General features: G+C 29.7%; 54 protein-coding genes, 1 other RNA gene, 1 pseudogene and 1 other annotated feature (2 of these 57 only partly in view). Of the genes and pseudogenes, 26 read left to right on the top strand and 30 right to left on the bottom strand.

Annotation, left to right across the window (positions count from 1 at the left end):
• The 4 genes and pseudogenes from DMR38_RS19360 to DMR38_RS22675 form a co-directional block, all read right to left on the bottom strand.
• Positions 1 to 62, bottom strand: the start of a protein-coding gene (locus DMR38_RS19360; protein WP_127723103.1) for a Ger(x)C family spore germination protein. 1,204 nt of this gene lie to the left of the window's left edge; 62 of the gene's 1,266 nt are visible here — the first part of the coding sequence; its start codon is at positions 60 to 62; its stop codon lies beyond the left edge, outside the window.
• Positions 59 to 1,159, bottom strand: coding sequence for a GerAB/ArcD/ProY family transporter (locus tag DMR38_RS19355; protein ID WP_127723101.1), 1,101 nt, complete (start codon positions 1,157 to 1,159; stop codon positions 59 to 61). The genes DMR38_RS19360 and DMR38_RS19355 overlap by 4 nt, the downstream gene beginning before the upstream one ends.
• Positions 1,160 to 1,192: 33 nt before the next feature.
• A complete protein-coding gene (locus DMR38_RS19350) occupies positions 1,193 to 2,692 on the bottom strand; it encodes a spore germination protein (RefSeq protein WP_127723099.1) in 1,500 nt (499 codons plus the stop codon).
• Between the two features lie 70 nt (positions 2,693 to 2,762).
• Positions 2,763 to 2,954: pseudogene (locus DMR38_RS22675) on the bottom strand (hypothetical protein); the annotation flags it as partial.
• Between the two features lie 200 nt (positions 2,955 to 3,154).
• On the opposite strand from DMR38_RS22675, the gene DMR38_RS19345 reads away from it, so the two are divergent.
• Positions 3,155 to 4,444, top strand: a complete 1,290-nt coding sequence (locus DMR38_RS19345) for a GGDEF domain-containing protein (protein ID WP_127723097.1) — start codon at positions 3,155 to 3,157, stop codon at positions 4,442 to 4,444.
• A gap of 131 nt (positions 4,445 to 4,575) precedes the next feature.
• Positions 4,576 to 6,354, top strand: coding sequence for a penicillin-binding transpeptidase domain-containing protein (locus DMR38_RS19340; RefSeq protein ID WP_127723095.1), 1,779 nt, complete (start codon positions 4,576 to 4,578; stop codon positions 6,352 to 6,354).
• Positions 6,355 to 6,398: 44 nt separating this feature from the next.
• Here DMR38_RS19340 and DMR38_RS19335 read toward each other — a convergent pair whose 3' ends face one another.
• The 3 genes from DMR38_RS19335 to DMR38_RS19325 form a co-directional block, all read right to left on the bottom strand.
• Positions 6,399 to 6,983: a cyclodeaminase/cyclohydrolase family protein gene (locus tag DMR38_RS19335; RefSeq protein ID WP_127723093.1), complete on the bottom strand. Its 585-nt coding sequence runs from the start codon at positions 6,981 to 6,983 to the stop codon at positions 6,399 to 6,401.
• Between the two features lie 187 nt (positions 6,984 to 7,170).
• Complete coding sequence (locus tag DMR38_RS19330; RefSeq protein WP_127723091.1) at positions 7,171 to 8,112, bottom strand: tRNA-dihydrouridine synthase family protein; 942 nt, start codon at positions 8,110 to 8,112, stop codon at positions 7,171 to 7,173.
• 433 nt (positions 8,113 to 8,545) lie between these two features.
• Positions 8,546 to 9,919, bottom strand: coding sequence for an ISNCY family transposase (locus DMR38_RS19325; protein WP_127720638.1), 1,374 nt, complete (start codon positions 9,917 to 9,919; stop codon positions 8,546 to 8,548).
• A 215-nt stretch (positions 9,920 to 10,134) separates the two neighbouring features.
• Here DMR38_RS19325 and DMR38_RS19320 point away from each other — a divergent pair, with 215 nt between their 5' ends.
• From DMR38_RS19320 to DMR38_RS22155, 3 genes are all read left to right on the top strand, one after another.
• Positions 10,135 to 10,665 (top strand): PadR family transcriptional regulator, encoded by a 531-nt coding sequence (locus tag DMR38_RS19320; protein ID WP_127723089.1) that lies wholly within the window; start codon positions 10,135 to 10,137, stop codon positions 10,663 to 10,665.
• A gap of 57 nt (positions 10,666 to 10,722) precedes the next feature.
• Positions 10,723 to 11,178 carry a DUF2889 domain-containing protein gene (locus DMR38_RS19315; protein ID WP_127723087.1) on the top strand — a complete coding sequence of 152 codons (456 nt, stop codon included), beginning with the start codon at positions 10,723 to 10,725 and terminating at the stop codon, positions 11,176 to 11,178.
• 65 nt (positions 11,179 to 11,243) lie between these two features.
• Complete coding sequence (locus DMR38_RS22155) at positions 11,244 to 11,384, top strand: hypothetical protein (protein ID WP_207670767.1); 141 nt, start codon at positions 11,244 to 11,246, stop codon at positions 11,382 to 11,384.
• A 157-nt stretch (positions 11,385 to 11,541) separates the two neighbouring features.
• Here DMR38_RS22155 and DMR38_RS19310 read toward each other — a convergent pair whose 3' ends face one another.
• From DMR38_RS19310 to DMR38_RS19300, 3 genes are all read right to left on the bottom strand, one after another.
• Positions 11,542 to 12,390 (bottom strand): hypothetical protein, encoded by an 849-nt coding sequence (locus DMR38_RS19310; protein ID WP_127723085.1) that lies wholly within the window; start codon positions 12,388 to 12,390, stop codon positions 11,542 to 11,544.
• On the bottom strand, positions 12,383 to 12,721 hold the full coding sequence (locus tag DMR38_RS19305; RefSeq protein WP_127723083.1) for a PadR family transcriptional regulator: 339 nt from the start codon (positions 12,719 to 12,721) through the stop codon (positions 12,383 to 12,385). The genes DMR38_RS19310 and DMR38_RS19305 overlap by 8 nt, the downstream gene beginning before the upstream one ends.
• Before the next feature lie 284 nt (positions 12,722 to 13,005).
• Complete coding sequence (locus DMR38_RS19300) at positions 13,006 to 13,386, bottom strand: ATP-binding cassette domain-containing protein (protein WP_127723081.1); 381 nt, start codon at positions 13,384 to 13,386, stop codon at positions 13,006 to 13,008.
• A gap of 408 nt (positions 13,387 to 13,794) precedes the next feature.
• Between DMR38_RS19300 and DMR38_RS19295 the strand changes: the two genes are divergently transcribed.
• The 3 genes from DMR38_RS19295 (at position 13,795) to DMR38_RS19285 (ending at position 17,328) form a co-directional block, all read left to right on the top strand.
• Complete coding sequence (locus DMR38_RS19295; protein ID WP_127723079.1) at positions 13,795 to 14,178, top strand: BlaI/MecI/CopY family transcriptional regulator; 384 nt, start codon at positions 13,795 to 13,797, stop codon at positions 14,176 to 14,178.
• Between the two features lie 42 nt (positions 14,179 to 14,220).
• Positions 14,221 to 16,473, top strand: a complete 2,253-nt coding sequence (locus DMR38_RS19290) for a M56 family metallopeptidase (protein ID WP_175413074.1) — start codon at positions 14,221 to 14,223, stop codon at positions 16,471 to 16,473.
• Between the two features lie 90 nt (positions 16,474 to 16,563).
• Positions 16,564 to 17,328: a GDSL-type esterase/lipase family protein gene (locus tag DMR38_RS19285; RefSeq protein WP_127723075.1), complete on the top strand. Its 765-nt coding sequence runs from the start codon at positions 16,564 to 16,566 to the stop codon at positions 17,326 to 17,328.
• Between the two features lie 156 nt (positions 17,329 to 17,484).
• On the opposite strand, the gene DMR38_RS19280 is transcribed toward DMR38_RS19285, so the two are convergent.
• From DMR38_RS19280 to DMR38_RS22600, 5 genes are all read right to left on the bottom strand, one after another.
• Entirely contained in the window at positions 17,485 to 18,411 is a 927-nt protein-coding gene (locus tag DMR38_RS19280; protein ID WP_127723073.1) for a 2-dehydropantoate 2-reductase N-terminal domain-containing protein, read from the bottom strand.
• Positions 18,412 to 18,413: 2 nt separating this feature from the next.
• A complete protein-coding gene (locus DMR38_RS19275; protein WP_127723071.1) occupies positions 18,414 to 19,046 on the bottom strand; it encodes a TetR/AcrR family transcriptional regulator in 633 nt (210 codons plus the stop codon).
• Positions 19,047 to 19,181: 135 nt separating this feature from the next.
• A complete protein-coding gene (locus tag DMR38_RS19270; RefSeq protein ID WP_127723069.1) occupies positions 19,182 to 20,594 on the bottom strand; it encodes an FAD-dependent oxidoreductase in 1,413 nt (470 codons plus the stop codon).
• 17 nt (positions 20,595 to 20,611) lie between these two features.
• Positions 20,612 to 21,538, bottom strand: coding sequence for an SDR family NAD(P)-dependent oxidoreductase (locus DMR38_RS19265; protein ID WP_243124369.1), 927 nt, complete (start codon positions 21,536 to 21,538; stop codon positions 20,612 to 20,614).
• A 42-nt stretch (positions 21,539 to 21,580) separates the two neighbouring features.
• Entirely contained in the window at positions 21,581 to 24,226 is a 2,646-nt protein-coding gene (locus DMR38_RS22600; protein ID WP_127723067.1) for a LuxR C-terminal-related transcriptional regulator, read from the bottom strand.
• 257 nt (positions 24,227 to 24,483) lie between these two features.
• Here DMR38_RS22600 and DMR38_RS19255 point away from each other — a divergent pair, with 257 nt between their 5' ends.
• The 7 genes from DMR38_RS19255 (at position 24,484) to DMR38_RS19230 (ending at position 29,612) form a co-directional block, all read left to right on the top strand.
• Positions 24,484 to 25,479, top strand: coding sequence for a serine hydrolase domain-containing protein (locus DMR38_RS19255; RefSeq protein ID WP_127723065.1), 996 nt, complete (start codon positions 24,484 to 24,486; stop codon positions 25,477 to 25,479).
• Between the two features lie 96 nt (positions 25,480 to 25,575).
• Positions 25,576 to 26,274 (top strand): response regulator transcription factor, encoded by a 699-nt coding sequence (locus tag DMR38_RS19250; RefSeq protein WP_127723063.1) that lies wholly within the window; start codon positions 25,576 to 25,578, stop codon positions 26,272 to 26,274.
• 1 nt (position 26,275) lies between these two features.
• Positions 26,276 to 27,325: a sensor histidine kinase gene (locus tag DMR38_RS19245; protein WP_127723061.1), complete on the top strand. Its 1,050-nt coding sequence runs from the start codon at positions 26,276 to 26,278 to the stop codon at positions 27,323 to 27,325.
• A gap of 19 nt (positions 27,326 to 27,344) precedes the next feature.
• Positions 27,345 to 28,097: an ABC transporter ATP-binding protein gene (locus DMR38_RS19240; RefSeq protein ID WP_127723059.1), complete on the top strand. Its 753-nt coding sequence runs from the start codon at positions 27,345 to 27,347 to the stop codon at positions 28,095 to 28,097.
• Between the two features lies 1 nt (position 28,098).
• Positions 28,099 to 28,986 (top strand): FtsX-like permease family protein, encoded by an 888-nt coding sequence (locus DMR38_RS19235; protein ID WP_127723057.1) that lies wholly within the window; start codon positions 28,099 to 28,101, stop codon positions 28,984 to 28,986.
• A 71-nt stretch (positions 28,987 to 29,057) separates the two neighbouring features.
• Positions 29,058 to 29,375: a hypothetical protein gene (locus DMR38_RS22020; RefSeq protein ID WP_175413073.1), complete on the top strand. Its 318-nt coding sequence runs from the start codon at positions 29,058 to 29,060 to the stop codon at positions 29,373 to 29,375.
• Positions 29,376 to 29,393: 18 nt separating this feature from the next.
• Entirely contained in the window at positions 29,394 to 29,612 is a 219-nt protein-coding gene (locus tag DMR38_RS19230) for a hypothetical protein (protein WP_127723053.1), read from the top strand.
• Between the two features lie 233 nt (positions 29,613 to 29,845).
• On the opposite strand, the gene DMR38_RS19225 is transcribed toward DMR38_RS19230, so the two are convergent.
• The 5 genes from DMR38_RS19225 to DMR38_RS19205 form a co-directional block, all read right to left on the bottom strand.
• Positions 29,846 to 31,459: a M28 family peptidase gene (locus tag DMR38_RS19225; RefSeq protein ID WP_127723051.1), complete on the bottom strand. Its 1,614-nt coding sequence runs from the start codon at positions 31,457 to 31,459 to the stop codon at positions 29,846 to 29,848.
• 106 nt (positions 31,460 to 31,565) lie between these two features.
• The gene (locus tag DMR38_RS19220) at positions 31,566 to 32,246 is read right to left on the bottom strand and encodes a response regulator transcription factor (protein ID WP_127723049.1); all 681 of its coding nucleotides are present in this window, start codon (positions 32,244 to 32,246) and stop codon (positions 31,566 to 31,568) included.
• 188 nt (positions 32,247 to 32,434) lie between these two features.
• Positions 32,435 to 34,384 (bottom strand): FAD-dependent oxidoreductase, encoded by a 1,950-nt coding sequence (locus DMR38_RS19215; RefSeq protein WP_127723047.1) that lies wholly within the window; start codon positions 34,382 to 34,384, stop codon positions 32,435 to 32,437.
• 10 nt (positions 34,385 to 34,394) lie between these two features.
• The gene (locus tag DMR38_RS19210; protein ID WP_127723045.1) at positions 34,395 to 35,519 is read right to left on the bottom strand and encodes an NAD(P)-dependent alcohol dehydrogenase; all 1,125 of its coding nucleotides are present in this window, start codon (positions 35,517 to 35,519) and stop codon (positions 34,395 to 34,397) included.
• Positions 35,520 to 35,598: 79 nt separating this feature from the next.
• Complete coding sequence (locus DMR38_RS19205; RefSeq protein ID WP_127723043.1) at positions 35,599 to 36,786, bottom strand: MFS transporter; 1,188 nt, start codon at positions 36,784 to 36,786, stop codon at positions 35,599 to 35,601.
• A gap of 335 nt (positions 36,787 to 37,121) precedes the next feature.
• Between DMR38_RS19205 and DMR38_RS19200 the strand changes: the two genes are divergently transcribed.
• A complete protein-coding gene (locus DMR38_RS19200; protein ID WP_127723041.1) occupies positions 37,122 to 38,012 on the top strand; it encodes a LysR family transcriptional regulator in 891 nt (296 codons plus the stop codon).
• A 144-nt stretch (positions 38,013 to 38,156) separates the two neighbouring features.
• Here the strand turns inward: DMR38_RS19200 and DMR38_RS19195 are convergent, their stop codons facing one another.
• The 7 genes from DMR38_RS19195 to ssrA form a co-directional block, all read right to left on the bottom strand.
• Positions 38,157 to 38,723, bottom strand: coding sequence for a hypothetical protein (locus tag DMR38_RS19195; protein WP_127723039.1), 567 nt, complete (start codon positions 38,721 to 38,723; stop codon positions 38,157 to 38,159).
• 1 nt (position 38,724) lies between these two features.
• Positions 38,725 to 39,087, bottom strand: coding sequence for a helix-turn-helix transcriptional regulator (locus DMR38_RS19190; RefSeq protein ID WP_127723037.1), 363 nt, complete (start codon positions 39,085 to 39,087; stop codon positions 38,725 to 38,727).
• A gap of 225 nt (positions 39,088 to 39,312) precedes the next feature.
• On the bottom strand, positions 39,313 to 39,741 hold the full coding sequence (locus DMR38_RS19185; protein ID WP_127723035.1) for a hypothetical protein: 429 nt from the start codon (positions 39,739 to 39,741) through the stop codon (positions 39,313 to 39,315).
• A 165-nt stretch (positions 39,742 to 39,906) separates the two neighbouring features.
• Positions 39,907 to 40,467: a TetR/AcrR family transcriptional regulator gene (locus DMR38_RS19180; protein WP_127723034.1), complete on the bottom strand. Its 561-nt coding sequence runs from the start codon at positions 40,465 to 40,467 to the stop codon at positions 39,907 to 39,909.
• A 266-nt stretch (positions 40,468 to 40,733) separates the two neighbouring features.
• Positions 40,734 to 41,588, bottom strand: coding sequence for a putative beta-lysine N-acetyltransferase (gene ablB / locus DMR38_RS19175; protein ID WP_127723032.1), 855 nt, complete (start codon positions 41,586 to 41,588; stop codon positions 40,734 to 40,736).
• The gene (ablA, locus tag DMR38_RS19170) at positions 41,578 to 42,900 is read right to left on the bottom strand and encodes a lysine 2,3-aminomutase (protein WP_127723030.1); all 1,323 of its coding nucleotides are present in this window, start codon (positions 42,898 to 42,900) and stop codon (positions 41,578 to 41,580) included. Before ablA ends, ablB begins: the two co-directional genes overlap by 11 nt.
• Positions 42,901 to 43,215: 315 nt before the next feature.
• Positions 43,216 to 43,575, bottom strand: a transfer-messenger RNA (tmRNA) gene (ssrA, locus tag DMR38_RS19165).
• A gap of 392 nt (positions 43,576 to 43,967) precedes the next feature.
• On the opposite strand from ssrA, the gene dcuS reads away from it, so the two are divergent.
• The 4 genes from dcuS to DMR38_RS19145 all read left to right on the top strand — a co-directional run bounded on the left by dcuS (position 43,968) and on the right by DMR38_RS19145 (position 49,069).
• Positions 43,968 to 45,578: a DcuS/MalK family sensor histidine kinase gene (gene dcuS / locus DMR38_RS19160; RefSeq protein WP_127723028.1), complete on the top strand. Its 1,611-nt coding sequence runs from the start codon at positions 43,968 to 43,970 to the stop codon at positions 45,576 to 45,578.
• Entirely contained in the window at positions 45,571 to 46,281 is a 711-nt protein-coding gene (locus DMR38_RS19155) for a response regulator (protein WP_127723026.1), read from the top strand. Before dcuS ends, DMR38_RS19155 begins: the two co-directional genes overlap by 8 nt.
• Positions 46,282 to 46,484: 203 nt before the next feature.
• A complete protein-coding gene (locus tag DMR38_RS19150; RefSeq protein ID WP_127723024.1) occupies positions 46,485 to 47,714 on the top strand; it encodes a malic enzyme-like NAD(P)-binding protein in 1,230 nt (409 codons plus the stop codon).
• Between the two features lie 32 nt (positions 47,715 to 47,746).
• Positions 47,747 to 49,069 (top strand): 2-hydroxycarboxylate transporter family protein, encoded by a 1,323-nt coding sequence (locus DMR38_RS19145; protein ID WP_207670766.1) that lies wholly within the window; start codon positions 47,747 to 47,749, stop codon positions 49,067 to 49,069.
• 48 nt (positions 49,070 to 49,117) lie between these two features.
• Here DMR38_RS19145 and DMR38_RS22595 read toward each other — a convergent pair whose 3' ends face one another.
• Complete coding sequence (locus tag DMR38_RS22595; protein WP_279230793.1) at positions 49,118 to 49,240, bottom strand: hypothetical protein; 123 nt, start codon at positions 49,238 to 49,240, stop codon at positions 49,118 to 49,120.
• Between the two features lie 12 nt (positions 49,241 to 49,252).
• The gene (locus DMR38_RS22015; protein WP_175413072.1) at positions 49,253 to 49,405 is read right to left on the bottom strand and encodes a hypothetical protein; all 153 of its coding nucleotides are present in this window, start codon (positions 49,403 to 49,405) and stop codon (positions 49,253 to 49,255) included.
• 138 nt (positions 49,406 to 49,543) lie between these two features.
• Here DMR38_RS22015 and DMR38_RS19140 point away from each other — a divergent pair, with 138 nt between their 5' ends.
• The 3 genes from DMR38_RS19140 (at position 49,544) to DMR38_RS19130 (ending at position 51,868) form a co-directional block, all read left to right on the top strand.
• Positions 49,544 to 50,494 (top strand): phosphatase, encoded by a 951-nt coding sequence (locus DMR38_RS19140; protein WP_127723022.1) that lies wholly within the window; start codon positions 49,544 to 49,546, stop codon positions 50,492 to 50,494.
• A gap of 70 nt (positions 50,495 to 50,564) precedes the next feature.
• The gene (locus DMR38_RS19135) at positions 50,565 to 51,290 is read left to right on the top strand and encodes a polysaccharide deacetylase family protein (RefSeq protein WP_243124611.1); all 726 of its coding nucleotides are present in this window, start codon (positions 50,565 to 50,567) and stop codon (positions 51,288 to 51,290) included.
• Positions 51,291 to 51,502: 212 nt separating this feature from the next.
• Complete coding sequence (locus DMR38_RS19130) at positions 51,503 to 51,868, top strand: PilZ domain-containing protein (RefSeq protein WP_243124367.1); 366 nt, start codon at positions 51,503 to 51,505, stop codon at positions 51,866 to 51,868.
• A gap of 98 nt (positions 51,869 to 51,966) precedes the next feature.
• Here the strand turns inward: DMR38_RS19130 and DMR38_RS19125 are convergent, their stop codons facing one another.
• The gene (locus DMR38_RS19125; RefSeq protein ID WP_127723016.1) at positions 51,967 to 53,568 is read right to left on the bottom strand and encodes a GxGYxYP domain-containing protein; all 1,602 of its coding nucleotides are present in this window, start codon (positions 53,566 to 53,568) and stop codon (positions 51,967 to 51,969) included.
• 202 nt (positions 53,569 to 53,770) lie between these two features.
• Positions 53,771 to 53,980, top strand: a binding site (T-box leader).
• Between the two features lie 84 nt (positions 53,981 to 54,064).
• Here DMR38_RS19125 and proS point away from each other — a divergent pair.
• From proS to DMR38_RS19110, 3 genes are all read left to right on the top strand, one after another.
• Complete coding sequence (proS, locus tag DMR38_RS19120) at positions 54,065 to 55,483, top strand: proline--tRNA ligase (protein WP_127724171.1); 1,419 nt, start codon at positions 54,065 to 54,067, stop codon at positions 55,481 to 55,483.
• A gap of 219 nt (positions 55,484 to 55,702) precedes the next feature.
• Positions 55,703 to 57,556, top strand: a complete 1,854-nt coding sequence (gene ftsH, locus DMR38_RS19115) for an ATP-dependent zinc metalloprotease FtsH (RefSeq protein WP_127723014.1) — start codon at positions 55,703 to 55,705, stop codon at positions 57,554 to 57,556.
• 103 nt (positions 57,557 to 57,659) lie between these two features.
• Positions 57,660 to 57,671 carry the 5' end (the start) of a UvrD-helicase domain-containing protein gene (locus tag DMR38_RS19110; RefSeq protein WP_127723012.1) on the top strand. It continues 2,118 nt past the right edge of the window, so 12 of the gene's 2,130 nt are visible here — the first part of the coding sequence; the start codon lies at positions 57,660 to 57,662; its stop codon lies beyond the right edge, outside the window.

The raw sequence follows: 57,671 nt of genomic DNA, 5'->3' as shown, positions 1-57,671 counted from the left end.
CAGCAGCCAACGAAAGAAAACATAAAAATTATTAACGATATTATAAGCATTGTCTTTTTCATCCCACATCACTTCCAGACCTTTTTTTCTTAATATAAGCACCAAGAAAAGCTATTATTATAATAAACACTACAAAAGGTAAAATAATATAATAATCCATAAATATAGAAGCAAAAAATGCTTTATTATAGGAATTTAATTTTATAGACGGGATTATGATTATAATTGAAATTAAAAGCAATATAATAAAAGAATATTTCTCATTAAATAATTTTTTTATAGGTATCCATGTACAATATAAATATAATGATAATCTTAAAGTAGCGATTAGTTGATACGTAGCTAGAATGAATATTTCCAGTCCTCTAAAAAAATCTCCAAGATAAATAGCTCTTGATATTTCAATTCCTACGGATGCAGTACGCAATAACAATCCGCTGCCAGATACACCTTGCATAATAAATGCTGCCAACGATAATATGAACGACCAAAGAACAATTCCGTTTATTATACTTTTTCTATTACCAGCGGTTTGAGGCATATGATCAACCATCACTATCATAAACAGTAATATTTCTGAGGCTGAACATAATGAAAAGTACACCGCCTGCCCAAATTTTAATAGTGTAGTATCAAATATAGGAAATATGTTTTTAAAATCAAATTCACTCACAAAAGCAAGAGAAAACCCTGTGAAATAATTTAATATATACCATGCGGTTAGTAGTTCTACCGCTCTTCCAAATAGCAAGGTTTTATTATTCACAAATAAAAAGGCCATGATAAGAATAATGGTCATAATCACCCATACAGGAGTTAATTGTAAAAAGTGTATCTTAACTGTTCCAGTCAAAAAATTCAAAATAATTACTGCTAAAATAATATTTATTACTGCATTAATTATTATCACAATTATATATAAAGGCTTTCCAAAACTAATATTAATAATGTCAAATATATTACATTCAGGATACTTCTTGCTTAAATATACTATTACAATGGCAATAGGAATGGTCAAAAGAATTCCTATTGCCATTGCAACCCATCCACTTCTTCCTGATAAATATACAGCCCAAATAAAATTAAATGCCATATTACCACATCCACTTGCAAATGTAAGAAAAATAATTTGTTCTCTTGTGAATTTATCATATCTCAATGGAGGGCACCTTCTCTTATAATAAAAGATATTTCATTGCTTTTTTGTATTTCCAGCTTTATTACTATGTACATTTGCAATAAGTGTTAGTTTGTTTTTCAACATTTTGAAAGGTGCTCTGATAAAAACATCTTTCCATCCTTGAAACTCAATTGGTATGACTGGATATAAGTAAGGTACTCCAAAGGATTCCAATATGGACATTCTCCATAGAATAATAAAACTACCATTAAAAAAACCAAATATGCCTAAAAACCCTGATAACAATATTAAAAAATAATTAATTATTCTTGAAGTATTTACTAGTATAGTTGATGAAATAGCAAAGGTAGCTATTGCTGAAAATGCCACCACTATAATAATAGATACACTTATATAACCTGCTGCTACAGCTGACTGACCGATTATAACTGCACCTAAAGTTCCTACAAAATAACCTACTATTCCCGGCATACGTGTTCCAGCTTCACGAAATATATCAATTATAATCGTCATGGCGAGCAGCTCTACTATTGAAGGGAATGGGACACCATTTCTTCCTTGAGAAATATTCAAAGCAAGAGATGGCGGAACAATAGTATGATTGTAAGTAACAAAGGAAAGGTATAGCGGTGATACGGTAATAGATACAATAAAAGATAAAATTCTAATGATTCTTAATAGCGAAGCAGCAAAAGGTAACTGTGAATAATCATCCATAGTTTTAAAGTTATTCCAAAAAGTCATTGGTACTATCAATGCAAAGGGACTATTATTGCAAAGTATTACAACATGGCCGTCGGACAGTGCCCTTGAAACTACGTCTGGACGTTCTGTCAATCTATAGGTTGGAAATATACTAGTAGGTTTATCTTGTATAAGTTCAGCTAAAGTGCTAGTACCATCTACTATATTGATATCCACATCTCTAATACGTCTTCTCATTTCTTCTACAATATCATCCTTAGCTAACCCTTTAATCCATAACAATTTTGAATTTGTACAGGATAATCTTCCTAACGTGAAAGTTTCAAATTTAAGTGTTGGTATAGGAAGTCTCCTAATAACCATGCTAATATTGGTTTCTATATCTTCTACAAAGGCTTCTTTAGAAGCAAAAATAGTCGTTTCATTTTCTGGATTATTTATAGATCTTTTTTCCATCTTTGGAGCTTGAATTATAAGTATACTGCTAGACTCCTCAAAGAAAATTACTGTATTTCCTTTTAATAATTCAGTTGCAGCTTCTTCTTTTTGTTTTATTATTTTGGTGTTTATTGGTGAAATAAACATTGTCTGTGCCAATATACTTATGTCACTATTTTCTATATTATTTTTTAATGTTCCCTGTAATAAAGGGGTAATAACCTGATCACTTATAAACTCTTTATCACAAAGACTTGTCACATATAATACTCCAATTTCTTTCTGACCTCCAAAGGCTTTAAATTTACCTTCACCGAGACCAATACCATCTCCTAATTGATTTTTGATAAAAGATAAGTTTTGTTCAACATATGAATTGGAGTAATTTGTGTCCTTTTTTTGTCCCATATTAATCACATTTCCTTATAAAATTTATAATTATTGTATATAGTACTGTGTATTTTCTATATTTTTTATACTACGATTTAACGTAGGCTATTATTTCATCTATATTCTTTCTTGCCGTAAAATCCACTGGTTTATCATATACGGCAAGCATACCTATTTCATCACTTGTTAATTTTTTTTGCTTTTTACTTTTAATTTTCCATTTTAGTAATGCTATAAGAAATTTATCAAAAAGGGACAGTTTACTATAATTAAAGCCACCTCCATAAGAAAACTATATATACTAAATTACTATTACAAATGTAATATTATCCAAAGCAATTATCTTTATTAGCAAGCAATATTTTATTGGATTTTTTTATTATTTAATAATATAATGTATTTAATAATATATATCCAGATAATAAAATTATTTGAAGCAGTTGTTATATGTAATTATTATTTTATTGTAGGAGGGTTCATATGTATAAATATAAAAATTATATTTTTGAAGTTATTATTTTATTGGTTGTGACAGCAGCTTTATATATGACCAACCTATATAGCTATTTGTTATTTCACAGCCTTGCAGAGTTATTTAGTGTAACAATAGGATTTACTTTATTTATAGTAGCATGGAATTCAAAAAATTTTTCAAAAAAATATTTTGATTACCTTGTATTTATAGGTATTGCATATATGTTTGTAGCATTTTTAGATTTATTACATACGCTGTCATACAACGGCATGAACATTTTTAGAGGATATAATTTTTATGCCAATCAATTGTGGATAGGAGCTCGTTATCTCGAAAGTATTTCTTTGTTGATACCATTTGTATTCATACATTTTAAGAAAAAATTGAGGCCATATTTAACTTTTGCAATTTATACGGTAGTTACTGCAAGTATTATAGCTTCAATTTTTTATTTCAAGGTATTCCCTATATGTTTTATTGAAGGGAAAGGACAGACTCCATTTAAGATAATTAGCGAATATATCATATGTGGAATATTAACAACTGATATCATATTGTTAAGGAAGAACAAAAATAAATTTGATAGTAAAGTTTATGGATACTTGTTTGGCTCTATTATTTTTACTATAATATCTGAATTTGAATTTACTTTATATATAAATAACTATGCATTTTCAAATTTGTTAGGGCATTATTTTAAGATGATATCTTTTTACCTTATATATAAGGCAGTTATAATAACCTGTATTACTCAGCCGTATAATACCATATTTAAAGAACTGACAGACAAAGAAAATGAATTAGAAAAAACAGCTGCCACTGATGAAATGACGAAATTATACAATAGAAGGGCAGGTATGGAGTTCTTGGATAAAGAAATGAAAAATGCATTAACGAACAAAAACAATTTAACAATATGTTTTATAGATGTGGATAATTTAAAAAAGACAAATGATACTTATGGACATATTGAAGGGGACAATCTTATCTTAAATGTAGTCAAATTGATAGTCTCTAATGTAAGAAATTCTGACTATGTTTGTAGAATAGGGGGAGATGAATTTCTTATTGTGTTCCCTAATATTGTTATAGGAGAGGCAGAATTAATTATTAATAGAATAAGAAGTGATATGGACAAGCTTAATACAGGCAGCTCTTTTAATTACAAAGTGGATTTTAGCTATGGTTTTGCAGAATATAATAATGCAAAAAAGGTTGGTATTGATACTTTAATAGAGATAGCAGATAACAATATGTATAAGAATAAAGTGCAAAAGCGAAAAATGATGGTATAAATCATGATTACTTATAGTTGAATATGATTACAGCTTTTAATATAATAATTTATATAGCATATAAGAAATAATATTATAAAATGGCAATTAGTTAAATAGGAAAATTGCCTGAAAGACTAAAGAGGATAAGGATGAAAACAAAAAAATTTGTTAAAAAAAATAAATTTATATTTGCTGGTATACTATTGGTTGTTGTATTTTTAGGACTAGTTGGAAGGTTAGGGTATTTAATGGTAGTAAAGGGTTCTGAATATAAATCAATGGCTGTGGAGCAGCAAACAACTACAATACCAATTAGTGCTAAAAGAGGAGAAATTCTAGATAGAAATTCTAATGAATTAGCAGTAAATGAAAGTATTTATAGAGTTGACCTGGATTTAAAAACATTAAGACAAACTTTAAGTGAGAGAAAAATGTCTTTTTCTCAACTAGCTGATAAATTGTCGCCCATACTTAATATGAAATCTGGTGATGTTTTAAAAGTATTAAGTACAACACTACCTAATGGACTGCCTGCTAATTCAGCTTTATTGAAAAGGCAAATTAAGAAACCTGTAATGACTAAGGTTAAAGCGCTAAATATTAAAGGAATTATTATTTCACCAGATACCAAAAGGTATTATGTAAATGGAAATTTTATGACAAGTATTTTAGGGTTGGTAAATCCTGAGGGCAATGGAATTTCTGGGGCAGAATTAAGCTATGATAAAGAACTTTCAGGTACGCCTGGTAGTATGACTTATGAAAAAGATGCAAAAAATAATCAATTACCTTATGAATCTGAAAAATATACCCCGCCAGTAGATGGCAAAAATGTTATTTTAACAATAGATTCAGTTATTCAACAATATGCTGAACAAGCGGCCCAAAAAGCTTTAGAAGACAATAATGCGAAAGCAGTTAATATTTTAGTTATGAATCCTCAAAATGGAGAAATATTAGCAATGGCAAATAAGCCTAGTGTAGATCTTAACAATGCAGCAAGTATAGCCAAAAACTCTAAAGATGCTGAAATGCTTTGGAAAAATCCTTCTATTCAAGATAATTTTGAACCAGGGTCTATATTTAAAGTTGTTACTGCAGCAAGTGCTTTAGAAAACAATATTGGATTGAATGATACCTATATATGTGATGGAAGTATAACAATTGATAAACATCCTATTCACTGCTGGAATTTAAATGGGCATGGCAGCGAAAGCTTTGTGGATATAATAAAGAATTCCTGTAATGTAGGTTTTGCAGAGTTAGGAAATAAGCTAGGTAAAGACAAGCTTGTTGCCACTGCACAAAAAATGGGATTTGGTAAAAAAACAGGGATAGACTTGCCTGGAGAATCAGCAGGTATTCTGAGAAGCCCTGATCAAATTAACCGATTTGATTTATCTGAACTTGCTTTTGGACAAGGCGTTGCAGTCAATCAAGTTCAATATATGGCTGCTTTTAATGCAATAGCAAATGGAGGAACATGGATAAGACCGCATGTTATGAAGAGTATTGCACACATTGATGATACAAGTAATGAAGTTATAGATAAAAAATATGATAATTATGGCAAAAAAACTGTGTATAATGCTAAATTAGCATCTGAGTTGAGAGATGATTTAACTAAAGTAGTTACTTCAGGTGTAGGACAAAATGCCTTTTTACAAGGATTAGATATTGCAGGTAAAACTGGTACGGCTCAGGTAGCTGATCCTAAAACAGGAGGTTATGCAGTGGGAAAATATATGTCTTCCTTTGCTGGTATGGCTCCTGAGGAGAATCCCAAAATAACTTTGCTTGTAAGTGTGAACGAACCTAGCGGATCAAATTATTATGCTTCAGATGTTTCAGCACCTGTGGCGAGAACTTTATTTCAGCAGATATTTAATTATATTGGTATTAAAGGTGAAAAAAGTGTGTTAAATTAATATTTCAACTTTGGCACATATGAAATTTTGACTTAATATATTTATTACATTTCTAAGTTTGTCTCTAATTCATCAATTTTTCTTGAAATATAAGTTTGAAAATCCTGATCATGGACAAAGACAAGATTTGATTTTATAAGAAAAATTGATGAACGAACTGCAGATTGTGCCAGAATATAAGCTTGCTTTACATCTGATGCTGATGTTTTACATCCATGTTTATTAACAAATCTTATAGTATAAATTAACTCTACAATATTGTTGGCCATACTTAGAGGTATCTCTATAGCTGTTTTAAAACTATTTTGCAATTCCTTTTGTTGAATTTCTTTTTCGGATTCTGTATTTAACTTCATTAAATACAAATCTATTACTTTTTTAAAGGCTTTTGTATCTTTATCAATATCATTAAGAAAAATCTCCCTATAGGAAGAACATTCTTCAGCTATTTCTTTCATTTTATCTGAAATATCATGATATTTAGGTTTTTTTGAGGTAAGGTTGGCAGCCATTTCAGTTAATGCTGCTGCAGAAGCTGCGCTCAAGGCGGCTATGCTTCCTGCAGCTGGAGTTAATGGTTTAGAAGCTATATTTTCTAAGAAAGAATTGATTGGTTTATCACTTAGCATTTAATCACCTACCTATAAGCTAATATTAAGAGATAAAATGTTGTATTTTATCTAATGAATACCATCTGTAATACTCCCATCCTCTTAAGCAAACTCTGCCTGAGTCTAAAAATCACTTTATGAAATTAGTATGCCCATGGATATAAAGTCTAAACTAAATTAGAAATGTAATAGATATTTGATTTTACTAATTTTCTAAAATAGTCTGTTCGCGAAATAGGCTTAAAACTGCTGCATCGTAATCGCATAATCTTTCTGATTTATTAATTTTTTTTGCATATTTTGCATTGTTAGAAAATATCTGAATCATATAAGACCATAATTCTTTCATTCTAAACAAGACATTCCTATCGCCAAAAAGTACTTTTTTATAATCTTCATAAATCTTGTCATGAAAATCTTTTAGTAATTTTTTATCTAGTTTAGTATTATTTTTAATATCATTAATCAATCCAGGGTTAGTTAATAATCCACGGCCAATCATTATAGTTTTTACACTGCAGAAATCAGTCGTAAATTTCTTATAATCTTTAACTGTAAAAATGTCACCATTATAGCAAACAGGATTTTTACTTAAAGCCAGGGCGTCCTTAAAAATTTTCAAATTAGGCTTGTTTTTATAAAAATCTTTTTGAATCCTAGGATGAATGATAAGTTCTTTTATAGGATATTTGTTAAATATTTCAATCAAGTTATAAAATTCTTCTGGACTGTCCTTTCCTATTCTAGTTTTTACTGAGATTTTTGCTGCAGCCTCTGAAAAAATTTCCTCTAAAAAAGCATCAAGTTCTTTTGCTTTTGAAAGGAATCCAGATCCTCTATTTTTTGAAACTACAGTTCCAGAAGGGCATCCTAAATTTAAATTGACCTCAGTATATCCCATTTTCTTTAGTTTCTTTGAAGTATGTATAAAGTCTTTTGCATTATTTGTTAGTAATTGTGGAATCAAAACTATACCTTGGTTGTTTTCAGGTAAAATATCATTTAATTCCTTTGTTTTAAACTTATCACTTTGATTTGCAAAAATAAAAGGTGAAAAGTATTTATCTATTTTATTAAAAAAGGCATTATGGGCATTTCTATAAATGTACCCAGTCAAACCTTCCATAGGTGCGAAATAAAAATTCATATGTTTAAAAGCTCCTTTATTTAAGTAGTGTTATTATCACATTCATATGCTCATAACAAATATTATACTTTATTGTCACTTATTATTTCAAATTTAGTTCCTTATATACTCATTCCCTAACGAACTGGATGAAGTAAAAGTGGGGCACATAGATAGAATATTATGTGGATAATGTGGATAATCTGTGTATAACTTGTGAGTTAATAAATGATAATGTTGTGTCACGTCATTTTAGAAAAATGCTGATTTCTATGCTAAGTTAATTATATAATTTGTACATATTGTGTCAACTAATTTTGAAAATGTCCCAAAAAGTTTTAATTATTAGCACCAGCAATAGCTGGTGCTTTGTTACGCTTATAACATTATTTTTAGGTATAGCAAACACATCCATCAACTTAAAGTTTTTTAAGTAAAAGGGCTTTTTAGTTCTTTAAGCTATGTTTTCTTTTTGTCTATGAGCCTGCTTATTGCAATAATGTTCAAATGAAGCCTGCTTCCATGGGTGACTCATCGGCGGTATATAGTGTTTCTTTGGAGTTTTTGAGGTCTTCGCAAGATCAAAATTTTTTGATGAAGGAACATGATCCGGAAGCAATTCAAGTGCATAAACTTTTTCGTTTGCACAAAAATATAGATCATTGTTAAATGCCTTTATTACTATACCGCAGGTACCTTTATGGTAATATACTGGGTGACCATTAGCATCTACTGGAAGATAATATCCTTTATTGTATTTTACACAACTCCCATTGTCTACTTTCCTACTAGCAAGTACACCAAGAATTAAATTGATTTTCTCAATATCAGGTTGCGTTTCGAATACAGATTTGATATTATCAACAGGTAAAGCAAATCGAGCATTGAATTTTTTTATGTAGGAGTTTAAAAATTCATTTGCCTGCTCAATCGTGCTTATACCAGCTAAACGCAATTCGATAGGAAGTCGTGATTGCAGTGTTTGAAACATTCGTTCCACACGCCCCTTGGCTTGTGGAATGCTGCTGGTTTTAATCTCAATTCCTAACTGCTTGCAGGCATAACCGAATTGGGTAAAAGTGTCCTCTTCGATAGAAGGGGATTTCTTTTGTTTATACTCAAAAACTGTACGCCTATCGGTGTAAAACATATAAGGAATACCATAGGTTTTCAATATTTGCTCAAGTACATGGTAATATCCATTTAGCGTTTCTTGAACATCGAAATAAGCACCTACAATAGCACCTGTGGCATCATCTACAGCTATATGAAGCTGACTTTTTTCTCCACCAAACCAAGGATGAAGAGAAGCATCCATCTGAAGCATTTCTCCAAAGTAGGCACATCTCGGACGCCTAGGATGAGCATCTTCGATAGCAAGAATAGAACTTTGAATAACACTAGCCTGCTTTTTTGACTTTGTAGATTTTTGCATATCTTTAAGTTTAGTGTATAGAGCCTTCTTAGAAGAACGTTTTGCCTTAGGAGACAGGATGAATTCCTGCAAAAGGATGGAACGTATAGTGTTTGATGAAACTTTGATTCCTTCAAATTCTTTTAAGAGTTCTGAAAAATGAGTTAAATTGGTGCCTTCATATTTTGTTCGATATAAGTCAACAATAGTCTGTTTTGTAGAATTATCTAAAGCATGGACAGGTTTTTTACCACGATTTCCATGTATAAAAAAGGCTTTTCCCTGCTCTTTATACCCTTTAATCATTCTGTTAATGTGCCTAACAGTACAGTTAATCTGTACAGCAGCTCTTTGCTTGTTACCATTGCTCTCTACTAATTTCTTGATTATGTTATATTTTGCATTCTCATTCATTGTTAAAACTACCTTTCTGATTTTGTCCACCTCACTTCTTAGTCATGAGGTTTTATTATACTATAAACTTATTTATTTGGGACATAATCAAATGCGGTATACTAAGACATTATCACAATTCAATCATAAGTTAATTATATAATTTGTACATATTGTTGACACTACCCCAAAATATGATATAATTATAGTCAGTACTGAGTATAAGGAGATTACAAATGAAAGTACAATTGTATATTCTAGGGATTCTTATGAGATATGGTTCTCAACATGGATATAGTATAAAACAAATAGTATCAGATAACATAGCAGCCTTTGCTAAAATCAAACTTCCTACAATTTATTATCATTTAGATAAACTTGCTGAAAAAGGTTATATAAATTTTGTTATTCAAAAAGATGGCAGTAGGCCTGAAAAAACAGTATATTCTATTACTGATTCAGGAGTTGCTTATTTTAAATCTTTACTTAATAAAATATTAACTGAAAATTATAGTGTAGAATTTAATTTTGATGGAGTATTATATTTTTCTGATTTTGCTGATAAGGATGCCGTTATTAAAAACTTAAATAGACAAAAAAAGTATATAGAAAATAAGTTGAAAGAATTAGCTAGAACTAAAGATAGTACAGTAAGTAAATTGTTACCTGATTACAGAATTTACTGCATTAGCATATTTAATCATCATATATATCATTTTGAAACTGAGTTAAAATGGATAAATGAAACATTGGAGGAACTCTCTTAAGAGTTCCAAAAAAATGTCATTATAGTCAGTGCTGAGTATAACTATGGAGGTATATTTATGGAAAAGAGTCTTTATTCAAGAAATTTTGAAGTTAACTATTATGAAGTGGAGGATAATATTTGGAGAACCACATCACATTTAAAGGATCATCAACATGACATTCAAGTAATAGTAGATGTATCTGTACCAGATATGATTATATTGGATGCTAGGGTAGAATTAGTGCGTTATCCAATGAAAAATTGTATCTTAATTAAAGATAAAATGAAAGAATTAATAGGTGTTAATGTTATTTCAGAATTTCGCTCTAAATGTGATGAATTGTTTTCTAGTGAAATGGGATGTGGCAATGTTAGAATGCTTCTTGGAACTTCTGTTCCTGGCGTAATCTATAATTATTTTCCACATCAAATTGAAATAGGAAATATGACGGAAAACCAATGGTGGGATTTTTGCAAAGAAAAACTTCCTAAGGCATGTATAGCTCACACAATAATGAGTAATAATGACTAAATATTGGTTGACAGGTGTTAACAGTGGAGTGTTTTGGGGAGAAAAATCAATAGTACTTGGCTGGTATGCTGACGAAGAAAAAAATAAAAAGGGAAATGGATGAAATTGCACAAGCAATTAACAATGGAATACCAGCATATGAAATAAAACATGCGGCTAAGGTAAAAACTAACTTGTTAAGAGTAAAATTAGATGAAGAGCTATAATATTTAGTTTAATAGGTTGGTATCATGAAAAAATCGTACTGGGTTTGTCCAGTACGATTATGTATTAATTGATTTTATTAGTAAATTTGAAGTATAATAAATAATTTTTTATGAGTTAAAATTTTTAGATAGAGATTTGTCGTCCATATAAAAAATACTATTCTTTCTTACCTTTAGATCCGAAGTAACTTAACACTAAGAAAAGAATATACCCAAATATAACTAATATAACTGATGCAATTTTGCCATTACTGCTTGACATCCAGTTTTTTGTTAATGGTATTCTTAATGTGATTCCAATGAAACAAAGAATAAATATAGGTGGTAGAAAAGGCCACCATATACGACGTTCCTGCTTGTCACAATTAAATATAAAGAAAGCGGCAGCAATAAGTAATATAGATATAATAAAAATTCCGAACAAATTTGACAAATGTATAGTTATCAGGTGAGGAGTAAATAAATCAATCAATACAAACAAACCAATTATCAAAGAAACAAAGAGCCATATAGACAAAAAAGCGGCAACCTTTCCTTTAATGATTTTTGTATAAATACTTTTGTGCAGTATAAAAAATACAATTTCTACAACTAAGAAGCTCAATAAACCATTTATGATTAGTATAAGAATATTTATTCCCTTGTCTGGAGCAGTTAATGCACTCAGTACTTCAAAGAAAGAACTAATGCCAAAGACAAGACCAGTTAACTTAAATGTTTCTTTTTTGCTGGATTTACCAAGGTTATGAATCAATTCATCTGCTGCTAATTGTTGATTCTTTCCAAAGAATTCTTCGGCAGATTGATTATCTTCCTGGGCGGAAATTATATCCTGTAAAATCTGCATCAATAAGTTCTCTACCTCATGATCGTCATAAAATAATCCAGCAGTACGAATATATACCAACAGTTGTTCATAATACTCTCTATTTTCATCCGTTAATTTTTTGCGCAATTCATTATTTCTTTCAATAATTTCTTTCACAGAAATGTCTTTTCTATTCATACAATTTTTCTCCTTTCAAGCATATTAAATTATCAACCTTGGACTCTAAATCCTTCCACTGTTCAACAAAATCCTTACAATGAGTTTTCCCTTCTGTAGTTATGTAATAATATTTCCTATCAGGGCCTTCTGGTGAAGGCTTTATTGTACTTGAAAGATAGCCTTGCTTTTCTAATTTTTGAAGCAGGGGATATACAGTACCTGCAACTATTTCTTTAAACCCATATTTTTTTAGCATTTGAATCATTTCATATCCATATATTTCGTTTTCTAAAACAACTAGAAGTACACATCCTTCCAGTACGCCTTTTAAAAGCTGAGTCTGCTTCAAATTATCACTCCTTGTTTCGACTATTATGCATTACATACTAGCATTTTTATTATTATACGATAGTTTAGCTATTATGTAAAGCATAATAGCTAAAAAGTATATTATTATAATTATAATTAATATGTCGTCCTGTATATAAATATTTGTTCTGTTTAACTCATAATGTTGAAATCTCAGACAGTATGTATAAATAATCTTAATTGATATAGTAACTATAATCTAAAATAATCTTTTCTTCATGCATCTTATAAATAGTATTATCAAAAACAAAGAATAGACTAATACTACTGCAAAAGCACACAGTATATTTGTACTATGTTAATAAATCTTTTTTGAGACTTATCATCTTGTCCTGAAAGTGGTTCATCTAATAGTAATATATTAGGTTTAGATATAAGGGCTTGTATAACAGCGACTTTTTGAATTGTACCTTTTGATAAGCATTTTATACGAATATTTTTCATTGAATCGATATTAAAAGTTTGAAATAGTTCGTTTGAATATTTATCTATATATGTTTGAGAAAGACCTTCTATTTTTCCCATGTAATAAATATATTTACATGGAGTAAAATTAAGTTTAGGAAAACGGTCTGGAACATATCTAATCTTAAACTTATCTCCATAAATTTTACTAGCATTTTTGAGAGTAATTAAACTTTCCATAGGTATGAAATTTCCTTTCTATTTATTAAAACAAAAACTTGTAAAATGAAATCTATTAAAAAATATTGTGATTAAAGTTAAATGGCACCTTGTAAACATAAAATTTCCCAATTTAATTTCCCAATTTAATTTATTGTATGCTTCTTACATAAAAAGTTCAAATATAAATGGAATAATCTAAAAGCTGTTCTTCTTATTATTTTGGTTTCAAGGAGATCTATAGATTAAAAATAGATTTTTACTTTGACTATGGGTACATGTTGGCTGTGATTACCCCATTAAAAGGTAACACACCTTAAAAAGCTATTAATAAAAAATTTATAATATATCTTGACAAGTATCATCTACAGTTGTAGACTATATTTGTTGGTTTACAATTGTAGATTATAAAATGGAGAGGAGTATATTATGAGAGATATTCCTAAAATATCAGCAGCTGAGTGGGAAATAATGAAGGTTATATGGAAGGAAAACCCGTTGACATCTCAAAAAATAATAAATTCTTTATCTGATAAAATGGGATGGTCAGCCCAAACAATTAAAACTTTTTTGGCAAGACTCGTAAAAAAGGAAATAATAGGGTTTCAGAAGTCAGGTAGAATTTATAATTACTATCCGTTAATCTCAGAAGATGAGTGTATTAAAGTTGAAAATAAATCTTTTCTTCATAAAGTATATGATGGAGCTGTAAGTATCCTTTTTACGAAGTTTTTAGAAGAAGAGTCTTTATCAGAAAAAGAAATTGAACATCTTGAAAAGCTTCTTAAGAGTAAAAAAGAAAAAAAGAAGTAACTTTAAGAGTTTCTGGATTATTATGAAAGAGGAATGTTAGAGATGGAAATCTTACAAATGATTTTTTTATGGGTTTTGCAAACTTCCTTAACAGCAAGTATTGCAATACTGATAATTACTTTAATTTTGAAGTTATTCAATAACCATATTGGTGTAAAGTTTAAACATGCACTATGGATTATAGTGCTTATAAGACTTATTATACCTGTAATTTCACAAAATCAAATAAATTTGTTTAGTATTTTTACGAGAAATGAACAGGGTACTTCACAAAATAAAAATACTATCCAAAAAAGACATAGCTTATCCTTGGATCTTTCAAGGTTAAACCAATCAAATTTGAATAGTACTAAACGTCAACCCCATTATAACAACAACATTGAAAATAAGCAAGTTATGTATATAAAAGATAAATGGCAAAGTATAGATAAAAATAAGTTAGTTGTGAATATATATAAGGTAGCTTCTTGTGTATGGCTATCAGGATTGCTTATTATAGCTTCCATATTTTTATTAGTTTTAGTAAAGTCCAAGAAGAAATTTAAAGTTTTGAAAACCCTTGATGATACGGAAGTGTTAGCACTAATTAGGGAATGTAAGAAAAAAGCTGATATAAATATAGATATTCCTATTTATGTATATGACAATTTTAAAAGCCCTTGTATATTAGGTGTTTTAAAACCTAAAATTTATATACCACAAGGCCTAATTAATATGGACAACCTCAAACAATTTTCATATATTATCTTACATGAGCTAGTTCATTATAAAAGAAAAGATCTATTTTATAATTCGCTTAGTATAGTTGCTGTTTTAATACATTGGTTTAATCCCTTGGTATGGTTTGCTATGAATAAAATGAAGTTGCAAAGAGAATGCGCTTGTGATGCTTGTGTACTTGAAATACTTGGAGAAAAAGAGACTGTAGATTATGGTATGACACTAATTAATTTTTCAAGAAAGTCTTTAAATTTAGCTAGGTATCCTCAAGCAGCAATTTTTTTTGAAACTGAGAGTCAAATCGAAGGGAGAATAAAAATGATAACAAAATTCAAAAAAGGATCTTATAAAATGTCTGCATCGGCTGTTTTATGTTGTGTACTAGTTGGAGGATTAACACTTGCTAATGGTATTAGTGTTAAAGCTGTGGGAAACAATGCTATCCCTGCTGTAACTTCTAATAGCACTATGAGTTCTGCTCAAAAAATTCAGTTTCTTGTGGATTCACAAGTAAAAGAATATGATAACTTAGCAAAAGCACAAACAGTAGCTGGTTTTAAATTCAAGGTACCAGATTATATGCCTGTAGGCTATAAAGTTATTAATTATTTTCAGGTTGAAAAAATTTCAGATAAGGATAATTTTTTATCTATAAGTTTTAATGATAAATATAATATGCCTAATATACCAATAGATCGTATTTCGTTTAAAGTTTTTCATACAAACTATACAGAGGCACTAAAGAAAGTGGTAGATTTAGATCCTCAATTTGAAAAAGACGGTGGTAAAGTTGAAACGTCAGAACAACCTATGAAGCTAGGAGAAATAAATGGAACAAGTGTTACTGCAAAATTTTTTACACCAGCTCAAAAGAATCAAGGATTGTCTAAAAATACTCAAAGTGTTAGTAAGTATTTCATATGGCAGGATGAAGGCAACTGGTATAGCTTAGAATATAGTGGTATATATCAGGGAATAGAGTCTGTAAATCTTTCTCAAGATGAAGTAGAAAAAATAGCATCATCCATAAAATATCCAGAGGAAGTAAAAAAGTTAGATTATAATACTCCAGGTAAAAGTTCAGAGTATGAGATTTATGATAAAGATGATTTAAAAGCAGCTGAAAATGTACTTGGTTTTAAATTTAAGTTCCCGAATAGTGCAAATAAAGATATAAAGATTTCAAGTGCTTTTGTGTCCAAAGAGAATAAATATTTTGGCATAGAATACTGCAAGAATAATGCTGTAGTGGGGAATCTGCTTCAAACAAAAGATTATAAACAGTATGAGGAAGCAAGAAATACAGGATATGTTACTATTCCAGGACTAGGTGGAAACTTAACAAAAAATAAGACACAGTTATTAAATATTGCAGGTAAACAAGTTTTTAAATATGAATATGAATTAAAAAATGGTGAAGGTAATAAAGAAACAGTTTATATTTGGAGTGAAAATGGTGTTTGCTACAAGTTTGATTCTAGTTCTTCAAACAAAAATGGTTTAAGTGAAAATGAATTAAATGAATTAGTTAATTTTGTTGTAGGTTCAAGCACATTTGAGCAAAGCGGCAATTAGAAACATACATGGTGTTAATATGGGGTGTCTCTCAGCACTTGTTGAGGGACACTTTATATGTCATGCCTAAATACTTGATGGAGGACATATATGAAAAATAAAAAACTATTAATAATTATCACAATAATTTTTTCTACTATATTGTGTTCATGTTTGTATTTTAAATTTTTTTCACATTCACCTAAAGCTGTAGGCGTATTAAGTAATACTGCTGTACCAGAAAATAAAATGCTGCCTAAAAAAGTTGGAGATATAAGCTTAGATCAAAAAACTTATTCTGATTATTACATACAAAAAGTTACGATGTATATGAATTCAGATGATAAACAAGGCCAAATAGTATTTTTAGGGGATAGTCTTACAGATATCGGGCAGTGGAATGAATTACTAAATAATCCTTGCATATTAAATCGTGGAATCAGTGGTGATACTACCTCTGGAGTTTTAAATCGTTTAAGTGAGGTTATAAAGTTAAAGCCTCGAAAAATTTTTATTATGATAGGAATAAATGATATCGGTAAAGGGCTATCTACTAATGAAATTACTAAAAACTATTCTAAAATATTAGGAAGGATTAACAAAGACTTACCTAATACTGGAATATATGTAGAAAGTGTTCTTCCAATAAATAAGGATTTATTTAAAACTAGTACAAGTGAAAAGCAAATAACAGATTTAAATATATCTTTAAATAAGCTTTGTAAAAGCTTAAGTGTTCAATACATAGATTTATATCACCTTTTTACATTACCTAATCAAAATAAATTATCTTATAAATATACTGTAAGTGGATTACATATAAATGGAGATGGTTATAGAGTATGGAGAGATGCCTTAAAACCTTATTTACAGTAAAACTATGAAGTGATTATAAATGGAGACATTTTGTACTATTTACTAGATTTAACTTTTATTGGGCACAAGTGTAGGTTTGTTTTTTACACAAATCTATAACTATTCCCAATAAATTATAGCACTTTAATTCCTAAATAATAATTAAAAAGCAAAAAATTAAATTAATTTATTTAACTTTTCCATATTGGGCATATTCATTCCCAATTCTTTTCCTGTATTAAATATTTGTTTAAAATTACTTTTCATTTCATCAATTGCCAGTACTGCATGAGCTGTATATCGCTGCATAATAGGGTTCTTTTCAAAATTATGCTTAAACATTCTGTAGAGGATAAAAAATGGTATTTTAGCCATTTTAGTTTCTGGAAAATCTTTAAGATTAACTCCACGTTTTTCGCATATTTTGTAACTTTCACTCATTGCTTTAAAACAAATGCTAATAAGTTTTTTATCCTTGATACATTCTTTAAGACTGTTATATTGTGAAAGTCCAACTCCTAAAGGGGCTGAGCCAACATTGTGTATCCACAGCCAGTGCAGTACATTTTCAGGAATTTTAGGTATAATTCCGCATTCTTTAAACATTCTAGCGGTACTATTAAGAAGTGGTTTCTGATTTTTATATACAGATCCGAGCATAACATCATTTCCTATATTTCCAAAGAGCAGTTCTCCTTTAAAAGTACCTCCACCGCCTGAATATCCCATAATATAATTTTCTTTGTTTAAAATATTATCAATTTTTCTAGTTCCTTCCCAGTTCAATGTAAAAATCAAATAGTTTGCATTAGGTGCCTCTTTTGTAAGGGTTTTAAGAGTTTCATATAATTGATAGGTATTTACTGGAACAATTATCAAATCGTAATGGCAATCTATTTTATCTACACATCTATAGGTGTATTCTCCTTTTGTGTACATATTTTTTTTGCTTTCACGTTCATCAATAATATCAAAAGGTATTGTTTTATTATTTATATCATTAAGCTTATTTTTATGTACAAAATGAATAACTTCATTCTTATTTGAAAGAGCTTGTGCATATAGTGTTCCAATTACACCTGCTCCAATAATTAATATTTTCATTATTAATCCTCCATTTTAATTATTCTACTTATAAAATTAAAGGTATTTTTATCAGCACCTAGGATTTTTTCAAGAATATTTTCAAAAGCTATAACTTTTAAAACGGATGACTTTTCATCCCATTTAAACAAATCTTTATCTAAATAAAAATTTGAAAGAGTTAAAATCATTTCTGCTGTTTCAAGAGGATACTTTACATTAAAAACTCCTTCATTGATTCCTTGAATAATTATTTCCGCATAAAGAGGTGCAAATTTTTTAGTAATACTCACCATTAATTTTTCATGAAATATTGTATTAGATGGGGAATTAATTTTTTTATATTGCTCATCATTACTGCTGCTTGTTTCAATTCCAATTAAAATTAACTGCTTCAGTTTATCCTTAGCTTTCAATCTTTCTGGAAGTTTTTCTTTTATCTCATTAAGCCAAAGATTAGTGTGCATTTCTATGGCTGCATCTGCACATTCTTCTTTTGAAGAAAAATAATGATAAAAAGAGCCTTTTGATGTATTTAGTGTTTTAATGATAAAGGAAAGAGTTGTACTTTCATAACCATTTGTAATAAATATATTCCATAATTTTTCAAGCAGTTGATTTTTTTTATTATTAAAATTTTTATTTGTTCTTGTCATATATACCATCCTTTTATAATTAGACCGTTGGTCTAATTATAATTATAAATATAATTCTTGTCAATAAAGATGGTTTATTTTGGGGTAGGTAATAATTATGAATCTTATTATACTCTGGTGGAACAGGTGGATATACTATCGTTTCCCATCATCCATACGTATTTTGTTTATACATGATCTCCCACTCATCATTGATCCTGAAACTCCTCCACTCGCTTGAGTCCATTGTCCAGCAATATAAAAATTCTCAAGTCCAAACAAAACTTGTGGAATTATAGATTTTGATTTTGCCCACCAACCCATATATGAACCTTTCCACACATCTGTATATCTATGATATGTAATTGGGGTTGCAACATCAGTAATTTCAATTTTACCTTTGGTTTCTGGGAACCTCTTTTCAACAATTTCTATAAATTTCATACAAATTTTTTCTTTTTCAAGCTTGTACATCTCAATGTCTTTGTAGAGATTTTTCCAATACTTATATTCTGTTCTAATAATTGATGTTATTACAGATTTATTGGGACTTGATATTATAGAATCATAAGAAAAATGTTTAAAATATAAATGTGTATTAGTTATATTTCCAACAGTAAGTGGATTATCAAGCTTTATTGCTATACTATGTGGTTCATCTGATAAATCACAATTAATACCTAAAGATACTTGCATTGATGTAGGCAAATCTATTTTGTTATTAAAAAGGTTTTTTATCCCATTATCTAAATAATCTCCTTTTAATAAATTAAATATAGTGCTATATCCATCTATCGCTGATACGATGTAATCTGCGTAATGTATAATCCCATTTGATAATTTTATCCCTATTGCCTTGTTGTTTTTAACAATCACTTCTTGAACTTTTTTCCCATATTTAATTTTGCCATCCAAGGAAATATATTTCTTTTCAATATTACGTGCAAATGCAAGGGAACCGCCAACAGGCCAGAAAGCATCTTTTCTGTTATATAATGAAAGCCTGAAAATAAGACCTCCAACGCTATATTCTTTGGGTCTAAGTGGCAGCAGACATACAGATAAAGCTTCTTTTAAAAACTTGCTTTTAAATTCTTTAAGAAAATCATACATTGTCATACTGAGAAACTTATCATTGAATATAGTTTTTTTACTTTTGCTAAAAAATGAACTTTTTCTTATGGCATCAGTAAATTCCTTAATCACTACAGAATCTTTAGGTGATAATTCAAGTAAATGTTTTTCAAGGTTATCAACATTGCTATATAAAATAAGTTTCTTCCCATTTCCATCTTCAACATTCATTACATAGTCATGATTTATAAGCTCTATATTATCAAATGCGCCAATTTCTTTCCAAAAATCATACAAAATACTATCTGGATTTGAACCTACAACCCAATCAATACATCCATCAATTATATAGTCTTTTCTATTCCATGAGGTGCATAAGCCGCCTGGAGTCTTTTGCATTTCAAATATTTCTGTTTCATACCCATTCATTTGTCCATAGCAGCCAGCTGAAAGGCCGCTAATTCCTGCTCCTATAATAATAATTTTCTTTTCCATATTTACAATCCTTCCATTTAAAAATAAATTGTTGGGCTTTTTTCATTAAGTATGTCTTCCATTCGCTGTTTTATTATAGCTTTGCAATCATCATCAGTGAAAATATAAAATTTTTTATTTCTTATTCCTTCAAAAATCTTTTCCGATACCTTTTCAGGAGAAATTCCGTTTAGCACACCTTTATTAAATACTTGATTTATCATTTCCTTTTGTTGACTTTGCACACTTTCTGGTGATTTAAATTCCTCAGGCCTATTACGTTCTGCATCAATTAGCCTAGTCTTAACAAAGCTTGGGCATACAACAGCTACGTCTATCTTGGCTCTTGCTAACTTCAATTCATAATACAAAGTCTCAGAAATATTTATTATTCCATGTTTGCTTACACCATATATACTATTTCCAGGCGCAGAGGTTAGTCCTGCTATAGATGAAGTATTAATAATATGGCATTCATTATTTTGCTTCATCATAATAGGTATAAAAGTTTTTATAGAATTAATAACTCCAAATAAGTTTACTCCCAAAACCCATTTCCAATCTGCCTCAGAATTTTGCCATAATAATCCTCCAGTTGATACCCCTGCATTATTAAATAGCAAATCTATTTTTCCAAAAGCCTCAATTGTTTTTTTAGATAATAGCTGAATATCTTTTTCCTTTGATACATCACAGACAACTAATAATAAATCGGCTTTAAATACTCTTAATTCCTCTTCTGCTTTAATCAAGGAATCTTCCTCAATATCTGCTAAAACTATTTTCATGCCTTCACTTGCACATCTCTTAGCAATAGCTAATCCAATTCCACTTGCTGCTCCTGTGACTACTGCCACTTTATCTTTAAATTCTATCATTTCTGTTTTACCTTCTTTCAAAATAACACTATTAATATATATAATGCTTACATTATAATTTTTCAAAGTTACTAATTCATCACCCAAAAGGATGAAAAAAAGGATGATTATTCACCATCCTTTAAATAACTATTCTATTAAATTTAATTCTTTTGCTTTAGCCACTGCTTTTGTTCTGCTATGGACATCAAGCTTTGCATATATGTTTAAAATATGAGTTTTAACTGTATTTATGGAAATAAACAATTCTTCGGATATTTCAGAATTTGAGGCTCCATCCTGTATAAGTTTAAGAATTTCAATTTCTCTTGCTTTTAAAGGTACAGTTGTCTCCATTAAATTGTGTTTTAGATTTACTTTAAAGCTATTTATTAGTTTATCAATATAAATATTCTTTTCTTCTGAAATATTATTTATAAATTTCCTCTTGAATTTCTTTAGAAGCCCTTTCATTAGATTTCCTTTATTTAAATATACTCGTATAGGTTTTTCCTTTAAAGATAAATTAATTGCAGAATTTAATTTTCTAAGTGCTTTAGCTTCATTTCCTAATTTGTTACAAATTATTGAACTTAATATTTTCACTTCTATTAGAAGCCCCATTAATCCATTTCCTTCAGCACTTATTCGTAGCATGTCCACTATTTCTTTTGCCTTGATTAACAGATTTTCATTAATGTAATATCTAACTTTTACTATATAAATATCAGGATAAGCAATTGCCAAGTTCACTTTCTTTAGACGAATTATGTCATCAAGCCGTTTTGAAATAGGATTCTCAAGTTCTTTTTGCAGCTTAATTTCAGCTTTATAACATTCTAATCTTAATCTTATATCAGATAAGTTATTGTCTTCAATTATTTCTTCAGCTTTTTCAGTTGAAGCTATAGAATCTTCTTCTAAACCCATAGCATCATATATTTTTGCCAAAACCAAATAATTCTCTGCAATTGCCCAAATATCTCCACCATCTATTCCTAAACTTAAGCCCTTCTTAGCATATTCTAAAGACTTTTTAAGTTCATTCCATTCATAATATACTTCTGCTAACTGTTCATATAGTAACCCTATTGTAGGCAGTAAAACCTTCTTTTTTAAAATTAAATTTGAAATTAACTTTTCATTCTGATCCCTAATCCAACTATATTTACCGCGTAATCTCATTAATGTATTCAAAGCTACCTTTGCCACTACCACAATATATAACTGATTTGTTTCTATTCCTATTGAAAAGCATTTTTCAAAATAACAAGTTGCTTCATTAAGTTTACCTTTACTAAAATATGCAATTGCTACATTTAAGTTTATCAATTGAGCTAAAAATTCTTTAGATTCTAAACTTTTAATAACATCTTTGCACTCTTCTATTATCTCATCTACATCATCTATACCTATTAAATTTGTAGAGCGTAATCCTGCTATTTCAGCTTTCAGCTTTGAATCAGTATACTTTAATTCTTTAACTTTTCTAATATACTCATTTACCTTTTCTTTATTGCCATCTGAAGATGCACCCCATGCACTATTTAAAATGAGCCTTGGATTAGTATTAACAATAAACTCTGGCAGCATCCTGTTCCATTTATATAATAAATTAGCTTCTCCCCTATGTAGTATTTGAGGACTAATTTGCTGTATAAGCTTGGAGGCTTTCTTAAAATTGTTTCCCTTTATATAATTTTCAATTGCTATCCTAATTTGTTTCTTCGATTCATACCATTCTCCAATTCTATTAAATAGTTCATATATCTTTTCTATTCCTAAATCATCAAGGTGACTTTTTAAAAAACTTCTGAATAAATTCTGGTATCTAAACCATTTTTGCTCATCATCAATACTTATTACAAATAAATTTAGGGCTAGAATCTCCCTAATCATTTCTCGACTATTATTAATATTTAAGACATAATTACAAATTTCAGAAGAAAACTGATCAAAAATAGATGTCAAAACAAGAAATTTTTTTATATTTTCATGAAGATTTGAGAATACTTCCTCAGCTATATAATTAAATATAAAATTTCTATCTCTATATATGTATTTATCAAAGCTATTTTTATCTAGATTTTTCATCATCAATGCAGATATTTGTATTGCAGCTACCCAACCTTCTGTTTCATTATTTATTAGCTTACATTTTTCTTTTGATAAGGATATATTGGTAGCTTTATTAAAGAACTCTATAGTTTCCTCTAAAGTAAAGCTTAGATCATTTTCATTAATTTCAAGAATATCTTCAGATACTCTAAATTTTACTAATCCTAAATCAATAAAACCTCTACTGGATATTAAAATGTGCATATTAAGCGGCATATTTTTAATCAAGTATTTGAAATCCTTAATAATCTTCTGATTAGTTATTACATTAAAATCTTCTATAACAATAATCACATCCATATCAAGATTAGCAGCACTATTAATTAAATTAGTTAGCTGTAATCTATTAAATTGCTCCGAAATCCGATATGAACTTAAGCAATTTTCTTTTTCTACACTTCTATAAAACGATAAAAGAAAATAGCTCCAGAATAACTCTGGATCATTGTCTTCTTCATCTAAAGATAGCCATGCTATAATTGTTTTTCTCTTTTGCCGTTGAGAAAGCCAAGATGTAATAAGGGCAGTTTTACCGTATCCTGCTGGAGCATTGATTAATACAAGCTTATATTTTAAATAGGCATCTAATTTCTTAAAAAGCCTTGGGCGTTTAATAAGCTTTGAACTTACAATCGGGATATTTAATTTCGTTGTAATTAATGAACTTTCTTTATACATAATTTCCACCTTATATTTTTGGTTAAAAATATATCTATTACAGAATATAATTTTTATATTCTATTTTATATTTAAATTCATTAGATAATTATACTATAAATTTTATTAGTTAGCCTCTAACAGTAAAACCTTACAAAACTGTAAGGCTTTTTTATATAAATCGATTTGTTGATCTTCTTAATTCATATAAAATCTATTTATCTGATGAAATGTGCAAAGAATATGTCAATTTAAGAAGTTTAAGGAGGTTACTAACTATGAAGAAACTTATTACTTATATTAAAAGATTTATAATTTGTTTTTCGCTTGTTGCATATATTTTTCCAACTCTATGCGCTTCAATATGTAGTTTTCGCTATATTGTTAATAGTAACGCAACTGTTTCAGCAAAAGAAAATAAGAAAGAATTTTCAGCACATTTGTTAAATAATAGTTCTACAGAAACTTTAAACGAAGACAATGTAGAAAAATTTGCTGATACTATTTTTAACCAAGAATTAAAAAGATTTAATGTGCCAGGAGCTGTTTTATCTGTTGTTAAAGATAATCATGTACTTTTTGAAAAAGGATATGGATATTCTGACATAGATAAAAAAACACCAGTTAACTTTAAAACAACAGTTTTTAGAGCTGCTTCCATTTCTAAACTTTTTACCGCTACAGCTGTTATGCAGCTTAAAGAAAACAAAGAAACATCCCCTTTACTTTTTAAAAATGTTATGGGAAATAGTCTTACCTTTATAACAAATAAGCAAGGGAAGATATCTTATATGCTTAATGCTGGTTCAAATGCTGTTATGAATAAAATTCATTGGTATGAGAATCCTACATTGCATAAAATTATTTTCGTGTTTTTTTTAGTATTATTTTTGTCTATAGCTATTGGCATGATACTATTCAATCTTAAAAATAGAAACAACAAAAAGCCTTTAATTTTTAAATATCATAGATGGGTTATAGCTTTTATTTGTATTTTGAATTTAGTTTTTTTAATTGGTATGGCTAAAGAATGTATTACTTTATTATCATCCTTGATTTTCTTAACAGAATTGCCTAAGGCAGCTATATATCTGTTAATGATTCCAATAATAACTACCATACTTACTTTGGGACTAATGATATCAATATGCTTATATTGGTATAATAAAAAATCTAATTTAGGAACAATTATACCCAATATATTAATTTGTTGTATATTTTTAGCTTTTACTTTGTATCTAAATTACTGGAATCTCTTAGAATTTAAATTTTAGTTAAAAAATATCAAAATTTGAACCTAGCTTTTCTCCCAAATAAAATTATGCTATATTAAAATTACTATAGCATAATTTTAAAAGGAGGAAATTGCTTTGTATAAGATACTTGTTGTTGAAGATGATGTTAAATTAAATGACCTTATAACAGAGTATCTTCAAAGGTATAAATATGAAGTCGTTAATATACAAGATTTTAAAAATGTAGATACTGAGTTAGAAAAATCAAATGCTGATTTAGTTCTTTTAGATATAAATTTGCCTTATTATGATGGTTTTCAATTATGTAAAACTTTTAGAAGAGTATCAAAGATACCTGTAATTATTATTTCTTCAAGATGTAGTGATGAAGAACAAATACGTGGGATTGAGTTAGGAGCCGATGATTATATTGTAAAACCTTTTAACTTTGATTTTTTGCTTGTTAAGATACAAGCTGGAATAAGAAGGGTATATGGTGAATATGCAAATGAATCAAATATACTTGAAAGTGATGGAGGCATTAAACTTAATAAAGACACTTTTAAGATACTTTATAATCAGATTGAACTTGAACTTAGCAAAAATGAGTTCAAGCTATTAAATATGCTTATTAAAAATGAAAATAAAATAGTCAGTAGGGAAGAACTTCTGGAAGAGCTTTGGGATGATTCCTTTTTTGTAGATGATAACACTTTAACAGTAAATATAACGAGAATAAGAAATAAACTTAAAAAATTGGGTGTTAGTGAAGTTATATCAACTAAGCGAGGTGTAGGATATATATTCCACACAACTGCAAATAAGGGGAATTAGTATGGATAATAAAAAAGTATTAATAAACTTTTTAAAAGATAAGTTAGCATTTACTGTTGGGTATTTTCTTAATACAAGTTTAATTCTTTTTTATGGTTATTTGATAAGTAACAAAAGTGATGTGATATACCCTTTACTTATATCTACAATAATATATGTATTTATAATATTTAATGAATGGATTAAATATTATAGGTTCAATAGAAGCTTTAACGAGGGTATAGAAAGTAGATACTTTGATTTAAATCCAAAAACAAATGAACAGAAAGAAATAGCTAAAACTATATTTAAAATTCATGAAAACTATACAAATAAGATAAGTACAATTTATGCACAAAATGCAGATAATAAATACTTCTTATCCCAATGGATTCATAATATAAAGACGCCCACTTCGATAATTGATCTTGTTGTCCAAAAAGCTGCTAAAGAAATAAAATATAATGACGAAAATTTCACAATAAACCAAACAGATATATTAAAATTATTCTTGGATATAAGAGAAGAAAATGATAAAGTTAAAAGCGGTTTAGATCAAATTCTAAACATTGATAGATTAAATAATTTTTCTAAAGATTATGATCCTCAAGAGGTAGATTTAGTTTTATTATTAAAAGAAGTTATCAATAGTAAGAAAAACCAGTTTATTTATAATAATGTTTTCCCTAAAATAGAATTTAATTATGAAAAAATATTAATTGTTACAGATAAAAAATGGAACAAGTTTATGCTTGAACAAATTATAGCCAATGCTATTAAGTATTCTAGAAATAGCAGACAAAAGAAATATGTATATTTTAATATATATTTAGATAATAAAGAAGTAAAGTTAACGATTAGAGATGAAGGCATTGGAATTCCGGATTATGATATAAAAAGAGTTTTTGAACCATTTTTTACAGGAGAAAATGGAAGAAAAGTAGGTAATGCAACAGGTATAGGCCTATATATATGTAAATTAATATCAAAAAAGTTGAACCACAACATAAATATTGATTCTGAGGTTAATAAGGGGACTATTTTTTCAATTACTTATCCATTAAAAAATTAAATGCAGCGGGGTGATACTAATGGAGATATTGAGTACCGAGGATATTATTAAAGTCTATGAATGGAATTTAGAAGTTAATCCTACTAATGTTTTAAATGGTATAAATCTGAGTATTGAAAGAGGAGAATTTACTGCTATTATGGGACAATCAGGCAGTGGTAAAACGACTTTGCTTAACATTTTGTCTGGAATCGATAAGCCTACCAGTGGAACAGTAAAGATAATGAATCAATACATAACTTCGCTGAACAAAACAGAACGTTCTATCTTTAGACGAGAAAATTTAGGAATTATATTTCAAAATTTTAATCTTCTTGATAATATTACCCTTGCAGAAAATGCTGCACTTCCATTGATATTTAAAGGTTTCAGTACAGAAAAAATTAATGAAAAAATAGAAGAATATTTTACGTTTTTTAATATATACAATATTAGAAACAAATATCCCTATAATGTATCTGTAGGTGAACAACAGAGGGTAACTGCATGCAGAGCACTAATAAATGATCCTTGTATTATTTTTGCTGATGAACCAACTAGCAGTCTTGATCCAAATACCTCAAAAAAGTTTATGAAGTATTTGCAAAAAATAAATGATCAAAAAAAAGCAACAATTCTTATGGCTACACATGACATATATGCTGCAAGCTGCTGCAGTCGGGTTATCTTCATAAAATCGGGGAGAATATTTGCAGATATATACACAAAAGGAGATCAGCATACTTTTTTTAATAGAATATTGGACACTCTTGCTGTAATTAGTGGTGAGTGATATGAATTGGAGAAAGATGCTTGAACAAACTATAAAATTAAATTTAGATCAATATTTTGCATATATATTTTCTCTTGTAATTTCAGTTTCATTTTTCTTTACTGAGTTAATATTTTATAATTCATATGTAATAGCAATTGGACTAAAAAATGTTTTTATACTTCCATCAATTGCAGTTTTTAATACAATGTTGTGGAGCATTTTTACGTACATTTCTTTTATAAAATATAGGCAAAAGGAATTTACAACATTTTTGACTTTAGGAATGACATTCAGTGAAATTAAGATGCTAATTTTTATGGAAAATGTTCTAACTTTTTTTATCTATATTCCTATAGGGTTGATTTTAGGTGCAGTATTTTCAAAAATCATTGTACTTTTTGCGCTAAAATTATCAGGAATGCTTATTTTTACTTTTAAATTTGAATCAATTATTTTTATAGTTACCATTGGATACTATGTTTTTCTTACTAGTATATTCATTTTATGGACATTTAAATTTATCGATAAACTGTCAGTAATTAATGAAGTGAACTATAAAAATTTGTATATAAAATATTCTAAAAAGAAAGAGTTTGCAAAAACAATAATTTCTATTTTAGTACTGTGTTATATAAATTTTAAGGAAAGAATGTTTGTAAACTTTCAATCTAGATATTATGTTGACTACTCTTTAATATGTACATTAGTAATTTACATATTATTTTTAGTTTTTATAAAAATTTTTGTTGTTTTTATAAAAAGAAGTAAAAGTTTTTATTATAAGAGAAATTTATTAGTAAATGAGCTAGAAGATTCCTTCAAAAAAAATAAATATATAATTCTTTTTATTATTTTCCTAAACACTATATTTATTACCAGCAATAGAGTGTATAGTTTGCCCAATTAAAAACATTTTTTAATATTTACAGCATTTTTCGTGGGTCCGCTTTCAATTTCATATATATGTTTATTGTACTATTGAGTTTTATTGTTTCTTCTAATATTTTATATTTTAAAGCAAAGATAGACTTTTGTGGTTGGCAGCTTAAAAGGACTAAATTATATTATATTGGATTAATTGATGAAGAAATAGATACCTTGTTAACATATAAAATTAGAATAATATTTTTTTTACCTGCACTTTTAACGGTATTAGCAAGTATTGTATATATTTACGTTTTAAATACTAATGGAGAATTTAAGATAGATACATTTAAAATATTGCCATATTATATTATTGTTCAATTGTTAGGATACATTATTACTAAAAAGAAAATATCAATATTAAATAACTAGTAAAGTGTTAATAATTATATGAACTGTATATTTATTACAAATAGGGACACAATATTAATATTAGAGGTTGATATATACAATCGTGCAAAAGAAACAAAAATAGAAGAATCCTTAGAAACTTTAGCAGAAACAAAAGCAGAGATAGAATTTTTGGTTGTCTGCAAGTGTGAGAGGCGTGTACGTGTGCCAAAAGTAAAATATATAAAAATAAATGATATTAAAAATATTAAGCTGTAAATAAAATACTATAAGTATCATGAACTTTTTTAATATACTAAAGCAAGTAAAATCAATAGCTAACATAAAATTAGGGTGTCCAATACGTTGGATACCTTTTTTTATATATTTTTAGATAGGAGAAATAAGGATTATGATGAAGAAAGCTCATATTGTGGTAGGCATTGCTGCAACTATAAATATATTAAAAATAACTATTTATCAAAATTAAGATAAATAGTCATTGTGGTAATCTAATTTATTATTTTATTTATTGTTGGGAACAATAAAGATTTTATTATGGTCAAAAATAAAAATATAAATGGTAAAGACGCTATGGAAAATGCCATATGGAGTATATTCATTAGTGGAATATATAATATAATCATTACTGCTATAGTTAGCAGCAAAGTATATTTTGCTTTTTCATTATTAGTTAATCTTATTATTCCTAATGAAAGAAAAGTTAGTATCAATGGTATCATAGTCAAATAACTAACACCAGGTAAACATATCATTGATACACACAATAATATTGTTTGAATTAATACTCCAGCTAAAAAGCTTTCACATACCTTGTCTTTCTCTTTCATTTCTATTTTAAACATAAATCCTAATAACACTATTGGCAAAACAATAACTAAAATATCATCTCCTGGAACCTTTCCCATATGATTTAAAGTAAAACTAACTCCCCAAACAGCTGCTAGACCAAAACTAATAATCAGACCTAATATTGCTGCACCTATAATATGAATCAAGTTTTTCGCTGCCGATTTTAACGTACCTTTGAGCTTGTCCTTGTTATATATCATTATTCCTATGGCTGCAATTATAACTATGATGCCTAATATTCTTCCTAAAGTAACACTATAATCTAAAATCACATTAGGTAATATGGTAAAAAATATGGAATCATTTCCTTGTTTAAAATAGTTTGGATTGTTATATTTATCAGAATAAATAAATTCCTCAACTATTGGTAGTACCTGTTCTTCATAATGCATAAAGCTTTTATCAGAAATATTTTTATAACAATCCTCTGGAGTATGATAGTACTCTACGTTATCTAATGTAGTTAAATTAATGCCTGCTAATCCTTTCTTTTTAATATTTAAGAAATCTGATCTACCTGAATCCTTATATAAATCTGTAATTAATGATGTCGTTATAGGATATTCTGCTTTTTTGTACAAATCCAATACTCTACTATTTTTTTCACTTGTCTGAAATATTATTGCAGGTCCGCTGGTCCCTCTAGCTTCTAAATTAATAACATATGATACATTTTTGTACAAAGAAAAATTATTATTAAATTCCTCCCTTGATCCAATTAAATGCATCTCTTCTCCATCCGTTATTAATACCTTAATACCATTTTCTAATGTTTTTCCACTGTTTCTTATATTTCTTAATGTCTCTAATATTGTTGCAGCACCGTACCCATCATCTGATGCTCCAAAAGAATATCCTCCGGTATTTTGAGGATTAGTTCCAGCAGAATCATAATGTGCTACAAGTAATATATAGCTTCCGTTTTCACCATTTTTACCATCAATTTTCCCATATATGTTATTTAAATCTGCTACTTGTCCTTTATCATTTTTTATATTTTTGTAGCTGAAAATCTTTGGATTCGTATTTAATTCTTTTAGTTCATTAAATAAATATTGTTTTACATCTTTTAATGCCTTTTGATGAAATAAAGTTGAATGTGGTTCTTTGCTTATTACATTTAAATCTTCCTTTGCTCTCACATAGGAAAGATTCCTGCTATTCTCCTTTGAATTTGGATAATACATTGTTATGCATCCTACTAAAATTGATAAAATGCATACGACCAAAATTATAATTTTTCTTTTTTTCATAACTTCTCCTCCAATACTTACTGTATGGGAAGAGTATAATAATTCTTTTTTTATTTATACATAGTCTAAAGCTCTCATTTTGCAAAAAAAGGCTAGTACATTAGTACTAGTCTCGCCTATTTATAAGGTTTATAAGCTCTACTTTATTTTTAACATTTACTTTTTTATAAATATTATAAACATGATTTTTTACAGTATTGGCGGATATAAATAATTTCTCACCAATTTCCTTATTGCTTAAACCCATGCAAATATAATCAGCAATTTCCTTTTCTCTATTAGTAAGACATTTTAAATCGTTTTTTCCTTCATGCACTATTTGTCTTTCTTCTTTAATACAGTATATTATTACTAATATGCATTGAAGTATATAGATTAAACATAAATAAGGTACATCTTTGAGAAATACAATCTTATAACTAAATAAAAATAATATGCATGTTACTATTATTAGTCCTATAATGATTTTTATTTGCACATTTATTTTTTTATATAATTCATTATCCTTAACCTTCTTAATAATTTTATATACATAAAAAATAACTGCTGCTGCTAAAAAATAACTTATTACATTAAAAATATTCTCTATTTTATATTCTGATAATATTTTTCTGATATAAATAAACAGCGTGTCTATTAAAAGCCATATAGAAAAGATAATTTCTCCTATAACTATGTCTTCTAATATATTTTTTTTATGCTTTTTATATACTAACCAACTTAATGTAATACATCCTACGCCTAATGAAAAACATAGAAAATGTAAAATGATTATTATATGTATCATATTGTCCTCCTGTAATAGGTTGTACAACTATATATTAACATATAGTGAATATAAATATATACATTTAATTCTCATGAAATATTTACAAGATAATTATGACACACAAAAAAACTGTATCGGATTTCTCCAATACAGTTATACTTAATCAGTTTTTTTGTCTTCCCTCAAAAATTTAAAATAATATTCTACTAAATATCTAAAGCACCGTAGTAACCACCATGAACGGCTTCTAATACTTTACCCACTTTAACACAATCGCCAATTTGAAAGAATCTAGGTGCTGCATAACGTAAAGCTTCAACAGATTCTGAATTTGGTTTCATACCAGCAGCAACCAAAATAGTATCTGCAGGATATAAAACTTCATTTCCAGTTTCATCTATACATAACAAACCTTCATCAGTAACTTCTTTAGCTCTTGTATTTAAGTGAATTTTAACATGTCCTTTCTTTAATGTTACTTCTAAGGCAATCTTATGCATTTCTGATGTATCTGGAGCATAATCATTTCTCATTTCTACAACAGTTACATCTTTACCTAGACTATCAAGATAAATAGATGTTTCTGTACCTATTAATCCTCCCCCTAAAATAACAACTTTATCTCCAACAGCTGGTTGTGATTGATGAATAGCATCTATTCCTACAACTTTATGGCTAGTATCAATTCCTAAGATTGGAGGCACAACAGGTACTGATCCTACCGCACAGATAATTATATCTGCAAGCAGCTCTTTTGCTAATTCTGGAGTTAATTCTGTATTTAAACGTACTTCTACATTTGTTTCAGCTAATCTTTTTGCTAATAATTGAGAATAGTTAAATAGATCTTGTTTAAATGGAATATATTCTTCACAAAGTAACGCGCCACCTAAACGATTATTCTTTTCAAATAAAATAACTTCATGTCCTCGAGCTGATGCTTGTAAAGCTGCTGACATACCAGCAGGACCTCCACCAGCAATAAATACCTTTTTAGGTATTGTTGGAGCAAAAGCAGCTTCATGTTCTCTTTCTCTACCAATCACCGGATTTAATGCACAGACAGTTGTACGTGTTGTCATATATTCACCAAAACAGCTAAAGCAGCGGCAGCATTTAGTAATATCATCTTTTCTACCAGTTAAAGCTTTTTCAGGGAAGAATGGATCAGCCATTAATTGACGTCCCATTTCAACAATATCTGCTTTACCACTAGCAATTATATCCTCCATCATATCAGGATCATTTAAGCCACCTAATGTAGCAACTGGAGTCTTAACATGTTTCTTAATCTCTGCTGCTAAATGAACGTTACATCCATGTTCAATAAAAACAGAAGGATGTGTGATAACAAATGCACCTCTATTTTCATGAACACCTGCAGATACATGAATTAAATCTACTTTACCATCTAATGCTTGAGCAATTTTAACACCATAGTTAATGTCATAGCCGCCTTCAGTATATTCTGCTCCACTCATACGAAATTCAATTGGGAAATTAATTCCAACTGATTCACGAATCTTTTCAACACATAATAATGGAAAACGCATTCTATTTTCGAAGCATCCACCCCATTTATCAGTTCTTGTATTAGTGTTAGGAGACATGAATTGATTTATTAACCATCCATGACCACCATGAACTAATACCATATCAAAACCAGCTTCTTTAACTAAGGCTGCTGCCTTACCAAAACTATCAGCAATTTCAAGAATTAAATTTTCTGGCATTTCATAAACATGTGTACCATCTGGCCAAATTTCATTAATAGGACCAAAACGTTTAGCTTGTTTATTTGATTGACTTCGGTTACCAGCGTATTTACCACCATGTGATAATTCCATGGAAGCAAAGCAGTTATGACGATGAATTATACGTGCTAATTCTGTTAATGATGGTAAACTCATTCGAGTGTCTAATAGAATATGTTTTGTATGAGATTTTCCCGTAGCACTATGCACAATTCCTTCACTTACTGTGATAACGGCTGCTCCACCCCTTGCTCTTAAACTATAAAAAGCAATGTTATCTCTTGTTAAGTTTTCGTCTGGCCCGATTTCTGGAATTGAAATTGGAGAACCTATCATACGATTTTTTAATGTTAATCCAGCAATTTTAATTGTGCTACCTAAATTGGGATAATATTGATTCATTTTTTCCCTCCTAGTCTTCCATTTTTAATATAGCTTTAACAACTTTACCTTTATTCACATCTTCAAAAGCTTTATTAATATCTTTAAAATTATAATAAGTAATTAATTTATCAAAAGGGAACATTCCTTTTTTATAGTATTCTAATAATTCGGGAATAAATATTTGTGGAATAGAACAGCCTTCAACAATTCCTACTAATTTTTTCCCTGCTCCCATTAATTCATTTTCTACGTTAATTGTAAGATCTTGTGTCGCACCCAATACAATACATGTACCTAAAGATTGGGTACAATTTAAGGATTGTCGGACACATGTACCATTCCCTGTACAGTCAATTGCATAATTTGCACCAATACGAGTTATTTTTTTTACTTCATCAACTACACTTTCAACTGTATTACTATTGATTGTATGAGTTGCACCAAATTCTTTAGCCATTTCTAATTTAGCATCGATAATATCAGATGATTTTGCTTTAGATGACCCTCCCACAGCAATAATAGTTGTGCATCCTGCAATTTTAGCTGCCATGATAGCACTTAATCCTACTGCACCAATTCCTGTAACAACAATAGAACTTGCTGGATCTGGTTTCAAATAATTTAAAACCGCACCTGCACCTGTTTGGATACCACATCCCATAGGACCAACCATATTTAAATCCACACCATCTGGTACAGAAATTAGATTATTGACATGAACAACTGCATATGTTGCAAATGCACCTTGTCCAAAGAATGAAGATACTTCTTTACCATTATAGTGAAGGCGTTTAGTTCCATCAAATTGCGTTCCAAAGAAATTTAATTTACGATTTACTTCACAGCCATAAGGATGACCAGAACGACACGCTTCACATGTACCACAATATCCATAAGAAAAACCAACATGATCTCCTTTTTTAAAATTAGTAATACCTGGGCCTACTTCTTCAATAATGCCGCAGCCTTCATGTCCAAATACTGCTGGAAGGGGTACTGGTATAATTTGTTGACGTGCAACTTCATCAGTATGACAAACACCACAAGCTGTTACTTTAACCAATACTTCATTAAATTTTGGAGCATCTAATTCTAGTTCTTTAATTTGAAATGGTTGTCCTTTTTCAAAAACAATTGCTGCTTCAATTTTCATTTTTTATCCTCCTCAAATATTTTATTTTTTAATCTCTTACGGAATTTGCAAGAATAATACTGAACATTTTAATTTACTTCTACAAGTTTGGACTTTTAATAAGCGATATTTTTTTATTTCCTTTAATACCCCAGAGCAGCATTATTATAGTTAAAATAGCTGCCAGAACTGCTCCAATAATAAAACAAGTGGTTATATTACTTCCTCTGCTAATTGCAGCAGAAAGTGGATTAATAATAAATGGACAAATGAATTGACCAAAGTTTTGTGCACATGTTACGGCTGAAATTGCCATACCAGTTGAAAATGTATCTACAGACATTCCGGTATTTATAAAAATACCCGGTAGAGTTGATGCAATAGCCATACCAAAGAATATGCTTCCTATATAACACATATTCAAATTACTAGCAGTTGCTATGATCACAAAAGATACTACTAACATCAAACAACCAACTGATGTTGTACAGTTCCTAGCTATTTTTGCTAGTTTTCCATATAACAACCCCATTACGAAACCGCCTGCCGCGAAAAATGCTACTGATAATCCCGCATCTGCAGCAGTTCCAAGTTTCTTTTCTGCTATAAGATAAGATAATGAAACATTATATATTTGAAAATTAATAAATAGGACAAACATAAATATAATCCATCCCCAGGTAGCACTTGTAAATTTTGCTTTTTGTACTACACCTGATGTTGTATCTTTTTTAGGTTTTGTATTAGGAATCATAATTGCCACCAATATTAATGCTAAAACAGCAAGTAGGTGTACATAAAACACATAGTTCCACTGTATGTCTGCCAATTTTCCACCTGTAAATACCATAATAGCTAAACCTACCATTTGACTTGATTGTAATGTACCTTGTACTTTATCTTGTTCAGTTCCACTAAATTCTTCAACAGCAATTGCGGTACTGACAACTTGACATACACCTACGCCAATACCAAGTACTGCCCTCATAACTAAAATGGCTGTGAATGATGTCATGAAAGCTGGTGCCACACCTCCAATTATAAAAATAACAATACCTGCCATAACAATATTTTTCTTTGAAAATGTTTGCATTAACTTGCCTACTACTATGGTTGTAGGAATAATTACGATACATGATATTGAAATTAGATTCTGAATCATTGTTTGTGATAATTCAGGGAATCTAGCTCCAATTGTTGCTAAGGAGCTGGAAATTGCGATAACGCCCATTATTAATAATCCAATACCATAAATACCTAATTTAATTTTACCTTTTGTGTTCTCCATAAACTTTTCGCTCCTTTCGTTTTTGAATTTTTAGCTACATACAAAGTTCTATAAGTACTTAACTGAATAGTCATGTTAAAAAATATTAAGGTACCTTTGTTAAAATGATATCAAAAAATAGCGGCTTGAATCAATTCCAACTATTATGTAACTAATTCAGAAATGGAATAAGAAAAATATTATGGTAGGGGACTAATTAGCATATTTTATAACTATAATAGATACCGGTAGTTGCATTATTGTAATGAATTTTAAAATATTATATAATTAAACTTAGTTCAGAATAAATTGCCTAATTAAAGTAATTAATTTAAAAATAAAGCAGGTGAGATATTATGACGGAAGACCAATTGAGGTATTTTGTAACTATAGTAGATACTGGTAGTTACATAGAAGCTTCTCTAGAGCTAAATATTGTTCAATCTTCTATTAGTAAACAGATTCAAGCATTAGAAAATGAATTAGGTATTCAACTTTTTAATCGTCAACATAGACGTATTGAATTAACAGATGAAGGAAAGCAATTATTACCTCAAGCTAGACAGTTATTAGAAGGATTTTGTCGTTTGAAATATATGGCACAAAAGTTGCAGCCTAGATACAAAAATAGAATAACAGTAATATCTTTGCCTTTTATAGGTTACTTTGGCTTATATGTTCCAATGAATCAATTTAAATTAAAGAATCCTTCTTTCAAAATCAATATTATAGAGCTAGAAGAACCGCAATTATTTCGCAGATTGCTAAGTAATAGTTTTGATATAGCATTAACTTATTGGCATGAACAAAATCTAGCTAATAGTAAAAATCTCTTTATTCCTATTTCTACAGACGAAATCGTTTTAGCTGTTAATAAGGATAACTCTTTAGCCCAATTAAATTATGTTACTACAGAACAATTAAAAAATACTCCTCTTATGCTAATGGAATCTTATACATGCGTAGCTAATCTATGTAAGACTTTCTTTGAAGAACATAGTATTGTTCCTAATATTATATTTAGGGGTAGGCCAGAAACTATTTTTAGTTGTGTACAAGCTAACCAAGGTACTGCTGCTTTAATAACACGTAAACAAGCTAGTTCTTATTTATCTAATAATGTTGTTTTAATTCCGATTACACCTAATATTCCGGCTATATTAGGTGCAGTTATTAATAAACATAGTCAAAAAAATCTCAAAGTTAAAGAACTAGTTAATATGTTAATAGGTAGAAATGCTAAATGATGAAACATGACTATAACAAGTGAATAATTATAGCAGAGCAAAATCACATGAATAATTGGAGGAGAAAGGTTTAAGCTACTTATTTGATGTTTGTAGAGAGAGTAACTGAATGGATGTTCCCATAAAAAACGGTATTTTTTATTATTACCACTTAGCCAATAGACCTCCACATAGAGCATCAGCCAAAGCCGCATCCATTTGAATTTTCCACATTCCATCTGTTTTGTTAAGAGTTATTTTCAAGTTAGTTGTAACCATTTTATTATCAGAATTTTTAATTGCTTCAATGAGTGAATTATCAGCATTTGTATAACGCAGCATATCTTTCTCTACATTTGATAAATCACGGTTAGTAATTTTCACTTGAGCTGTAGTGACATTTCCATTTTCCTTCACTTCTCCTATATCATAAGAAAATTTGGAAAAAACACTCTCCATAAGTTCTTTACCTTTGCCATCTAAATTATTGCCAAAAAGCTTATTATCCTTATATATGAGAACACCTTCCCGCCGCTCTTTATATTGAATAAGCTGATTGAATTTCTTGGAATCCCCATTTTTTAGCGCTTCAAAAGCAATTTGTATAGTTTGTTTAGGAGAGTTTTCTGATGACAAACCAGACGTTTTATTGCCATCACCTGATAAATTTCCACAAGCAGATAATAAAACTGTAAATACAAAAACAAGTACTAAAAAACATTTTGTTTTCATTTTAATGACCTCCTAAAAATGTTTTTACTAAAAAAGTAAAAGAAAAAAGAAACAAAATTGCAATAGTGGAAATACCAGCAATAAATAAAAGTCTATTAAATGTCTTTCCAGATTTAATATTCTCCTTATTTTCTTTAGAATTAATTTCTATTGGCTTACTTATCTGCTTCTCACCTTTTAATAAATAGTCCGTACTAACATTATAAATTTCACTTAATTTAATTATATTATTGATATCTGGATTGCCTTGGTTACTTTCCCATTTTGATATTGCTTGTCTTGTTACTCCTAATTTTTCTGCTAACTGTTCCTGCGAATATCTTTCATGTTTTCTTAATTTCTGTAATCTTTCAGATATGCTCATTAACTCGCCCCCTTTATTCTTCAATTATATAGAAAACCAAAGGTTGCAGTCTACCAAAAAGTGCTGAAAATTTGTCAACGAAACGTTGCTATTTGTTTTTTTGTTATTGTATACGTATAGTCAATTCTTTATAATTGCAGAAAAAAGCAGGGGATAACTGCTTCTCCTGCAAGACTGTTTAATTCGTTATATAAGAAAATCCGAATTCATATTAAGTCAAATTTTTTATTCTGTATAGGATGAAACAAGTTGCTTTGTTAATTCTAACGTTACGGGTATTCCACCAACACCAAAATCATATTCATCCAAAGGAATTATTATACACCATATATTTCTCCCATTCTGCAATCTTGTTTTATCACTAACAGAAATGAAAGCGTTGGTAATTTCTAAAAATAATTTCTTCTTTATTTCTTCACTGAAGGCATTTGAAAATCCATAAATCTTTATCACAACTTTATCCTGATTACCTTTTTCACCTCCAACGTATAAATTATCGAACTCCTTAATATCCAGTAAAGCGATTGAATGTGAGATAGGATTATCTTTCAAACCTTCTGATTCAATAAGTATTTTTGTCAACTTCTTTGATAAAATAGACTTTTCCTTATCTGTAATAAAACTCTTAGTCATTGATACTTCTGCACATGGCATATTTTATCTTCCTTTCTTTTAATTAATTTAGTAGGCTTATGCTAAATAATATTACACTTGTATATTAGACCAGTCGGTTTATATACTGCAAAAAAATAACTTTATGGAAATTCACAGTCAACAAAATGATATTTCAAATAAAGTTAACTATGAATTTATTCTATATTATACTAATGACAGTAAATCATTAAGGATACAATCAAAGGCACCTTCATCTTTACATATTCTATAATAAAGTATGTGTCCTTCATAAAGAGCAAATGCTTTTTTAGCAATCATGTCAGCTTTATCTTTTGCTAATCCTGATACTTGTAGAGACTTTGAAAAAATATTAATTAGTTTTGTAATTGCAGTTGCATATACTTCTGAAAGATTATCATCAATAAATGCTATTTCTAAACCTAATACAGCTATTGGACATCCGAAATAGTTACCTGATGATACAGAGCTTTTTATATCATATACCATCTTATGTACAAATATGTCCCAAGGATTATTTGATAGAGGTTCTAACCAATTAAGTAATAGAGTTTTTCCATAATACTTTGCTACTTCAATTCCAAGTTCTTTCTTACTCGAAAAATAAAAATAAAACGACCCCTTTGACATATTAGCTTCTTGCAATATCTCATTTATTCCTGTATTTGAATATCCATTTTTTACAAATAATCTTGAAGCTATTTCTATTAAGCACTGCTTTGCTTGTTCACCTTTAGTTGATCTCATCCTTTATATCCCTTCCACAAAAGTTATTTACTTTATAATAAACCAGTCGGTATATTTTGTCAATAAAAAAATAGAGGAGACAGTTTACGCCTTTATCCTGTACTTCGTAGATTTCCTGTTGGTTCATCTGCAAAGATTATTTTTAGATCTTTTGAAGTATAAATTATGGAGCCATAGGCATTCTATTAATATATAAAAAGCCCACGACATTTTTGTCGTGGGTTTCATGGTGAAGTCGAAACACAACCTTTGAAATCCATTATAATTTATTTGTTTTCACTAAGAATTTTATACCATATATTCATACTTTCTAACTCACCAGAAATGTTAGTATTATTTATTAAAGTACCTCCATAATTATAATTTAATTTTGAAAAAGTAACATTCATCCCATATGATAAAGCTCTTGCAATAGTAAATGCTGCATAAAAATTTTTTCTTCTCATTTTTTCTTCCATTTTTTTTAATAGAAATATACTGAATCCATGTCCTCTATATTGCGGTAATGTTGCAAAATCAGTCATTTCAACACTTTTAGATGAATAATCCATTTCTGTAGAAGCTAAAGATACAATTTTGTCTTTAACTTTTATAGAAAAATAAATAGAATTGTTATCCATAGTTTCTTTAACATATTTTGGGTCATGAATAGGAAATGGATATGTTTTAAATACTTCTTTATATACTTTACACATTTGATCTATATCATTTTCACCACAAATATAAAATTGGTAATCTTGTTCAAGCTTTATTTGTGTATTTATTTTATCCTTTGCTTTAGAAAAATTAATTATTTTTTCTATTTCATTTCTTTCTTTTATAGTACTCCTCTCTTTACTAAAATATTTACTAATAAAAATTGCATCTTCAATACCATTATAAAATCCATGAATATTAGCTTCTATGATGTATCCATTATTAATAAATTCATCTTTTAGCGAATAAGGTATTTTAGCAAATATTTTAGTATAACCATTATCCACAGCCATTTTTCCTAAAATAGATACTATTTTAGGATAATCATTTTTGTCTAGTTTCATTAAATAAATCCTATTATTGTATTTGCCATGATTAATGATTGAATTGCCTATTATCTCTGTTTTATCATAATTAATCTTCATCAATATCTTCTCGTCTTTGCAATCTATTATTATTTTTGGGAATTAGTGATATAGTATCATCTGAATCTAATAGAAGTTTTTCTATACCTGTAGCTTTATACTTATCAGCTTCGTATGTTTTCATGATAAGTTTGCAATTTTCACAACCTTTACTGCAATCATGGTTTTTATATGTGTCTGGCTCTTTATATGATGTAATTATACCCTCATAATTTCTTAAAATTACTTTATTTGGTGCAGAAGAAATAAGATAACTTGGCATAACTGGTATCTTACCGCCTCCACCTGGAGCATCGATTACATATCTTGGAATTGCAAACCCACTTGTATGACCAATCAAGCGTTCCATAATTTCTATACCTTTAGAAACAGGGGTTCTAAAATGAGCTAAACCCTCAGACAAATCACATTGATATAGATAATATGGACGTACTCTATTTTTTACTAACTGCTGACAAAGCTTCTTAATTACCTCTGGACAATCATTTATTCCAGCCAACAGAACACTTTGATTCCCAAGTGGAATTCCTGCATCTGCAAGCTTCCTAAGTGCTTCTTTTGAGTCTTCTGTAAGTTCTCTTGGATGATTAAAATGAGTATTTATCCATATAGGATGATGTTTTTTTAACATATTTACTAAATCATCTGTTATCCTATATGGGAGAACAACTGGTACTCTAGATCCTATTCTAATTACTTCTACATGGGGAATTTTTTGAATTTCAGTTAATATCCAATCTAGCTTTTCATCACTTAGTAATAATGCATCTCCTCCAGATAACAAAACATCTCTTACTTCAGGAGTATTCCTTATATAATCAATTCCTTTCTTTAGTTCCTCTTTATCAGGAATGGATGATATATCTCCTACTTTTCTTTTTCTTGTACAGTGTCTGCAATACATTGCACAAACATTACTTATATGAAACAACACTCTATCTGGATAACGATGTGTTATTCCAGGAACAGGGCTATCCTTATCTTCATGCAGTGGATCTTCCATATCATGATTTCCAACCATTGATTCGCTTATAGAGGGAAAAGCCTGTAAAAATATTGGGTCATGTTTATAATCATCTGAGTCAATTAATGATAGATAATATGGTGTTATAGAAAGAGGGAATGTTGAAGTAATTTTCTCTAATTCTTCTCTTTCTTCATCAGTAAATTTAATATTTAAAAGTCTTTCAAAAACACTAACCTTTGTTATTGAATTTTTAAGTTGCCATTTCCAGTCTTTCCAATGTGAAAAATTTTTATTTTCATAATTTTTTTCAATTTCTTTTAGCTTTTCTTCTATTACTGATTGCATTATATTCCTCCTCTTAAATAACTATTTAAATCTATCTTTATTATTGTAGTTATATGAAAATTTATACTAATTTGCAAATCATAAAATCAATTGTAACAAAGAAAATTTCTATACAGTAAGTAGTAGAAGATTATTTAATTATAACTTTCTTTCTCTCTCCATAAAATCCAACCTAACTACAACTTTTAAATAATTAATATATAAATATTTAGTATGAAGTAAGTTAATAGTATCTTATAAAAATAATTAGCTATTACCATCAAAAAAACCGTATTGGATTTTTCCAATACGGTTTTTTTGTATCGTGGATATGTATGGTGGAGGCGAGGGGAATCGAACCCCTGTCCAAAAGCAGAAACATTTGAGCATCTCCGAGTGCAGTCCTTAATTTGAAATTCCCTCCTTCAGACGCCTAAGGACAGGCTTCTGAATTCAGTAGCTTCATAAATTCCGTTCCTAGGTCAAAGCTTTCCTAGGCTCGTTTCCCCGCTATCGGCGCCAGACCCTGGATCGCGGGAAGTCCAGGCTGACGGCTAGCAGACTATGCTGCTAAAGCTAAATTTTCGTTATTATTTTCGTTTATATTTAATCCTATAGTTTTTTAACGCGGGCCCACAGGTTCCCTCGACTCGCTTCTCAAACACATCACACCCCTGTCGAAACCATTGCGCCCCCATGTTGGGTTAAGTGTTTGAATACTTAACATCGCATAATTATTATCTTATGCAGTATTAAATTATATCACCCAGATTACTATAAGTCAAATATTAAAAGAATGGAAAAAATATTTTTAAAAATTGGAAAAAAATAAGTCGTTACATGACAGAAATAGCATTTATATGAAGATTAATGGAAAACATGTTATAATTAAAATAGATTTGAATATCAATGAATCTTACTTAGTGGGAAAAGCAGATATCCCAAGTCTTTGATTTGGTGATAGTCGCTTTCTCTTTAGAGTTTTTGTTTCTCCCACTAAATTTAGATGAATTATCTAGGTGCGTAGCTATTGTTATAAGTGGGAGTGTTACAGTAGGTGGCCATCAGATAAAGTATTTGGAGGAAATATGAGAATAAAAAAACCTAGATTAACTTTACAGACCACTATAACTTTACTTGTTTGTGGAGTGGTAGCCATTTCTCTATTAGTAACTGATGTTCTTATAAGCGCAAAAATATCAAGTAACGCAGAAAAAAATCTATCTAATAAAGCGTCCTATATTGCGAAGATGGTTGCCAATTCACCTACTATAATTGAATCTTTAAGTGATAAGAAGAATGAAAAATCCATTCAAGAACTAGCGAATAAAATAAGAAAATCAACTGATGTAGAATTTGTTGTAGTTACTGACATGAAAGGTATAAGAAAATCACATCCCGATGTAAATCAACTAGGAAAGCATTTTGTTGGTGGTGACGATGTAGAGGCTCTGAAAGGCCATGAATACGTTTCAACTGCTCAGGGGACATTGGGTAAGTCACTTAGAGCATTTGTTCCAATATTCAATGCAGACGGCAAGCAAGTAGGAATGGTTTGTGTTGGAATATCGCTAAACACTGTACAGCAGGCTGTTTGGCAAAGTAGAATGATTATATATTTAGGTATAGGTATAGGGTTTATAGTTGGAGTTATAGGGGCTATGCTGCTTGCCAAAAGTATTAAAAAAACTATGTTTGGATTAGAACCTTGGAAAATTGCAAAACTTTTAGAAGAACAAAATGCAATGCTTTACTCAATAAGAGAAGGTGTTATAACTGTAGATGAAAACTGCCGAATTACTCTGGTAAATGAAGAGGCAGCCCGGATATTCAACAAAGCAGGCATTACCAACCTTATTGGTGAAAAAGCAGAGGATTGTGTTCCAAATACCAGATTAAACCATGTTCTAAAAACTGGACAACCAGAATTTGACCAGGTGCAAGATCTTAGAGGAATAAAGATTTTGACTAATCGTATGCCAATTTTAGTAAATAAGAAAATTGTAGGTGCCATATCAACTTTTCGTGATAAAACTGAAATGAAAGTATTAGCGGAACAGCTTACAGGAGTAAAACAATATGCAGATGCACTTAGGGCACAAACTCATGAGTTTATGAACAAATTGCATGTTATATTAGGTATGTTACATATGAAATGCTATGATGAACTTACAAACTATATAAATGGAATTGCAAATAAATATCAAGAGCAGATAGGATTTATAGTAAGGCATGTAAAAGATCCTGTACTTGCCGGATTTATTTTAGGTAAAATGAGCTATGCTAGAGAAATCAATGTCAAGTTAAAAGTATGCGAAGATTGTTTTATCCCTGAGCCAGAAAATCATGAGTTAACTCATGAAGTTGTAACTATACTTGGCAATTTACTTGAAAATGCAGTGGAAGCTGTAAAGGATTCCAAAGAAAAGATAATAAATTTAACATTACTATACGAGAAAGAAACTTTGACTATAGAAGTAAATGATAGTGGTTCTGGAATTGATGAAGATACCAAAAAAAAACTTTTTATAAAAGGTTATTCAACAAAAGGAAATGACAGAGGATTGGGTCTCTATTTAGTACAAAAAAGTGTAGAGAGATTAGGTGGTGAGATTGAAATATACTCAGAGTTAGGTAAGGGCACTCTATTTTCAATTTATATACCTTATAAGAGCAAGGAGAGAATGGTAAATGATTAATGTCTTAATTGTTGAAGATGATCCTATGGTTGCAGAGTTTAACAAAAAATACCTCAGTCAAGTAGGTGGATTTAAATTAAAAGCTGTAGCACGTTCCTTTGAGGAAGCTGTAAAAGTTTTAAAAACAAGCGATATACAATTAATTTTATTGGATATATATATGCCTGGTTTAAGTGGATTGGAATTATTATCTCAAGTAAGAAGAATGGGTAAAGAAGTGGATATAATTGTTGTATCGGCTGCTTGTGATATTCAAACTATAAAAAGAGCTTTACAATACGGTGCAGTAGATTATTTAATAAAACCCTTTGAATTTGATAGATTTAACTCAGCATTATCTGCCTATAGAGAAGCACAGAATTTTATGAAACAAAAAAAAGAGCTTAGTCAGACAGAACTTGATCAGCTTATTCTAAATAATAGGGAGGAAAATCAAGTAGCTCCACAGCTGCCAAAAGGACTTGATAAAAATACTTTGAAAAAAGTATGGACAAAGGTAATAGAAATGAAAGAAGATACATTTTCAACAAGTGAAATTGCAAGATATGTTGGAATATCAAGAATTTCCATGAAGAAATATTTAAGTTTTTTAAATAAACTGGGTGCTCTAAAAATGGAAGTTATTTATGGTTCTGTTGGAAGGCCTATGCATAAATATAAATGTGTAGACATTGAAAATAGTTATATAAAAAGATATATGTGATAAGAAAAAACCTTTAGGTTAAAAACTAAAGGTTTTTTCTTTGCGTAAATTTGAGTTAAAGGTTTTCACTTACTTTAGTTACAAAATTATTTAGAAAGTTTCAATAACTTTATAAATTGCAATATGAAATTTATAATAAACTTGAAAATAAGGTAATAAGGCAATTATTTTTATAATTTAAATATTGTTTGGAGGTAATATTAATGAATCTAAAAGAAACTGCACTAAAATTTCACAAAGACAATGAAGGCAAAATTGCACTAAAGTGTAAGGTGCCGGTTAAAAACAAACAAGATCTAACGCTAGCATATACGCCTGGAGTTGCAGAACCTTGCTTAGAAATTAATAAAAATCCAGAATGCATTTATGACTATACATCAAAAGGGAATTGGGTAGCTGTTGTAACAAATGGCACAGCTGTTCTTGGACTTGGCAATATAGGTGCAGGTGCAGGGCTTCCTGTTATGGAGGGAAAATCCGTTTTATTTAAAACTTTTGCTGGAGTAGATGCATTTCCAATATGTCTGGAAAGTAAGGATATCAATGAGATTGTAGCAGCTGTAAAACTTATGGAACCAACTTTTGGAGGAATAAATCTAGAGGACATCAAAGCTCCAGAATGCTTTGAAATTGAATCAAAGCTTAAAGAAGTTTGTAACATCCCTGTATTTCATGACGATCAACATGGAACGGCAGTTGTTTCATCAGCTTGTCTTATAAATGCATTAAAGATAGTAAATAAAAAATTTGAAGATTTAAAAATTGTTGTAAATGGAGCAGGAGCAGCAGGTACTGCTATTACAAAACTTTTAATAAAGATGGGAACAAAAAATGTAATACTTTGCGACACTAAAGGTGCTATATATAAGAAAAGACCAATTGGAATGAATAAGTTTAAGGATGAAATGGCAGAAATAACAAATCCTAATCTTCAGAAAGGAACTCTTGCTGATGTTTTAAAAGGCGCAGATGTATTTTTAGGAGTATCTGTAGCTAATTGTGTAACTGAAGAAATGGTAAAGTCTATGAATAAAGATTCAATAATTATGGCAATGGCAAATCCAAATCCAGAAATACTTCCTGATTTAGCTATAAAAGCTGGAGCTAAAGTGGTATGCACAGGAAGGTCAGATTTTCCAAATCAGGTTAACAATGTACTTGCTTTTCCAGGAATATTTAGAGGAGCTTTAGATGTAAGGGCAAGTGAAATAAATGATGAGATGAAAATAGCTGCAGCATATGCAATAGCAGAACTTGTAAGCGAGGAAGAATTGAAACCAGACTATATAATACCTAACGCTTTTGACTTGAGAATAGCTCCAAAAGTAGCTGCATATGTAGCAAAAGCTGCTATTGATACAGGTGCTGCAAGGAAAAAGAATGTCACTCCAGAGATGGTTGAAAAACATACTAAGACTTTGCTTGAAATTTAATGTTGGGAATATGAAAACAAGGGGGAATTTACGTGCAAGGTACAATTAACATGCCTAAATCTAAAAATAATAATTTTATTTCAAAAGTTGTAAATTATAAAGTGGGGGTTACACCTCTTCCAATATTTATTGTACTGGCGGCAATAATCTATTTTGCTTCAGTAACAAAAAAACTTCCTGCAGATATGATAGGTGGTTTTGCAATAATCATAGTTTTAGGAACACTTTTCGGAGACCTTGGATCAAAGCTTCCAGTGTTAAAAAACATTGGTGGTGCTGCAATTTTATCAATAATAATACCTTCTATGATGGTATATTTTAAACTGCTTAACACAACATCCATGAAAGCGATTACCGGAATAATGAAAAATTCTAACTTCTTATATTTATATATTTCATGCTTGGTTGTAGGAAGTATATTAGGAATGAATAGGAAAGTACTGATAAAAGGTTTTGTCAGGATGTTTGTTCCTTTAGTTGTAGGAACTATTATGGCAATTGCAGGTGGAATGTTAGTGGGCTTATTATTTGGATATAAGCCAGGTTATACTTTTTTCTATATTGTAGCCCCTATACTTGATGGAGGAATTGGAGAAGGAATATTGCCACTAACTATGGGATATTCAGAAATTTTACACCAACCTCAAAGTCTCCTTATTGCAAAACTAGTTCCAGCGGCAGTACTTGGAAATATTGTTGCTATAGTAAGTGCTGGAGTATTGAAACGTTATGCTGAAAAGAGACCAGACCTTACTGGTAATGGACTGTTAGTAAAGACAAAAGAAGATAATGAAATACTTGCAGAACAAAAAGCTGAAAAACCTGTTGATTTTAAGCTTATGGGGAGCGGTCTTTTAATTGCTTGTACTTTCTATGTATTTGGTCTTTTAACTAGTCCACTTATAGGAATACCAGCACCTATCATTATGATATTTACTGCAGCAATAGTTAAGTATCTTAATGTTATACCACCTGAAACAGAACAAGGTGTTCATCATTTGTATAAATTTGTATCATCAAGCTTAACTTACCCGTTGTTAGTTGGCATTGGTGTATTATATACTCCATTTAGTGATTTGGTTAGAGCAATCACACCAGCATACATTATTATTTGTATATCCATAGTTTTGTCAATGATGGCATCAGGATTTTTTATTGGTAAGTATATAAATATGTATCCAATTGAATCTTCTTTAGTTACAGCATGTCACAGTGGACTTGGGGGTACAGGTGATGTAGCAATCTTGTCTTCAGCAAATCGTATGGAACTTATGCCATTTTCACAAATATCTACAAGAATTGGCGGAGCATCTATGGTTGTTATAGCAACATTACTGCTTAAAATGTTTAGTTAATTAAAAACGGGAGAAGTCATTATATGACTTCTCCCGTTTTTAATGTTTCTATTTTGTAGATTTCTTTTTATTGTTTTTATTATGATTTTGTCCTTCTTCAGTAATAGGTATTTGGCCTTTACTTTTTTTAGTTCTTGCCTTTTTGTTATCAGGTTGGCTGTCCTTTGTCATTTATATTACCTCCTAAATTAATCCTGCTTTTTTATTTCCAGTTTTAGCTTTTCCCTGGATTTCCTTAACAGGTTTTACAGTATTTTTATTAGACTTCATCTTTTTATTACTTTCAGTACCATGAGGGTCACTTGGATTGGGCCTTCTCATTCCTGCTTTAGCCATAAAAATACCCTCCTTAGATTCAAAATACATAGTTATTTTTAGCATTGAATAAAAAAATATACACATAATAAGCAGAGATATTATTTATCAAATATTGAAAAAATATATCAATGATTAATAAAAAAGAGGTGGTAAGGTATGAAGAAAAAATTAAGTGTTTTTATGTGCACTATGTTTTTGGTATCTTTACTTGGAGTACCTGTAGTATATTCCAGGGAAGTTACAGGAATGCAAAATAAAAATGTGCAGCTTGAACAAATACAAAATAGAAATGTACAACTTAAAATAGACTCTAAAAAGAAAGATAAGATTCCTAAGAGATTTAGAAAAACTACAGATAATATTAAAACTTATGGTAAGTCTATAAACTTAAAAGGACTATCTTCACTAAATGCTTCAGGCAGTGCACAGTTTACAGGTCAGAATATAAAAATAGTGAAAGAGGAAATAGGCAATGTACCTATATTAGTAGTAGATTTAAGGGAAGAGTCTCATGGTTTTATAAACGATCTGGCAGTTAGCTGGGTAGGAGAAGAAAAAAATAATGCAAATAAGGGACTTACTAAGAATCAGGTATTAAAGGATGAAAGCGAAAAGTTAAAAGGTATCAAATTAAATGAAGAACTTGATATTGAAAAAAAAGAAATAATTCCAACTAAAGTTCAAGATGAGAGGGAACTTGCAGAAGAAAATAAAATGTCCTATGTAAGAATACCTGTTACAGATACAGAAGGACCTACAGATGAAATGGTGGATTATTTTATAAGTATTGTAAAGAAAACACCGCCAGGTACATGGATGCATTTTCACTGCAAAGCTGGAATTGGAAGGACTACTACTTTTATGACAATGTATGATATTATGAAAAATGCTAAAGATGTAAGTCTGGAAGATATAATGGAGAGACAGATTTTGCTTGGAGGAAAAAATTTGCTTAAGCCTTTTCATAAAGTTGGAAGTAAATCCTCAGAGAGATCCGAATTTATAAAGAAGTTCTATGAATACGCAAAAGAAAATAAGGATAATTTTAATACTAGTTGGTCTGAGTGGTTAAAAAGCAATAAAAATTCAGTTAAAGACTTAGATTAGGAGGGCTTATAGGTTGAAATATAAAAATAACATATTTGTCAGGGCAGCTGTGTTTATGTGCATATTTTTTATGACAATAAACTCCAATGTGGTTTTTGCAAATAATTCAAAACATAACTTGAATGAAGATTTACAGAAGGATAATAAAAAAATAATTTACTTAACTTTTGATGACGGACCTAGCAAACTTACAGATAAGTTTCTAGATATACTAAAGGAGAACAATGTAAAAGCCACATTTTTTCTAATAGGTAATCAAATAGAAGATAATGAACAGGTAGTAAAGAGAATATATAGTGAAGGTCACAGTATAGGACTTCACACATATACTCATAAATATAGAAAAATATACAAAAATGGTGACAGTTTTATAGATGAAATGAATAAATCTAACGAATTAATAAAGAAAGTTACAGGGAAGGAAAGTCACTTAATAAGGTTCCCAGGAGGGAGCAGGAAACACCTAAACAAAAACTTTTTAGAGAAATTGCACAACAATAATTTTAAAATATATGACTGGAACATACAGGCATCTGATGGAATTAATCCAAAGATTCCACCGTATAAACTAGTCAAAGAGGCTACTAAAGATCCAGATAAGCACAATCCAGTAATACTTTTAATGCACTGCGATTATATGCATAAAAATACTTGCATTGCTCTCCCTGAAATAATAAAGTACTATAAATCACAGGGCTATGAGTTTAAACCTATAACAGAAGATACAGAGGAGATTTATTTTCCAATAAAAACTAATAAAGCTTCTTCATTTTTAGAAAAGTTATTTAAAAATTGATAGAATCATAATTCCATCTCACTATTTATTTATATAAAAAATTTTAGCATATTATACTAAATTATGTTAATATTGATTGAAATTAATACCATTTTTGTTTAAAATAAAAATGGTATTTTTGTGTTATAGATAAAATAAAAGAATTAGTCTACGATTAAATAAATAACATGAATTTTGCCGATAAGAACAGTATTAATATGGGGGTAAAGCAAGTGATAGAAAATTTTTCAGATAAAAAAGATGCAATATTTAAAAAAGAAAAAAGAGCTGATAAAAGATATAAGTATAATTATAATTTTAAAATTGAAAGCATAAATTTGAAAGAAGTAAATTTAGACGTGCTAGGTGTAAACATTTCTGTTAATGGGATATCATTTATCTCCAATATAAGTTTTGAAAAAGACGATATATTATCAATTGCATTTAAATTTAATAATGTAACTATACCTGCAATTATTAAAGTGCAGCACGTAAATATATTCGATACTGGATTTTTCGTTGGCGGCCAATTCATAGCTATGCAAAATATGTATAGACAAGTACTAAAAATGGGATGTGAAACTTTTTCTGAAAATTAGCCCACTGTGACAATTCTTTAATGGCACATATTATTAATTTTTAATTACTAAAAATATCCGGAGTATAAGTTGACTTTTGCTTAGAAACTCTATAGAGCTTATTTCCTGATATTCTTTTTCATAATATCCATAAATGTATCTGGCGGAACAACTTTTACTTTAGGATTTCTATTTAACTTGGTTACTACTTTTTCTACATCATTCATAGATTTACTCCACGCGTGGACGTATACAAACGTATAGGCTTTAGGTTTGGATATGTTGGTGTAGCCTTTAGCAACATAATTATTTATGTTATTTATAAGAGCATCTTCCTCTTCCAGTCCAGACCAGAGTACATCTCTACAGGATACCACTGGCTTTCCATTACTCCATATAATTTTACCTTTATAGTCATTTTGCTTATTATAATTGAGATAGAATATGCCATCGATATTTGAACAAGCAGTGTATTTATCCCATAATTTAATATCATAAAGTGACCAATCATCTAAAACTGATATATACCTTTCATCTACATCTGACATATAATTGTTTAATCTTTTCAAATATGCATTTAAAGAATCTTCCTTAAACTTACTAGGGTACATATAACCATTACCAGAAGGTGATACCACAAAGTTATCTCGATAAGAATTTGAAGATGCATTTTTGTAATACAGTTTAAAGACAGTAGGTGCCAGTTCATGTATAGAAGGACTTATGCTGAATCCCATATTAAAACTACCTTTTTTAGGAGAGCCATACCATTTTTCAGATCCATAATTACTCCCAAGGTTCCACTGCTGGTTATCTCCATCTGACATTATAAAAGTTACATAGTGTATAGGTTGAGAGAAAAGTTTTTTATCAGGCTTTACACTACTTTTTTGTGTTAAAGGTACTGATGGAAAGGCACTTAACACTGTTAAATTGTAAGACCAATCTGCAGGAACCATACTTACTCCATTTTTAGAAGCAGCACTTACATTACCGTGTTCATCAGGTCCCCATCCAAGGCACGTAGAGTCTTTTTCCATAGTTCCAAAAATTTTATCCCTTAGTGAGAAATCTTTTAAATCATCTTCATAAAACGCTAAACATTTACTCATGATGCCATAATCTCTAAGAGAGGCATTTTTATTTGGAGACAGCTCAATTACAACGGAATGGTTTAGTCCTGAATTCCACAAATTATTATAAGCCCAATATTTATCGGTGTTTACACAATTGCCCTGCATTTTAATTCCTGCATTTTTAACCCTATCTTCTATAGGTGTATCTATAACTATAGAATTTTTTAATGCTGCAAGAGAGCAGGCGTTGTTAATAGAAGGGTTTTTTTCAGGATAACTGCTGTAAAGTACATATCCAGATACTAGTGATTTAAATTTATCTAACAAATACCAGGGATCTTTTACTATAGTATAGGTTATTCCGTAATTTGCTTTTAAATCATCTAGCCATATTTTGTAATCAGGTTGATTTTTATTCAAGGTATATATTTGAGAATTTGACTTATTTGATATTATTCCCTGAAGGGTGACTACCATAGTTTTTTCTGCAGGAGTTAGATCATTTTGGTAAATTACATAAAGATGATGTGGTATTTTTGAGTTTTTTACATAATAAGTATTAGTTAAAAAAGCATGTACGTTTGGGATAAATGCACCAATTAAAAAAATAGAAAGAATTAATACAATAAATTTTTTGAATTTCATATGAATTTACCTCCTAAATTTTATTATGCAGTTTTTTTTGTTAGTTTATTAAAAATTTGATTTGGTAAAATATATCAACAGCTGTTTAAAAAATAAGAATATTTTTAGACACATAATATTTGGAGAAACTCCAATTTCAAAAAATATATTGACAATAAATTTCCTATATTCTATTATATAGAAAGAGTTTAACTAAATATAGTGATATGCAAAGAAGAGGATTAGTAGAAATGATATTTTTTTAAGAGAGGAAATGGTTGGTGAAAGTTTCTAAATGTACATTTTGAACCTACCTTTGAGTTCTGTTAGAATACAGCGGTAATTGCCGTTATAATTATAATTGAGAGAATATGTTTAATATTTTAAATATATTAATCAGGGTGGTACCGCCGACGTAACCTCGGTCCCTTTTGGGATTGGAGGCTTTTTTATATTTCAAAGAAAAACTATCTGCACTAAATTGAAATTTTGGAGGTAATTAAAATTGAGTAAAAAGATGGTAGAACAAATAACATCAAGAGATGAAGATTTTGCACAGTGGTATACAGACATTGTAAAAAAAGCAGAATTAGCTGATTATTCAAGTGTAAGAGGCTGTATGATAATACGTCCTTATGCCTATGCTATGTGGGAAAATATTCAGAGTTATTTAGACAAGAGATTTAAGGAAACAGGACATCAGAATGTATATATGCCTTTATTTATTCCTGAAAGTCTTCTTCAAAAAGAAAAAGATCATATAGAAGGATTTGCACCAGAAGTTGCCTGGGTAACTCATGGTGGTAATGAAGAACTTACAGAAAAATTATGTGTTCGTCCAACATCAGAAACATTATTTTGTGAACATTATGCTAAGATAGTTCAGTCTTATAAAGATTTACCTAAGCTTTACAATCAGTGGTGCTCCGTAGTTAGATGGGAAAAGACTACAAGACCTTTCCTTAGAACTACAGAATTTTTATGGCAGGAAGGTCATACTATACATGAAACTAAGAAGGAAGCCCAAGAAGAGACTACAAGGATGCTAAATGTATATGCGGATCTTTGTGAAAAAGTACTGGCTATTCCAGTATTAAAGGGACAGAAAACTGACAGTGAAAAATTTGCAGGAGGAGAAGCTACATATACTATAGAAGCACTTATGCATGATGGAAAGGCACTTCAGGCTGGTACATCCCATTACTTAGGACAGAACTTTGCAAAATCTTTTGGAATGCAGTATTCAGATAAAGAAGGAAAACTTCAATATGTATACCAGACTTCCTGGGGCGTAACAACCCGTCTTATAGGAGCAATAATAATGGTACATGGAGACGATAATGGACTTGTAGTTCCACCTAGAATAGCTCCTACTCAGGTAATTATAGTACCTATAGCACAGCATAAAGAAGGAGTACTGGATAAGGCAAATGAACTAAAAGGTAGAATAGCTAAATTTGCAAGGGTTAAACTTGACGACAGTGATAAAATGGCTGGATGGAAGTTTAGTGAATATGAGATGAAGGGAGTTCCTATACGTCTTGAAGTAGGACCAAAGGATATTGAGAAAAATCAAGTTGTACTTGTAAGGAGAGACAGTGGAGAAAAGATAATAGTATCCATGGATAACTTAGAGAAAGATATACCAGATCTTTTAGATAAAATTCATGATGGTATGTTTGAAAAGGCAAAAAATCTTATAAAAGGCAATACAAATAATGCTGTAAACATGGAAGAGTTTAAAGATATAATGGAAAATAAAATAGGTGTTGTAAAGGCTATGTGGTGTGGAGACGCTAAATGTGAAGAAAAAATTAAAGAAGTTACTGGTGCATCTTCAAGATGCATTCCATTTGAACAAGAACATATTTCAGATACCTGCGTATGCTGTGGTAAAAAAGCTGATAAATTAGTTTATTGGGGAAAAGCGTACTAAAGAAACCTGTGTTAATATAATACTTCAATTTTTAGAAATACTATCAAAAATTTTGATAGTATTTCTTTTTGATGAATAAATTTAGTGGTTACTTGCAAACAGTATAGGTATTTGGTTAAAAATAACTTTAAAAATATTTTGTAAATACTAGTAGGAAAAAGAGTATTTATTGCTATAATATAAATAGATTACGAGTTGAAATAAAGTGGAGGCTTACATATGTTTAATAGCAAAAAATTTAAAGGTAATAAATTCAAATACGTTATATATTATTCACTATTAGCTGTTATAATTGTGTTTATAGTGAATGAATACTCTAGTCAATTAAAATATGAGCACGTAAAATATAGTGATTTTATAAATTATATTAACCAAAATAAAATATCTAATGTACAAATATCCAAGGATAGGTTAATAATAACCCCTAAGGATAAGGATAAAGATCACAAAGGGAAAATACTTTATACTGAAAGGGTAGATGATCAGGATTTAATTAAAAAGTTAAATGATGCCAAAGTTCAGTATGAAGGTGTGTCGCAGGAAAGCTCTCTAATGAGAAGCCTTTTTACAAATTGGATTTTACCCATAAGTATAATTATGTTTTTTGGAAGTATTTTAATGGGAAGATTAGATAAAAAAATGGGCAGTGGAGTTATGTCATTTGGAAAGAATACTGCTAAAATATATGCGGAAAATGAAACTGGCGTGAACTTTAATGATGTGGCAGGACAGGAAGAAGCTAAAGAGTCTCTAATTGAAATAGTTGATTTCTTGCATAACTCTCAAAAATATGTATCAATAGGTGCAAGGCTTCCTAAGGGAGCACTCCTTGTAGGACCACCGGGAACAGGAAAGACTCTTCTTGCAAAGGCTGTAGCAGGAGAAGCTAAAGTCCCATTTTTCTCTATATCAGGTTCTGCTTTTGTAGAGATGTTTGTAGGTATGGGGGCATCTAGAGTTAGAGATTTATTTCAACAGGCACAGGAAAAAGCTCCTTGCATAGTATTTATAGATGAAATAGATGCTATAGGTAAAAGTAGAGGTGGCAACGTATCTGGAAATGATGAAAGGGAGCAAACGTTGAATCAACTTCTTGCAGAGATGGATGGATTTGATTCTTCTAAAGGAGTTGTAATTTTAGCAGCTACCAATAGACCGGAAGTACTTGATAAGGCACTTTTAAGACCAGGAAGATTTGATAGGAGGGTTATAGTAGATAGGCCTGATTTAAAGGGCAGAGAAAATATACTTAAAGTCCATACTAAGGGAGTTAAAGTTTCAGAAGCTGTAGATTTAAATTCTATAGCAAAATCGACTCCTGGAGCGGTAGGAGCAGATTTGGCTAATATGATAAATGAAGCTGCTTTAAGGGCAGTAAAAAATGGCAGAGAAGAAGTAATTCAGGAAGACTTAGAAGAATCAGTAGAAGTAGTTATGGCTGGCAAAGAAAAGAAGGATAGGATTTTATCTGATACTGAAAAGAGAGCTGTTGCTTTTCATGAAGTGGGTCATGCACTTGTGGCTGCATTATTAAAACATACGGATCCTGTACATAAGATAACTATAGTTCCGAGGACCATGGGTGCACTAGGTTATACTATGCAGCTTCCTACAGAAGAAAAATATCTTGTTAGTAAGGAAGAAATGATAGATAAGATATGTGTCATGCTAGGAGGAAGATCTGCGGAAGAAGTAGAGTTTAACAGTATATCTACAGGTGCATCTAATGATATTGAAAGAGCTACAGAAACAGCTAGGAGCATGGTGACTATGTATGGAATGACAGATAGATTTGATATGATGGGTTTAGAGTCAATGCAGGATAGATATTTGGATGGAAGACCGGTACAAAATTGCAGTGCGGAAACAGCTTCTATTATAGATGATGAAACATTAAAAATAATAAAAGGATGCCATGAAAAGGCAAGAAGTATTATTAAAGACAATAAGGATTTACTCACAAAGATATCTGAAAGTCTAATTGAAAAAGAAACTCTAATGGGAGAGGAATTTATGGACATAATAAAAGAATATAATGACAAAAAACAGGAAACTCAGGATACAAAACTCTGATTATGGACTAATCTAAGGCATTTCAAAGAAAATAGGCTAGAATACTTACTGGTTATTTCTTTGAAAATGCCTAATGGTTAACTTATGAAATGGAGATAGTAATATGTATAGAGAC

Origin of the sequence: Clostridium sp. AWRP (assembly GCF_004006395.2) — a bacterium.
Lineage (GTDB): Bacteria > Bacillota > Clostridia > Clostridiales > Clostridiaceae > Clostridium_B.
This window is presented reverse-complemented; position numbering and strand designations above follow the sequence as displayed.

Coding starts and splice junctions, on each gene's coding strand:
- DMR38_RS19330 (WP_127723091.1), bottom strand. CDS start 8,112: ATGAATTTTTATTTCGCACCTATGGAAGGTTTGACTGGGTACATTTAT.
- proS (WP_127724171.1), top strand. CDS start 54,065: ATGGTAGAACAAATAACATCAAGAGATGAAGATTTTGCACAGTGGTAT.
- DMR38_RS19150 (WP_127723024.1), top strand. CDS start 46,485: ATGAATCTAAAAGAAACTGCACTAAAATTTCACAAAGACAATGAAGGC.
- DMR38_RS19290 (WP_175413074.1), top strand. CDS start 14,221: ATGGAAATCTTACAAATGATTTTTTTATGGGTTTTGCAAACTTCCTTA.
- DMR38_RS19155 (WP_127723026.1), top strand. CDS start 45,571: ATGATTAATGTCTTAATTGTTGAAGATGATCCTATGGTTGCAGAGTTT.
- DMR38_RS19255 (WP_127723065.1), top strand. CDS start 24,484: ATGAAGAAACTTATTACTTATATTAAAAGATTTATAATTTGTTTTTCG.
- DMR38_RS19325 (WP_127720638.1), bottom strand. CDS start 9,919: ATGAATGAGAATGCAAAATATAACATAATCAAGAAATTAGTAGAGAGC.
- DMR38_RS19245 (WP_127723061.1), top strand. CDS start 26,276: ATGGATAATAAAAAAGTATTAATAAACTTTTTAAAAGATAAGTTAGCA.
- DMR38_RS19185 (WP_127723035.1), bottom strand. CDS start 39,741: ATGCCATGTGCAGAAGTATCAATGACTAAGAGTTTTATTACAGATAAG.
- dcuS (WP_127723028.1), top strand. CDS start 43,968: ATGAGAATAAAAAAACCTAGATTAACTTTACAGACCACTATAACTTTA.
- DMR38_RS19125 (WP_127723016.1), bottom strand. CDS start 53,568: ATGAAATTCAAAAAATTTATTGTATTAATTCTTTCTATTTTTTTAATT.
- DMR38_RS19140 (WP_127723022.1), top strand. CDS start 49,544: ATGAAGAAAAAATTAAGTGTTTTTATGTGCACTATGTTTTTGGTATCT.
- DMR38_RS19215 (WP_127723047.1), bottom strand. CDS start 34,384: ATGAATCAATATTATCCCAATTTAGGTAGCACAATTAAAATTGCTGGA.
- DMR38_RS19270 (WP_127723069.1), bottom strand. CDS start 20,594: ATGGAAAAGAAAATTATTATTATAGGAGCAGGAATTAGCGGCCTTTCA.
- DMR38_RS19335 (WP_127723093.1), bottom strand. CDS start 6,983: ATGCTAAGTGATAAACCAATCAATTCTTTCTTAGAAAATATAGCTTCT.
- DMR38_RS19280 (WP_127723073.1), bottom strand. CDS start 18,411: ATGAAAATATTAATTATTGGAGCAGGTGTAATTGGAACACTATATGCA.
- DMR38_RS19275 (WP_127723071.1), bottom strand. CDS start 19,046: ATGACAAGAACAAATAAAAATTTTAATAATAAAAAAAATCAACTGCTT.
- DMR38_RS22600 (WP_127723067.1), bottom strand. CDS start 24,226: ATGTATAAAGAAAGTTCATTAATTACAACGAAATTAAATATCCCGATT.
- DMR38_RS22015 (WP_175413072.1), bottom strand. CDS start 49,405: ATGGCTAAAGCAGGAATGAGAAGGCCCAATCCAAGTGACCCTCATGGT.
- DMR38_RS19295 (WP_127723079.1), top strand. CDS start 13,795: ATGAGAGATATTCCTAAAATATCAGCAGCTGAGTGGGAAATAATGAAG.
- DMR38_RS19135 (WP_243124611.1), top strand. CDS start 50,565: ATGACAATAAACTCCAATGTGGTTTTTGCAAATAATTCAAAACATAAC.
- DMR38_RS19225 (WP_127723051.1), bottom strand. CDS start 31,459: ATGAAAAAAAGAAAAATTATAATTTTGGTCGTATGCATTTTATCAATT.
- DMR38_RS19315 (WP_127723087.1), top strand. CDS start 10,723: ATGGAAAAGAGTCTTTATTCAAGAAATTTTGAAGTTAACTATTATGAA.
- DMR38_RS19230 (WP_127723053.1), top strand. CDS start 29,394: ATGAACTGTATATTTATTACAAATAGGGACACAATATTAATATTAGAG.
- DMR38_RS19300 (WP_127723081.1), bottom strand. CDS start 13,386: ATGGAAAGTTTAATTACTCTCAAAAATGCTAGTAAAATTTATGGAGAT.
- DMR38_RS19220 (WP_127723049.1), bottom strand. CDS start 32,246: ATGATACATATAATAATCATTTTACATTTTCTATGTTTTTCATTAGGC.
- DMR38_RS19235 (WP_127723057.1), top strand. CDS start 28,099: ATGAATTGGAGAAAGATGCTTGAACAAACTATAAAATTAAATTTAGAT.
- DMR38_RS19345 (WP_127723097.1), top strand. CDS start 3,155: ATGTATAAATATAAAAATTATATTTTTGAAGTTATTATTTTATTGGTT.
- DMR38_RS22155 (WP_207670767.1), top strand. CDS start 11,244: ATGCTGACGAAGAAAAAAATAAAAAGGGAAATGGATGAAATTGCACAA.
- ftsH (WP_127723014.1), top strand. CDS start 55,703: ATGTTTAATAGCAAAAAATTTAAAGGTAATAAATTCAAATACGTTATA.
- DMR38_RS19190 (WP_127723037.1), bottom strand. CDS start 39,087: ATGAGCATATCTGAAAGATTACAGAAATTAAGAAAACATGAAAGATAT.
- DMR38_RS19320 (WP_127723089.1), top strand. CDS start 10,135: ATGAAAGTACAATTGTATATTCTAGGGATTCTTATGAGATATGGTTCT.
- DMR38_RS19180 (WP_127723034.1), bottom strand. CDS start 40,467: ATGAGATCAACTAAAGGTGAACAAGCAAAGCAGTGCTTAATAGAAATA.
- DMR38_RS19240 (WP_127723059.1), top strand. CDS start 27,345: ATGGAGATATTGAGTACCGAGGATATTATTAAAGTCTATGAATGGAAT.
- DMR38_RS19340 (WP_127723095.1), top strand. CDS start 4,576: ATGAAAACAAAAAAATTTGTTAAAAAAAATAAATTTATATTTGCTGGT.
- ablA (WP_127723030.1), bottom strand. CDS start 42,900: ATGCAATCAGTAATAGAAGAAAAGCTAAAAGAAATTGAAAAAAATTAT.
- DMR38_RS19195 (WP_127723039.1), bottom strand. CDS start 38,723: ATGAAAACAAAATGTTTTTTAGTACTTGTTTTTGTATTTACAGTTTTA.
- DMR38_RS19200 (WP_127723041.1), top strand. CDS start 37,122: ATGACGGAAGACCAATTGAGGTATTTTGTAACTATAGTAGATACTGGT.
- ablB (WP_127723032.1), bottom strand. CDS start 41,588: ATGAAGATTAATTATGATAAAACAGAGATAATAGGCAATTCAATCATT.
- DMR38_RS19210 (WP_127723045.1), bottom strand. CDS start 35,519: ATGAAAATTGAAGCAGCAATTGTTTTTGAAAAAGGACAACCATTTCAA.
- DMR38_RS19310 (WP_127723085.1), bottom strand. CDS start 12,390: ATGAATAGAAAAGACATTTCTGTGAAAGAAATTATTGAAAGAAATAAT.
- DMR38_RS19350 (WP_127723099.1), bottom strand. CDS start 2,692: ATGGGACAAAAAAAGGACACAAATTACTCCAATTCATATGTTGAACAA.
- DMR38_RS19205 (WP_127723043.1), bottom strand. CDS start 36,786: ATGGAGAACACAAAAGGTAAAATTAAATTAGGTATTTATGGTATTGGA.
- DMR38_RS22595 (WP_279230793.1), bottom strand. CDS start 49,240: ATGACAAAGGACAGCCAACCTGATAACAAAAAGGCAAGAACTAAAAAA.
- DMR38_RS19285 (WP_127723075.1), top strand. CDS start 16,564: ATGAAAAATAAAAAACTATTAATAATTATCACAATAATTTTTTCTACT.